Source organism: Psychrobacter sp. HII-4, from assembly GCF_904846595.1.
Taxonomy (GTDB): Bacteria; Pseudomonadota; Gammaproteobacteria; order Pseudomonadales; family Moraxellaceae; genus Psychrobacter; species Psychrobacter celer.
The window spans coordinates 1-57,671 of record NZ_CAJHBJ010000015.1 but is presented as its reverse complement, the minus strand read 5'-3'; the positions used below and the strand labels follow the sequence as shown (position 1 = coordinate 57,671).

Here is a 57,671-nt window from a genome sequence, read left to right as displayed (position 1 = left end):
CGCTTAGCTGATTTCTTGGTCAAGATATGGCTTTTGAAGGCTTGCTTACGCTTAAAGCCGTTCGCTGTTTTTTTGAAGCGTTTAGCGGCACCGCTTCTGGTTTTCATCTTAACTTTCATGATGAGTTGCCTCTTTGTCTTTGATAGAACCTGGTCGTCAAATCGTCAGTCATAAATAGTGGCTTTAAAAACAACCACTAAACTGTTATTTGCCTCGAGGTGGGAGGCGCTATTTTAGCAGATAGCGCCCTGTTTTGCCAAGTGAATTTTCGCCCAAGCGCTCAGCTGTTTATATAGCCAGCGCTTTTAGTAAGCGCATATCACTATGGCTCCCCTACACTCCGCCAAATAGCCCGCCACAAAGACGGCGATACACTTTATAAGGTCGGGTCATAAAACCAGGTCATAAAGTCGGGGATTTTTTTGCAAATAGATTGAATGTGAGGCAAAGCTGTGCTTAAGTAGAGGTTGGGCTTGATTGCTTATCGTGCACGAATTGTATGCCAGTAACGATAGCCATTGACTCGGTATTGTGCTCATCCGTTTTATGACCATAATCCGTCCTGACGCTGTACACCTATAACATGATTGGCAACCCCCATCATTGCCTGCCATCACTCTAGGAGATAACGTGTCAAATCAAGAGTTAGACTTTGATGACAGCCTATTTGTATTTGAGACAGTGATGCGCGTGCGTCATACTGAAATCGATAGGAGTCAGCATATCTCGTTTGAAGCGTTGACCGCTTTGCTTTGTGAGGCGCGGCATCGGTTTTTGCATGCAAAAGGTATACAAGATATCAATGCGGACCATCGAGGACTGATCATCGATGGCATACAGCTAACCACCAATAGCCGTGTACGGGCGCGCGAAGAGCTGTTATTTGAGGTGGGGGTCGAGCCACTGTATGATAACGGCGGCCATATGATCATCAAAATATCACGTATGCATGGTGGCGAGGTGGTGGCAAAGGCGCGGATCCATTTTATCAGCTACGATTTTCACCTCAACAAACCCGCCGCCTTGGATAAAGAAACAAAAGCGGCGCTATATCCGCATTGATTTAGGCTGTGATGCCCTTGACGCTCTGAGCTCCTACCACTATTAGGCCAAAATGTCACATGGAGGGTCGAGCACAGTCCCACTAACTATCTATTTCCTATTTCTCATCACAAGACAGACATATTATGACTTTACCTGCTTGGCTTGCCGCCATAAAATTTAATGCTGATGGTTTGATTCCCGCTATTGCTCAAGATCATGAATCTGGGCGTATCCTCATGATGGCATGGATGAATAGCGAGGCCCTCCAGCTCACCGCCGAGACAAAGACAGCGGTGTATTTTTCGCGCTCGCGTGGTCAGTTGTGGCACAAAGGAGAGTCGTCAGGTCACACCCAGACAGTCCATGATATCCGCTTAGACTGCGATGCAGATGTGATTGTGCTGAGCGTGACACAAGCGGGCGGTATCGCCTGTCATACGGGACGTAAGTCTTGTTTTTATCAGCGTTTAGACTTATCAGGTGCGCAGCCCCAGTGGCAAACGGTGGATAAAGTATTAAAAGATCCGGCAGAGATTTATGCGGCTACGTCGGCGACCGAAGCCGTCTCTGACCCCCAACGTCACGATGCCAGCACTAAAGGGACTACTGAGAAAGAGACTACTCAGATCGATACCCACTCGATTTTACAGCAATTAGATCAGGTATTAGCAGAGCGCAAGCAAGCAGATAGCGATAGCTCTTATGTGGCAAGCCTTTACGCAAAAGGTCTTAACAAGATATTAGAAAAAGTGGGCGAAGAGGCGACCGAGAGCATTATTGCGGCCAAAGACTTGGCCCATAGTGATGCGCAACTAGATAAAGAAGCCTTTGATGCCGCGCGTCATGAGCTTATCTATGAAGTGGCTGACGTGTGGTTTCATACGTTGGTCGGGCTGGCATGGTTTGATATCGAGTCAGACGCCATCTTAAACGAGCTGGGGCGACGCTTTGGTCTCTCAGGTATCGATGAAAAAGCGTCGAGATAACCTATCATATAGTGAGTTCAGTATAAAAACGATACAGTGGGACTGGAATAAGTTTTTCGCAGCCTCTATCTGCGTAGGCACAGCACGCAAGAAAAATTTAGACCAGTTGCACGTTGATATATAATGTATCTGTTTTATTTAGGATCGACTATATGTCGAAAACAAAAGTGCCACTACCTATTTACTCTGTGTGATTGTTGCGACTTTCACCTTTTTGTCATAACAGCAAGGTATAATAGTATTTTTACATCAGCGTTATGTCTGTATTTTTGTCAAATAGATCAATATTCTATAAAATAACAGTAGCGCGGTGGCGGCAACACTGATGTCAACAACTAAAGAGCAGCATTCACACTCAGAAGTCTCAGACATGAGGTCTCAGACATTAAGGATATCATTATGGGCAGTTTTTCTATTACGCATTGGCTGATATTACTGGTGGTGGTGGTGGTGGTATTTGGCACCTCAAAGCTTAGAAATGCCGGCAAAGACTTGGGCGGTGCGGTCAAAGGCTTTAAAGACGCAGTCAAAGACGAAAATGCTGAGCATGCCAAAAAGCAAGTGGTACTCGATCACGACGGCGCAGCTCATCCAGCAGAGCGCCAAGCATCTAATAAAGTCGATGAGCATAGCAGCACGCTCCCTACTGACGATAAGCATCATTGATCATAGCAAATACCATGCTAGGTATAATGCCGCTAGCATCCAGATAGTGACAATCCACCATTATGTTTGATATTGGGTTTTCTGAATTACTGCTCTTTGGCGTGATTGCTTTGATCGTCTTGGGCCCCGAAAAGCTGCCGCAAGCGGCGCGCACGGCTGGGCAGTGGTATGCCAAAATTCGCCGCACTGTCTCCACCCTACAATCGGAGATAGAGGCTGAGCTCGACTTGGCTGAGACTCGGCAACAAATGCAAAAAGAGCTGGCAAAAATCCGTCAGACAGAGGCGGAGATGAGACGTGAAATGGCAGAGATGCGCGGCAGTATGCAAGAGTTTGAGTCGTCACAGAACCGCGCCCTAACAGCCGATCCGCATGCAGAGCATCAGCCTGTGATTAACGATGACACAGCGCGTCACAAGGCTGATACTGCGCGCAATACCGTAAATGAGCAGCCTGAGGTGGCAACGGCATTTGCACACGCCTATGAGCATAATCAGCCCTCTGACGGCATCGATCAGCAAACAGCGCCGCCCATCATGACCAAACCTTGGGAAAACATGTGGTTTCGCCTCGGTGATTATGATAAAGCACGCCGCCTACCCGCTGCCCCCTATCTCCCCAATTATCAAGCAGACATCCTATTAAATAGCGCACCTACCAATCCTATCGCCTCACAAGCGTCTGACCAGATGCAGGAGGCCGACTGATGGATTTGTTTAAACGCAAAAAAAGCCGACAAGAAAAAATCGGCGATACAGGGCCAGAAAAAACCCACTCAGCCGATATGGCCTATGATAACGATGATGGGGATATGTTAAGCTCACTTGGCGATATGCCCATCACTGAGCATCTCATTGATTTACGCCGTCATCTGATCAAAATATGCGTGGCGGTGCTGGTGGTATTTTTGGCCTTGGTTGGGTTTTCACGCGAGCTTTATAACCTGTTATCGGACCCATTGGTCGCGCAGTTGCCTGCCAACTCGACAATGATTGCCACCGATATCACCTCAAACTTTATGGCGCCGATACGCTTGAGTATCTTTGTCGCCGCCTTTGTGGCCATGCCTTATATCTTGTATCAAATTTGGTCATTTGTCGCCCCAGGTCTGTACAAAAAAGAAAAAAAAGTCGCCATTCCAGTGCTGATGTCTTCTATCGTATTGTTTTATGCTGGGGTGGCGTTTTCTTATTTTATTGTGCTCAAAGGGGTTCTGAAATTCTTTATTACCTTTGCACCGCAAAACGTCTTACCCATGACAGATATCGACAGTTATTTGAGCTTTGCCCTAAAGCTATTTATGGTATTTGGCTTGACCTTTGAGATACCAGTCGTCACCTTGCTGTTGATATTGGCCGGCATCGTCTCCATTGACAGCTTAGAGGATAAACGCCGTTATATCATCGTTGGCTGCTTTGCAATCGCGGCCGTGGTGACACCGCCGGATGGGGTGTCGATGTTGATGCTGGCTTTTCCGATGTGGCTGTTGTTTGAGCTGGGGCTGTTTTTGGCGAAGATTTTGATTAAAGAAGAGCGCCGCCCTGCTTTGGCAAATGAGAGTCAACTTGATAAAAAGTAATACCTTAGACAACAAACAACGCCGTTGATGATAAGCTACGCCCCTGACGAATATCGGTATTTGACAAGCGCCATTGACCTCATCGCCAGCCATTGTTTATGCAGTGGCTTTTTTTGCCTTTATGGTTTTCGACCCTATGGCTTTGCCCTTATGGTTGTTGTCCTGTCTTGTTTGTCCGCAGATTGTTAGATCATTTTTTACTCATCCATCGTGTCAATAGATGTTGACACCGTTAGTATTTTAGGTAGCTTTTATGTCCGCATCTATGCCCGCTTATATGAGCGACCCCACCGATGAGCAGCTAAATGCGCTAAATATGGCGATGGATCACAAGTCGTTTAAAGTGGTGGCGTATGCTGGCGCGGGTAAAACCACAACGCTCAAGCTCATCGGCGAGCGTCTGCGGGGGCGCGGCTTGTATTTGGCTTTCAACAAAGCGATCGCCAATGATGCTCGGCAAAAATTCCCCAGTCACGTGGACTGCCGTACGTTTCACTCACTTGCTTATCGCCATGTCGCGCGTGATATCACTGCCAAATTGTCCTTACCACGGTTTTCACCCAAGCGTTTGGGCGATGATTTGGGGCTACAAGCGGTGCAAGTACGTCGGCAAATGGATGGGGTAAATAAATACATCACTTTGACCCCAGCCCGCCTTGCGCGATTTGTCAGCGATGCGGTGAGTAACTTTTGTAGTACGCATGCCAGCTACCCGGCACCTCGGCATTTATTGTTTCCCAGCTGGCTCGATGCGGCAGATAGCGAGCAGCTGCGTGAGATGCTCTACCCTGCCGTCGAGCAGCGCTGGCTACAGTCTATCGATGCCCGCCATCCAGCTGGTATCGGTCATGATATTTATCTTAAATTATGGGCACTCTCCAAGCCCAGTATCCCAGCGGATTTTATCTTGTTTGATGAAGCGCAGGATGCCGATCCGCTGATGATGGGGATTTTGACCCAGCAGCCACGGCAAGTCATCTATGTGGGCGACGCTCATCAGCAGATTTATGAATGGCGCGGCGCGGTGAATGCAATGAAAAAGCTACCACTACCACAAACCCTATTGACACAGTCGTTTCGCTTTGGAGAGCCGATCGCTGAGGTGGCCAACACTCTACTCAAAGCCTTACAAGAAGAAGTACCGCTAAAGGGCAATCCTGCCAAGCAGTCCTCTACCGATAAAGGCATGGTCCATAGTAAAAAAGACGCCATACTCTGTCGCACCAATGCTGCTGCGATGGCGCAGCTATTGACGGGACTCAAGCTTGGGCACCGCGTGGCACTGCAAGCCGATACCGATCGTATGCTGAAATTCTGTCAAGCGGCTGAGAACCTAAAAAACGGCAAATCGGCTTATGGCGTACCAGAGCTGGCGTATTTTTATAACTGGTCGGATGTGCAAGAGTACTCTGAAACCAATGAAGGCAGCGATCTTAAGACATTGGTCAAGCTGGTCGATGATCACGGTACCAACGTCTTAAGCCAAGCGGTCAATAGTTTGACCAGCATCGATAACGCCGATTATGTCATCTCTACCGCGCACAAGGCCAAAGGGCTTGAATGGGGGCGCGTACAGCTCGATGACGATTTTTATTACGACGTGACCACCAATGCAGTCAAGATCAGCCCAGAGGAGCTGCGCTTGCTCTATGTTGCCTGCACACGCGCGCAGAGCAATCTCGACATTCATCATATCAAAGACTTGATCATCGGGTTGCAAACGGGGAAAAAGGTCATCTTTGGCAATACCTAACACCGCTCCGCTCTATTCGATCACGTTATCGCCTTTCATTTAGATACTAAGCCTTAATCATGACTCAACATTCATCCCTCGAAATACGCCAGCGCACCCTGCAGCAACTATTTGCCCATCCTGTGCGCCTACTCGCTCCAATGGAGGGGCTAACCGATCCGTTAATGCGGCAAATCTTAACACAGATTGCCGCCGATTTAGGCCGTCCTTATGATTGGTCAGTCAGTGAGTTTATACGGGTGACTCAAACGCTGCTGCCCGCGCATGTGTTTTATAAATATGTGCCAGAGCTACATCAAGACACCAAAACGACTGCTGGCACGCCCATACATATCCAGCTGCTCGGTAGTGATGCTAGCCTGATGGCAGAAAACGCCGCGTACGCCTGTGAGCTTGGCGCGCCCGCCATCGATATCAACTTTGGTTGCCCTGCCAAGACCGTCAATAGCCACCGCGGCGGCTCGGTACTGCTCGATGAGCCAGAGGTCATGTATGATATTATTAGTACCGTACGCCGCGCAGTGCCTGCCCATATTGCCGTCTCAGCAAAAATCCGCTTGGGCTACACAGATACCAGCCGTATGGACGATATCCGAGGTGCGATTGGAGCGAGTGGCGCAGACTGGTTGACCATTCATGCCCGCACCAAAACCCAAGGCTACAAGCCGCCGGCTTATTGGGACAAAATCCAAAATTTTAATAAGCTGGATATCCCAGTGATTGCCAATGGCGAGATTTGGAATAGTGAGCAAGCAAAGCAATGTATGAGGCAGGCAGGCACGCCGCACTTGATGCTAGGACGCGGCGCTGTGACCCGTCCTGACTTGATTGCCCGTGTCGATAGCAGCCATGATGATGAGAGCGCGGCGGCCAGCGTTAGAGCAGGTAGCAAGACCTTGACATGGCACGCGCTCATACCGCATCAAATTAAGTTTTTGGAAGGGGCAGCAAAAAACGATGTGGTACTGGTGGGCCGCTACAAACAGTGGCTGGGGATGCTAACCAAAGGCTATGATGAGGCGCAGCCGGTGTGGGAACACATCAAGCGTGAAAAAGACAAAGCCGTCATCATCGATGCTCTTATCACCAGCGTCTCATCAGCGACGGCATAAACAACAAATACAATAACGGCTCGTTTTTTATCATAAAACAGAAGCTCAGCGGCGGCTAATTGTTCATAAGCCCTAGCGCTAGACGCTCACACGTATTGCTAAATAAAACAACATGAGTGGACACGCCATCGACAGCGTCCACAGTATCGAACGAAACGTCGCTAAATTGCTGATATAAGCGATGCAAAAGCCAATACGAATCAGTATGTACAACCAAGCCAACACGTTGACAATCAGCTGAGGCACAAAAAACAACATCGCCACCAGCACTGCTGCCAAAAATACCGGCAACGTCTCATAGCTGTTTTGCTGAGCGGCATTGGCGCGCGCAGCGGCGCCCGTTGTCTCTTGCAAAAAACGGCGCGGATGGGCGTTGTCAGCCAGCCGAAAGCTGCCAAGGGCTTTTGCACTCAGCGCCATCACGAGTGGCAACAAGCTTGCCACCACCATCGCCCAAATCGCGGATGCGGCGGTATCAGGAATCAACCCAAAAAATACATTCATGCGCGCCCTCGCCCCTACCCTGCAACCACTTCAAAATCATGCGTGATATTCACCCCGCCCTGTACCAGCATACGACTGGCCGAGCAGTATTTTTCTGCTGATAGGTTCACCGCTTTTTCGACCTGCTTATCCTTGATGTCTTGACCGGTCACGATGAAGTGCATATGAATGTCGGTATAGACAGCAGGGACGGTCTCAGCGCGGTTTGCGGTCAGCTCACAACGTACATCCGTGACCTCTTGACGTGATTTTTGTAAGATAGACACCACATCATAGCTGGCACAGCCGCCCAAGCCGAGTAAGATCAGCTCCATCGGGCTTGCGCCATTTTCTTTGTCGGCGTCGATTTGCACATTATGCCCTGAGGGTGAGACACCCAAAAAGGCTTTTTTCTCTTGCCACGTGACACTTGCTTTTGATTCTGACATGTTCGTTTTTCCTTATTTTGATTGGCAGATAACCTGATTATTATTTTCAATAATACACGCGATAAGGTTAGTGTAGCACAAGCCAAAACCAGATTTTATAGAGACCTGATAAAGCAGCAACCATCTATATTTATTTGACGGCAACGCACCACCATAACCTTACATACCTTATTGTTAAGCAATAGTTAACAAACTCAACCTGTGTTTGGTCATATTTATCAAAATTACTTTAATAAACTAACTTACAAAAGTCTGTTTATAAGCTATTGATTTTAATAGGTAAAACTCGTGAAACATTTTATAGCAAAATACTGTTACACATTTTGCTTGTTTCTTGGTTTAATAACGGTAATGAATCTTATTTTGGCCAGATATAGGTGACAGTCGACTTATAATAATTAAGATAGTCATCATGGTATCGGTTTGAAATAAGCTATTTTTAAACAAATTAAAAGGGTTAGTCATGATAGATGCAGACGGCTTTCGCGCCAATGTCGGCATCATCTTGGCAAATACACAAGGGCAAGTACTGTGGGCAAAACGTATTGGTCACAACGCTTGGCAGTTTCCTCAAGGCGGCATCGACCGCGGGGAAACGCCGATGGATGCGATGTATCGCGAGCTCTGGGAAGAGGTCGGCCTACATCCGCGTCATGTAGACTTATTGGCAGTCACTCAAGACTGGCTGCGCTATCGTCTGCCTAAGCGTTATGTACGTCATGGACAGCACCCTTTGTGTATTGGGCAAAAACAAAAATGGTTTTTGCTGCGCTTAGATGAGCCAAATACTCAACACATTCGCTTTGATGAAGGTAAACCAGAATTTGACCACTGGCAATGGGTCAGTTATTGGTATCCTCTAGGACAAGTGATTCATTTTAAACGTGGGGTATATCGCCGCGCCTTGCAAGAGCTGGTGCGCGAGCTTCCCCTAAAACAAGAGCTGATCCTTCCGGAACAGGACAACCATTTGCTGGCATGACTTTGATAGAGTTTTGACATAGTTTTGGTGTGATTTTGACATCGCTAATTAACTACATATGCTCACTGTGATACTGTTATGGAATCACCGTGAGCATTTTTATGCGCCGGTTGCAGCCGCACTTGCCTCGCGGCTAACGAGCGTGGCAGTGGTTTTACTACTTGCCCCTTTATGCTTGTCTTGGCGCAAGGTTAAGATGCTTTGAGTACGGGTACCATAAGTAGGGAGAGGGGTCTGCCGCTGATCAAATGCCACAGGCTCGATATAGACAGAGGACAGCATCTGCTCAATCTCCCTACTCATGCCGGTATCGGGTAGCTGATCGGCGGGGGCTTGTCGGTTGTCAGATAGCACCGCATAGGCAGCGTCCTGCCAGTAAGCAGGCGAGCTGTCTTCGGCGATAAGTGGCAGCACTTCTTGACGCAGCCTACCACGCAGTTTTTCGGTTTTGAACCAACTGTCGTCTGGCTGACCGTTTGAGATCACATGCAATCCTGCATACAGTGGCGTAGGCGCATGGCCGCGATTATTGACCATCACTGCTTGCAGCGCATCGCCAATGATTAGGTTAAAACCTGCATAGTCTTGCAACTCAATTTGCCGCGCAAAGTCCATCGGGCTTCTATCACTGGTCAAAAAATCTGTAACCAGTGCCCCGCGCGAGCGCTCATCTGCCCCTGCCTGCACCCCATCGCGAAAGTTTAGCACCGCCGCCCAGCGTCCATTTTGCTCATAAAGACCGTCGTGCATGACTTGGTGAATACCCAGCCAAGTACCGCCACTTTGCTGATCGCGACCTGCATAAATCGGCTTATCAGGCCACTGGTGCAGCGGCTCAGTCGGACGCTGCAAAAACTCATCTCGGTTGGATAAGAGTACCAGCGGCACCTCATCAAACAACTGCCAAGCGATGGCGACGATACACATAGTTTTCCTTTTATGGGATTGGTAGTTTATGGGACTGGTCGTCTTTTTAATAGGTAATCTTTTCAGTACAAAATAGCGTCGTTTAAAATGGCCTGCATCTTTCTATTCTTATATCAATTGGTGCGGAGTTTTTTATCAGCAGGATAGCTAATCTGTGTGGTCGATCGAATCACTTTTGATTGTTTACTTGGCAAATCAAACTCCCAAGCGACCATGCCGGTATTGTCATTCCAGTCGCGTTCAGTGACGGGCGGGGTGTGCACTGTGGTTACTTTAATACTGTCATCACGGCTGATAGGCTCACTACCCAGTACCTGCAAGCGTCTGGTGCGGCTATGCTGATTGGTCAATTGATAAGCTTCGGTACTACTTAAGGTTTGCTTACGATTAAACGCGCCCTTATCGCCTTGCTTATCTTCGTCGGTTATTTGTTTGATGAGGATATTTGGATCAACGCCAAAGCCGATACCCTGCTCTTTGAGCGTTTGATACTGATAGCGCGCTTGACCAATATAGTTATCATCACGGTAGAGCTGAAGCGCTCCATCGGCCCATGCAGGTGTCAAAAATGGTGCCGATGCATACCAATAAGCCGTTTGCTCAACACTTGGCGTACTGCGGATCCAAAGCTTGCTACGCCCAGACTGCTCATCGATGATCGTACGCACGTGCCTACCGTCACTTGGCAAGCTCACGCGCTGCGGCAACCGGTACTCGATGATGCCGTTTTTGTTTTGACGACTCACGCTAAAGCTCGGTAGCGGTGCCATCGTCGGTGCCGACGCCTCCCTGTCATCGCTACTTCTTTCTGAGACGACGATGGAAGAAGGCTCCATCATGGATGATGCAACCCTAGCACGTGATACTTGCTCTTTTTCATATAAAGACAGGCGAGCCACATTTGGCAGCTGGCCTGTGGTGCGTTGATTGGGGTTGACTGAGCTGAGTACGACAGGGACGTTTTGCCAATTCTCTCCGGTTTGCTGAGCGATGATGGCTGATGCGGTAATGCTAAGCTGCTCGGTATTGGTATCCAGACGCGCCTGATAAGTCGGCTGCCAACCTGCGCCGCGCACTTGATAATGGAGCTTTACCGCGGCGGGCTTGCGGCTGGCAGTACGGACACTGACCTGTGTCACGCGATTTTGCGTCGATGTACTACTGCCCGCCATCGTTTGATTAAGCGCAGCCTGTGCCCGTGCTTGCCGCTGCTTGATATCCCATATGCGTTTATTGATACTTGCCGCTTGTATTTCTATATCACGGGCGTTATTGGCCACTGTGCCCTCTGTACTGATTTGACTGACCTTGGTGAGGTTTTGTAGATAGGCTTTTGCCAGATTGGCGGCTTCTAGCTCGGCATTGATTTTAGCAAGCGCGGCTTGTTGCGATTGTACGTTGGCATCGCCCTCATACTGACACTGCGCTGCTTGCTCACCGCTTAGCGTCTCGATACTGACTTCACCGAGATTGACGCCTGTGACGGCCTGCACGCTCACGCTGTCTTCGTCGATATAAGGAGACAAGCAAGAAAACACCAGCGTCTGCTCTCCATTACCCTTGACAGGTAGCGCGCGGGTGACACTGGCCAAGCCTTGATAAATGGTGACTTGCTCGATACTGCTACTTGCTGCATATGCAGGCGTCAGGGATAGTGCCAGCAGACTGGGTAGACTGAGCAAGATCGGGCCTTTTTTTGCCCAACGGTACTCAGTGGCTGTTGCTACTTTTGATACATCAGCTTGCATAATCTATCCTTAAAATACGGTTTATCCATTCATACGGCCTATCAGCGCCAGCCCATATCCGCTCATGCTTCTGAAAATATTGAGGTATTTATCATTAGCAGCTTTTTTATATCTTAGCGGTTTTCTGTCTTGGTTTCTAGCGGCTGGCAGGCGCAAATCACATTTATGCAGTCTCTGTGATGCAATTGTCTAACCGTAATTTGGTATGCCTGCCAAGCTATTTTTGCTATTATGACCCCCATTCTATTATCAATAATTATGATGTCCTTATGATGATTCATCCTCAGTACGATCCCGTAGCGCTGTCCTTGGGCCCTGTAGAAGTACATTGGTATGGCTTGATGTATCTGCTGGCATTTGCCACCGCGTTTGGTCTGGCATGGTACCGCAGTGGCCAGCGTGAGAGCTGGACCACTGACATGGTGTCAGACCTTGTTTTTTATGGCGCGCTCGGTGTCATTTTGGGTGGCCGTATCGGCTATGTGCTGTTTTATCAATTTGGTGAGCTGCTACAAAACCCCGCCTATTTATTTAAGGTGTGGGAAGGCGGTATGTCGTTCCACGGCGGCATGATTGGGGTTTTACTCGGCATGTTGTATTTTGCCCATAAGTACGAAAAAACACCTTTTCAAGTGCTGGATTTTATCGTGCCGTGTGTACCGACGGGGTTATTGTTTGGTCGTATCGGTAACTATATCAACGGTGAGCTGTGGGGGCGCGTCTCTGATGGCGGCTATAACTGGCTGACCTACTTCCCGCAGGCCGCGGCTTTTGATATGCAGCAATTGCAAGCCAATCCTCAATTACAGGAGTTGATGATGGAGGTCAACGGCCAGTATTTACTGCCCCGCCACCCATCACAGCTCTATGAGGCCTTTGCTGAAGGTCTGCTGCTATTCTTGTTTTTGTGGTGGTACTCTGCCAAGCCGCGTCCACGTATGGCGGCATCGGCGATATTCTTATTAGGTTACGGTATCAGCCGCTTTATCATCGAGTTTTTCCGTCAGCCAGATGCCGACCAAGGCTTTATTTTACTCGGCTGGATGACCAAAGGCCAAATACTGAGCACACCAATGATTATCATCGGCTTTGTACTGTTGGTTTATGCCTATAAACGCGGTATCTATGACTGGGGTAAGCAAGCGGCTTATTAAGGTATTAAACAATGATTGATCCAATAGATCATTATGCTGTGCTAACAAGATATGTACCCTTTATTAAACTAATTTCTATGTTAGAGGAAGGCTTCTTTATTCCTAAAGCAAACCTTTTTAGCGACAAATGGGAAGGCAGTTTGCACTTATTTGATGGCATAGAAGATCCTTTTTTAACTAAGGAAGAACTTACAACTGCCAAAGATTGGGTTTACGTAAGTTGCTGGTATACAGACGAACCAGAGAACCATGCCATGTGGAACTCTTACGGAAACTCAGACAACGCTGTAGCGATACAGACAACGCAACATGATTTCAAAGCCGCTTATCATGGCTCAAAAATAGAACCAATGAGCTCTTATTTTGGTAAAGTTCAATATCATATGCCTGCTAACGCTAAAGAGCTTTATGACAATAAAGGTATTCAACCTTGGCTTGGAAACAATAATAATGATTCGAAGGACCCGAAAACTATATATCCTCGATTCTATTTATTTCACAAACATCATGCTTTTTCTTTTGAGAAGGAAGCAAGATTTTTATTAGTCGACAACGATGCTACAGTGGCAAAAAGTAATCACAGACTTGGTATCCACCTTTCGGCTAAGCATAGTAGAAGAATGATTAAAAAAATTATATTGCATCCTAACTGTTCGGACTGGTTAGAGAATACCATTCGAAAGCTTATTGAAGACACATACAAACTAGATATTCCAATCTGTAAATCATCGTTAGTTGGTTATACAAATTAATCTAGCTGAAGTTTAAAACCTCTTAAATATTTATTGAAGTTGCAGACCATGATTACTAGCAAAAACGAACAAGCTTATCTTGATTTACTCCAGTATGTGTTGGCGAACGGCACTGAAAAAGGCGATCGTACGGGCACAGGTACGCTAAGCCACTTCGGCGCGCAGATGCGTTTTGACTTATCAGACGGCTTCCCATTACTGACCACCAAAAAAGTCCACTTTAAATCCATCGTGTATGAGCTATTGTGGTTTTTGAGCGGTAGCACTCATGTCGATTATCTACAAGAAAACGGCGTGCGTATCTGGAACGAATGGGCCACAGCGGAACAGACGGCACGCTTCAATCGTCCTGCGGGCGATTTAGGGCCAGTATACGGTCACCAGTGGCGCAACTACGGCGCGACCAAAGACGAAAATGGCCGCTATAACAATGACGGCGTCGATCAAATCGCCCAAGTCGTGGAGCAAATCAAGACCAACCCCAACTCCAGACGCTTGATTGTCTCTGGCTGGAACCCAGGTGAAGCCGAGCAAGTCGCCCTGCCACCTTGTCATACGCTGTTTCAGTTTTTTGTCGCGGACAACAAACTCTCCTGCCAGCTTTACCAGCGCTCAGCGGATTTATTCCTAGGTGTGCCGTTCAATATCGCCAGCTATGCCCTACTGACTCACATGATTGCGCAGGTTTGTGGGCTGGGTGTGGGCGAGTTTATCTGGACCGGCGGCGACTGTCATATTTATCAAAACCACCGCGAGCAAGTCGAGCTGCAACTGACGCGTGAGTGTTATGCACTACCGACATTGACGCTCAACCCTGATGTCGATGATATTTTTGCGTTTCGTTTTGAGGATATTAGCGTAAACGGTTATGCATCACATCCCGTTATCAAAGCAAAAGTCGCGGTATAAAGACTGTTTTTTACTTCATATGACTGACGAAAACAATAAGGACATATTATGAGTTATGCCAATACCCAAGTCGCCCAAATCGCTGCTATCAGTAGCAATCGCTGTATCGGCAAGGACAATGAGCTGCCGTGGCATATCTCAGCAGATTTGCAGCATTTCAAACAAATGACCACCAAAGCAACAGGCGGTGCGGTTCAAGGTATCGTCATCATGGGGCGCAAGACCTTTGAGTCAATGGGCAGCAAGCCGTTGCCAAAACGTGTCAGCTTTATTATCAGCAGTCAAATGGACTACGCCGAAAAGAGCGGCCTAGTAGGCAAAGACAATGCGCATGTGGTGCATAATTTGGATGATGCTTTAACGCAAGCTGCCAGTCTCGCCCATGGTGCTCACTTAGATACGATTTGGGTCATCGGCGGCGAGCGGGTATTTCGTGATGCCTTTATGTACACCGATCGTATTGAGCTGACACACGTCGATACCGAGATCCCTGACGGCGAGGCGTTTTATCCTGAATTGCCGAGCGACTTTGCAGCCGTAGAAGCGTCTGAGTCGATGCATGATGAAAAAAGCGGATTGGATTTTAGATTTGTGACTTACCTAAAACAGGCTACTGAAGCATAAAAACGTACTCTTCATCAATGACTCAAAAATGGGGCTGTTTCTTTATCTAGAGCAGCCCATTTTTCTATACGCACAGCGAACCTTTACCCATATATAGCCTACTCATGCAGCACTTTATAAATGGTCTTGGCCAATACTGGACCGATGCCCTGTACACCCGACAGCTCTTGCTGCGAAGCCCCTAGCAGTTGCTGCATCCCGCCAAAGTGATTGAGCAAGTCGCGGCGGCGCTTTTCTCCCAGCCCCGGTATCACCTCCAGCACCGACGACGAACGGCGCTTATCCCGCTTCTTACGGTGCGCTGTGATGGCAAAACGATGCGCCTCATCACGAATATGCATCAATAAATGCAGCGCCTTGCTGTCCATGGGCAGATCCAGCGGCTCATGATCGATAAAATGTAATACTTCTAAACCCGCCTTGCGCCCTTCTCCTTTTGCCACACTCACAAGCAGCGTGTCATTTAAGATACCCAGCTCGGTCAAGACGTCTTTGGCGATATTAAGCTGACCTTTCCCGCCATCAATCAGCAACAGATCAGGCAGTGGCTGTTTTTTATAGCGCCGCGTCAGCACTTGTTGCATCGCCGCATAATCGTCACCGCCTTGGATATCATGAATCGCATACTGACGGTAATCGCGGCGGCGCGAGCCTCCTTGATCGAACACCACACAGCTACCGATGGTCGCCTCGCCCATGGTGTGCGAGATATCAAAGCACTCGATACGGTCTATGGCGCGATCAGTGACATCAGCCAGTACGTCCTTTAGCGCACCAAAGCGCGCATACAGCTCTAGATAGTCGCCCAGTTTGGTTTTTAGTGCATTGTTGGTATTCAGTTTGGCCAAGTCCAGCCACTCTGAGCGGTGCTCGCGCACATTGGTTTTGATAACGACTTTGCTCTCAAAGTGGGTGGTCAATGCTTCGCTGATTGCTTGTTGGTCAGGTAGCGCATGACTGAGAATAATCTCACTTGGCAAGTCGTCGGTCACCTGAAAATAAAAAGAGGTAATAAAGGCGGACAAATTATCCGCGAGCGACTCACTGCTATCGACATCAGGGAAGTAGTTTTTACCGCCGAGTACGCGGCCGCCGCGCACCGTCAGCACATTGACACAAGTCATGCCTGCCTGACTGGCAATGGCAATCACATCGGCCTCACCTTGCACCGTATAGACGGCCTGCCGCGCTTGTACTTCGCGCAGCATAGAAAGCTGATCCCGATAAAAGACTGCTTTTTCAAAATCCAACGATTCAGCAGCACTTTCCATCTTTTCAATTAGCGCACTGTGTATGTCACTTGAGTCGCCTTTGAGAAAACGAATGGTGTTATTCACATCTTCTGCATATTCTTCTGGCGACACCAAGCCCACACAGGGCGCACGGCAACGCTTGATTTGATACTCAAGGCACGGACGCTTACGCTGCTTAAAAAACGTATTGGTACACTGGCGCATCTGAAACATCTTTTGCATGAGCACCAAGGTTTCTTTGGCCGCATGAGCAGAAGGAAAAGGTCCAAAAAACCGACCTTTTTGGTGATTGCCTTTGCCGCGTCCATACGCCAAACGTGGATAAGGCTTATCCGCTGAGATAAACACGTATAGATACGACTTATCATCACGTAGCAAGACGTTATAAGGGGGACGGTATTCTTTAATCAGGTTTTGCTCAAGCAGCAGTGCCTCGGTTTCACTACGGGTAATGATAGTCTCAATATCGTGAATCCGTGCCACCAGTGCCCGCGTCTTTGGATGGTCAATGGTCTTAGCGAAGTAGCTATTGACGCGACTTTTTAACGATTTTGCCTTGCCCACATATAAAATATCACCGTTTTTACCCAGCATTTTATAGACCCCTGGCAAGTTTGGCAGGCGCTGAATTAGATGTTTGAGGCGGGCTTTTTTATCATCGACAGGACTCGACTCTGAGACATTAACCATAAAATTTATTGCTCTTAAGACACTGATATACAGCTATTTATGGGGCGGCAGCCTACGTTTTACAAGCCATCAAACTTATCCGCTTACACACAAAAAAACCAGCACGAGGCTGGCTTTTCTGTTTTTGTGGTAGGCAAAATTTCTAATGACGGAAGTTCGGTAATAGTGCAGGAATGCCCGGTAACATCCCAACCACCGCCATGACACCAGTCAATATCACAAAGGTAATGACAGGAATAATCCAGCGGCTCATCTTTGATAGGCTCGCACTACGCTCCTTTGAGCCAATCAAACCTAGGTTATCAAGCACCAAGGTAATCGACCAACCAAAGGCTGGGTTCACTAAGGCAGAAGCAAACACCACAATAGCAGCAGACTGCGTGGTTTTACCTTCGCGCGTCATCTCCATGCCAGCCTCTAAGAGTGGGATGAAAACCCCAACGATCAATGCCACGCACATCACCGGCTCCCAAATCGCCAAATCCATCGGATAGCCCCAGATACCAGCGATCAAACAAAACAGTCCTGTGAGTACCGCACCCGCTGGAATCGGGCGTTTGGCAATCGCAGCTGGTACGATATACGTACCCCATGATGACGCAAAGTTTGCGCCGCCAAGGATAGAGCCTGCGACCTGACGGATAGAGGCACTGGTCATCGTGTCATCGATATCCATCAACACGCGCTCGGTACGCTTTGGGTAGCTGATCTTTTGAAAGACCTGATGACCCAAAAAATCCGGCGACCACATAGCGACGGCCAATACTGCAAATGGCAATACCACCACAAAGCTTTCAATCGTCGGTAAGCCTAGCATCCAGCCCGTGTCCTCCCCCCACCAGTACATCGGGTTCATATTTGGCAGGCCAGGCGCTGTCTCAAAGGCAAAAGGCGCGCCCATAGCAAAGGCCACACCGCCACCTAACAAGCAGCTTAACGGTACAGCCAGCCAGCGCTTTTGAAAGTTTTCTAACACCGCATACAGGATGATGGTCAGCAAAATCACCACAAAGGCGATATGCGCCATGCCAATACCTTCGGCCCATGCAAAAAGATTTTTGACCTGCGAGAGGGTGCCAATAAAACCCAAATAAAGCAGCAGACCACCACACACGCCTTTACTGGTCAAGTTTGCCAGCAGACTGCCTCCTTTACTAATGGCTAGTAATAGCCCAAAAGCACCGATGAGCAAGCCAAAGGCCATCGGGTGACCACCAGCAGCAACGACGATAGGAATCAGTGGAATCAGTGGCCCGTGCGTACCAGCGAGGTTGGCTGTCGGTAGCAGAAAGCCTGAGAATAAAACCACAAAGAAAGCGACAATTAACAGCTCATAGCGCACGTTTTCTAATACAAAGGCATCGCTTAGCCCAAGCGGCCCTGCAAACGTAGCGGCAATAGCGCCTACCATCACGACCTTACCGATCGTTGCGGCCATCGCAGGGATGGTATCTTCATACTCAAAACGATAATCACGAAACGGCAAGTTTACCCGCCAGCGCTTGGGCTGCATGATTTGTAGTTCATGATTTAGATAGGCGTCACGACTCTCAAAGCTTGAGCTGGGCTTGTGTAGATCAAGGTAGCTGCCTTGTGACTCGCTGTCGTAATTGGATGGATTCGATGGTGGCGGATTAGACCCTGAGGCAGGGATCTGAGTGTTACTCATCACATTTCCTTATGTCGACTGAGGCTTCGATGGACGGGCAGTGCACTGATGTGACTTGATAAAATCACAGGGCAGTACAAATTGCAGGCTATTGTATGTCACAGGACAGTGAAATGCGAGCGCGGAACCATGTAAAGATACTATGCGTCTCGGTTTGATTGATAACTTAAAGTTTTAAATTATCATTTTTGCAAACTTATCAATCATTTATCTTAGAAAAACAACCACAGATTGCTTAGCGATGACCGTGCTCAGGGCGACGTGCTGCCTCATATATTCATCATTTATCTTATTTATAATGAGGCATACTTACGCTTTAAACCTAGCGGTAAAGACGATTTTTACTTATGATAAATAGCTTTCACGCTAGATACCCTGCAACAGGTGTCAGCCATTTGACTTAATAATTAAAAATCGAAAAGAAGTAACAGGATTCCTTTATGAGCTTACTACCCACCAACCTTGAGACCTTAAAGCGTCGCGCCAAACAAAGCATCATGCCATTGTTGACACCGCATTTACTCAAACTGCGTATCAACACCTACGCGCCTTACGTCGGAGCTGGCATCAAAATCGAGCATATCAGCCTCGATCAAGGTTTATGTGTGGTCAGTATGGGTTTGAATAGCTTAAATAAAAACATCGTCGGCACCCAGTTCGGTGGCAGCCTCTACTCTATGGTCGATCCGTTTTATATGCTCATGCTGATGCATCAATTGGGCAGTCATTATGTGGTATGGGACAAAAGCTCACATATCGACTTTGTCGCGCCAGGCCATAGCAAAGTCACCGCAAGGATGAAGATACCGAGCGCTGAAATCATTACCATTCAAGAGCTGGCCAAAGATGGAGGGGCGGTATTTCGCGACTACAGTGTCGATATCGTCGATGAGCAGCAAAAAGTTGTGGCCACTGTCACGAAGACACTGTATATCCGTTTGCGTAAGCACAGCAAATCAAAGGATCAAAGCATACGCATCGACACCGCTGATAGCGCCTAATCTCATGCATCTGCGTTCATAGGCACACATGTATTTCGCCCATACAAAAACCCCAATCCAGCTATCGCATAGATTGGGGTTTTGTCTTTTTGGTATAGCCCGCTTATTTATAAATAAACCTATGAATAAGGGCTGGTATCTATGCTCGTCCGAGCCTTTGCTGGCGGTGATAATCACAGACTAACAAAGACTCAGAGCACCGCTTAGATACTTATGATCACGTATGTGCTCACGTAACTTGTGCTTAGATACCTGGCGCTGTTTCAACCGCATCAGGAACACCAGCGTCAGTTTTTTTCTGAGCTGTTGGACGAGCACCAAGCTTTTCGCGGATACGGGCTGATTTACCAGAGCGCTCACGTAAGTAGTATAGTTTCGCACGACGAACCGCACCACGGCGTTTCACTTCGATGCTATCGATCAGTGGTGAATGCAACTGGAATGCACGCTCAACACCGACGCCGCTTGAGATTTTACGTACGGTAAATGCTGAGTTTAAACCGCGGTTACGCTTAGCGATGACCACACCTTCAAAAGCCTGTAGACGCTCACGCTCACCTTCACGTACTTTTACTTGTACGACAATGGTATCACCGGGTGCAAAGCTTGGGTGTTCACGCAATTGAGCGTTTTCGATGACCTGAACCAATGGATGCTTGTTGCTCATGAGAGTTATCTCCTCACATTAGATAATAGAGGCTTCACGCATATCACCTGTTTGTAATAATGAATTGCATCTTATTATGAAAAGACGCAACGTAAATGGGTTATAACCAACGGCCACAATATGATGACTCGTTTTATTATTGCTCAAAATTTTATTGTTTAACTGTTTATCAAATTCAAAAACGATAAAACGAAAGGTTAACCCCTATTTTTATCTGTTTTTGCCAGTGCCTTTAGCCACTTCGCTTGCTCTGCCGTTGGGGTAAACGCCTGCCATAAGTCTGGCCGACGCGCTTGCGTGCGACTGACTTGCTGAGCAAAACGCCACTTAGCAATATTGGCATGATGACCTGAGAGTAATACCTCAGGGACGCTCATACCTGCAAACTCATGCGGCTTGGTATAATGTGGACAATCAAGCAAACCATCGACAAAGGAGTCTTGCTCAGCGGACTGATCATCGCCCATGATATCAGGCAAACGACGTATCACACTATCCATCAATACCATGGCAGGCAGCTCACCGCCTGTCAGCACATAATCCCCCAATGACACTTCCCTATCGACATATCGTGATAGTAAGCGCTCATCAATACCCTCGTAACGACCGCACAATATAATCATGCCATCGTACTCAGCCATGCTGACCACACTACTCTCACTGAGCGTCTGTCCTTGTGGCGACATATAAATCACCGGACAGTGCTCACTATCGACACGGCAGCCGTGCTGACTCGCTCGCAAGCGCGCATCTTCTATGGCTTTTGATAATGGCTCGGCCATCATCACCATGCCAGGACCGCCACCATACGGGCGCTCATCAATACGGCGGTAGTTATCGGTGGTATAATCACGTGGATTAATGCACTCAATCGTCACATGCTCTCCAGCGACTGCCCTTCCTGTGATACCAAAATCACGAATCGTGGCAAACATCTCAGGAAAAATACTAATGACGGCAAAATACATCTGATATCTACTTAGTTGACGCAGTGATCATACTGGCGCTAACGCCAAAAAATTGTCTTACTCATACTATTACTAGTTATTAGCTACTTGATTAATATCTATTTAATTAATAGTCACTTGGCCATGCCACCAGCACCGTTTTTTCAGTCATATCGACCTCAATGACGGTTTGTTTGTGCCATGGAATCAGGCGCTCTTCACCATCCAAACTGTCTGAGTTTGCTTTCACACGCATGATGTCATGCGCGCCAGTTTCAAACATTTCGGTGATATCGCCTAGATACTCTTCTTGCTCGTTTATCACGCGCAAGTCGATCAAGTCTGACCAATAATATTCATCCTCAGCCGTTTCTGGCAAGACGTCTTGCTCGACCCAAACGGTCACACCGTTCATCGTCTCTGCAACATTGCGATCAGGTACCTGCTCAAACTGAGCGACGATTCCTGTGCCTTGTTGACGCCATGCTTTCACCGTCAAAGGCTTCATGCCAGTGGCAGTTTTCATCCACCACGGCTGCATGTCAAATATTGCCGTCCGATCCTCTGTATCACTAAATACCCACAGCCAGCCTTTAATACCATAAGGCTTTTTAAGCTGACCGATTTTCATGAGGGTACTAGCGTCTGGAGCAGATGACATAACGGCTAACCTAGTAATGACTAACAAACAGTAAGTAAAACAATCACAATTAAAGCAACAATCATTGAAAACTGCGTTAAAAGCGATAAACAGTTAATGGCGCACCCTGGTCAGACCAGTTACGCTATGTGTTTTCAAGTCTATTGAGACTGCCATAGTCAAACTATAGGCACCTCAGCGACTAACAAACTTAAGCAGTGGCTTCAGTTTGAGCGGCAGACTTGCTATAAGCTTTTGCTAATGAAGCAACGCGATCTGAAGGCTGAGCACCTTTGGCGATCCACGCATTGTACGCTTCCATGTTTAGGCGTACTGCTTCTTCAGACTCTTTAGCGAGTGGGTTAAAAAAGCCGATGTTTTCAATATAGCGACCGTCACGCGCGCGGCGTTGATCAGCAACAACTACTTGATAAAATGGGCGTTTCTTGGCACCGCCCCGTGCTAAACGAATAACAACCATGTGAATTCTCTCTTTCGCAGGTATACCAAAAAGGGCATAATTATATCACAGTCTTGATTTATTGAAAACATAAACTGTGCTTATTTAATTATTTATTAACAATAGCTTAAATGGCTATCGATGTAAAATCCTTCTAGAATTTGCATATGGCAATCCTCTGCTATTGCGCCGTTATTTTTGGTGGATGACATCCTTTCTAGATCAAATAACGCTATACTTTATAACGCCTCATGTAACCTATTGGATTATTATGACTCCATCAAATCTACCAACCCGTCGCAAAGGCTGGCTTGCGCGTTCTTACTCCAACACTTGGCTGACGACTTTGATGGTCGCCTTTATCGTGCTGATCAGTGTCAGTTTATCGATTTTATTTTTTTGGCGCAGTCTGTATTTGCCAGAGCTCAAAAATCATGCGCGTTATTTGACCAGCGAGCTAAAGCTGATGAATAGCGCCAATAAAGACTGGCAAACGCGTCCTGAGGTACGCCAGTGGATTTATCGGCACTCACATGTGGTGGTGGTGGATAATCCAAGCGACTTTCCGGAGGTGGCTGATAAAGCCTTTGTCGGTATCTTTACCAACGTGTTGCAGCAAGAGATTGGCGCTCAATTAGGGCGACCTGTTGAGGTGTATTTTAAATTTAAGCCCACGCCGCAATTATGGGTACAAGACAGCCGTGACGACAGTTTTTGGATTCGTGAGCCTGTGGTGTATTACTCACAGTATAGCCCAAGTCTGCTGGTGTTATTTTTGATTGGTTTGCCTATCTTATCCTTGCTCACTATTGTTTTACTGGCGCGGCAATTAAACCGCCCGCTGCGCTATCTGCAGCGCGCCGCGACCAATTATATTCGTCTTGGTCACGCCACCACCCTGCCCACCCAAAAAGGCCCAACAGAGATACGTCAGGTCAATATGGCCTTTAATCGCCTATTTACCACGCTCAGCCAAGCGCAAAAAGAGCGTACTATCATGCTTGCCGGTATCTCACATGATTTGCGGACGCCGCTAACCCGAATGCGGTTGACCGCTGAGATGCTGCCGGATGATTTTTTTCGTGAAGGGCTGATTTATGATATTGAAGATATGGATGCGATTTTGGAGCAGTTTATCTCGTTTATGAAAGATGGCTCCGATGAGCCTGTGAGCCTGACCAATCTGGACACCATATTTAATGAAATCATGGTGCAATTTGCGCCAATGGAGTTTATCTATCAATCTGAGTGCCATAAAGTGGTACCCGTCAGGCCGCTTTCTATCAAACGTTTGATTATCAACCTTATAAATAATGCCAATCGCTACGGCAAACCGCCCATTTATCTATCGGCAACCGTCATACCGACCTTTGTCGAAACCGATGTAGATGAAGAAACCGATGTGGTGACGGAAAACGTAGTAAACCAAGAAGCACAAGAACAATTGGTAATCTGTGTGCGCGATTGCGGCGATGGCGTGGCAGAAGACCAATTAGAGCGAATCATGCAACCATTTGAGCGCGGCGAGACGGCACGTACCACACAAGGCAGTGGTCTAGGCTTAGCCATCGTCAGCCGTATTGCAGGGTTACATCATGGTACGGTTGAGGCCATCAATCATCCTGATGGCGGTTTACAAGTGTGCGTACGTATCCCGCTACTCTCTAAGGTGGCTGGCGATGAAACCTTAGCCGCCGATACGCCCACTACCTCAGAGCCATCTGATGAGAAACAGGCCACAGACAAGCCGCCTAACCCTTAAAAGTTAAGGTTAGGGGCAGACTCAAGCCGCCCCTTGGTCTTAAATCTCAGTCTTTGCTGCCAATCACCGGCGGGATATACTTAGCACTATTGGTAAAGGCCAGCGGCTGGGTAATCTCCGCTTTGGCCGCCTCTACGGTCTGAGTGCTACTCGGCTGCTGCACAAATAAATAATACCCCAAGGTAATCGCATTTACTATCACCAACCCGCCAAATAAGTATGGCATCCTTTGCCCTCCTCTACTATTGCTCTGCTGATCACTGGCTGTCTTTGCTTATCATTGGTTTTCAATATCACGCTCACTTCTTTCTTGCGTCAACTCATCTGCCGCCAATATCTGTGTCAAGGGCTTAATCGGCCAAGTCATGACAAACCTTGCGCCGCCAAGCTCACGGCTTTCATCTACCTTCATACTACCGTTAAACCAAAAAGCAATGCGCGAAACGATAGATAGACCAAGTCCATAGCCACCCGATGCACGGGTGCGACTGTCATCCAAGCGCGAAAATGGGATAAACACCTTTTCGCGGTCTTCTTCTGGGATGCCATGACCGTCATCTTCGACACTGACAAAGGCATTGCCCTTTTTGACGCCAGCACTAATGATAATGGTGGTTTCTGCATAGCGTAGAGCGTTGCCTGCCAGGTTCTGAATCACGCGGTGCAAATAGCGACGATCGGCAATTGCGGTCACCTTTGCATTTGGCAAGTTGGTGACTATCTTGATGGGTTTACCTAGCGCGTTGGTTTCGCGCTCGACCTGCTCTAGCAGCTCTCGAAGATTGACAGGCTCTAGATCAAGCTTTGGCGAGCCTTCTTCTAGCTTGGCGTACGTCAAAATCTCGTCAATCAAACCATTTAGCGACTCAATATCTTCATCGATATAGTCACGCTGCATAAAGCGCGAGTCCTCATCATCAGTATCGGCCAGCATATCGACGGCAAACCGTATACGGGCAACAGGCGTACGCAGCTCATGCGAGACCGCGCGTGTCAGCTCACGCTGTGACTCAATCAAACGCTTGATATGTGAGGTCATGGCGTTAAATGTCGCTGCCAAACGCGCAATCTCATCTTGGCCAATGACCTGTACTTGGATATCTAGATTGCCTTTACTGACTTCGTTGACGCCCACTTGTATCAGTTGTAGCTTACGCTCAAGCGGAAAAATCAGCGCATAAACACCCAAACTAATAAGGAACATACTGATCAAAATCATACTGATGATCAGATTGAGCGGAAACCAGTTAAACAAAGGAATCGGGCCGATCAAGATAGCCATGTCATTGATTTCGGAGGGCACTATCACTCTGATCGCTGAGTTGCTCTTACTACTGTTGGTATCCTGCAAAGAGATGACCACCTCATCACGGCGCAAACGCGCTATCTGATCAGAATCCAGATCGAGGGTGTTGACCGCCTGAAACGCAAGCGGAAAAGAAAACTTGTCTTCTAGCTCAGCGAGGCGTGCACGCTTATCCGATAAAGTCATGTGATAAGACAAATCATCTAACAAAAACACAGCAATAGCACGCACTTGCTGTTCGGTCACCTGTGATACCCTCGCGGTCAAGACGCTCTGGCTGTCGGGCAGACGATAATAAACATCTGCATATACCGGCTGATTGCTATAACGAACCACGGTATTGTCATTTTCAAGACGGCGTAGCTCGCTGGCGGTGAAGTCCACTTTATCAATCGGTATGACACTAAATGTCGAGCCAAACAAGCTACTGGCATCTGATAACCAATACGCTCGCTGCTGCTCATTGTCCTGATGCGCAATTCCTTCACTGACCAAATGAAACGCCCCTTTGGCCATGGTTTCTCGATAGGACTGCACCCGCTCTTTATTGATCGTGTCCATCAATAACTGCGCGAACAAGGCCACGCATAAACAAACGATAAGCAGCCCGGCATAAATCCGAACGAAAATACTGTGCTTTAAAGAAGAAACTAATGACATACGTGCCGTGACCAACTTAATAAATAAAATCCGCTGATAGTACCCAGCATAGTGCTGCTACATTATGATGGCTTAATTAAACCACATAACGCTGTATTTAAGTTTAAAAATTAAAATTTAGCCACAAAAAAAACCAGCAAAGGCGCTGGTTTTTTTGTGAGAATGCGAGACAATCTGTCTTCACTCAGATGTGAGCTGATTAGTTGCCTTCTTTAACAAACAGATAACCCTTACTACGGACAGTCTTGATACGCTTAGGGTTTTCTGGATCATCACCAATTTTTGGACGGATACGCGAGATACGCACATCAATGGAGCGGTCTTGACCATCATACTCAATACCGCGCAGGCGCTCAAAGATATCTTCACGCGATAAAATGCGACCAGCATTCGATGCAAGTAACCATAATAGGTCATATTCGGCGCTAGTAAAATCTACCAGATCATCACTAAGCGTGACTGAACGGCCACCGTTATCGATGACCAACTCACCAAACTCTAAACGCTGCGGCACATCTTCTGATGGCGCGTTTTCTGAGCGACGTAGCAACGCACGAATACGAGCTAATAGTACGCGTGGCTGCGCCGGTTTGGCAACATAGTCGTCAGCACCCATCTCAAGGCCGAGTACTTGATCCATATCTTCAGTACGGGCGGTCAGCATCAAAATTGGATTCTGGTAATGGGGACGTACTTCACGGCACACTGTCAACCCATCGCTACCAGGAAGCATGACATCAAGCACCACCATATCAGGCTGTTCGTTGACGATACGGCGAATCGCACGGTTGCCATCGGTTTCGATGGCGACTTCTAGACCGTTTTTGACCAAGTAGTCTTGGGTCAACATGGCCAGACGCTCATCATCTTCAACAATCAAGATTCGGGGGGTGTTGTCTTCTTCAGTCGTTGTCATTGTTATATCCTCTAATACATCTCATTTAAAAGCAGTAAAAGTAAGAGCGGTAAAATTAATAGCACCATATTGTGGCACGATTGATGTTTGTATAGCTGTTACAACTTGGTAGCACAGTATACTATTAAACGTACGGCTTCCTATACTATAGCCTATAGTCGGTAACAAAACCTATAAACTATAATGATTAAAACTTTAGTTTACGTCCAAAGATTCTACCTTCTTCATGCAAATTAACGGTTTAAAGACTTTTTTAGCGCTTTAATACTGGCATAGACATTGACGCATCACTGTTTACGCATCGCTCAGCACCTATGACAATAGCAATCATGTTTTCAACGCTCACGCAGCATTTACATATTATCGTCTCTAATATAACCAGATATTCTCATTGTCGCCAGTGTCTTTTTATCTCTGTTAATAAAGTCAGCAGCAAACCGCGATATTGATTACTTTTGTCATATGATTTTAGCTGATACCGAATATATGACAGACATAAAAAAACAGCCCATAAAGGACTGTCTTATTGTTGCTTGAAGATCCAAGCTAAAAATATCTAACCAAAACTCTGCTTTACGCGCGGTTTTTATATTTACGAATCGTTTGTAGCTGTGCCACAGACTCTGCTAAAGAAGCCAAAGCGGCATTGGTCTGAACCGTATCAGACTGATTGACCAGCATTTGCTCCGCTTTTTTACGCGCTTCGATGATTTTACTTTCATCAAGATTGTGTGCACGCATGGCGGTATCCGCCAATACAGTGACCATCTTTGGCTGAACTTCTAAAACGCCACCTGAAACATAAATCACTTCTTCTTCACCGTTTGGTGTTTGCACGCGCATCGCACCCGGTTTTAGCAAAGTAATAAGCGGTGTGTGACCTGGCAATACACCAATCTCGCCTTCGGTACCCGTAGCTATTAGCATGCTGATCTCGCCCGAATACAACTCTTCACGAGCACTTACGACGCGACATTGTAACGTTGCCATATTTAACTCCTTACGATCAAAACTCAATCAAAACTGCGATGCGTTATCTACTGGCAAGTAGACAGATAGTAGCCCACTTGCCTTTTAGCAATTGCTAACGCAACTTACGCTGCAGTAGATTTCATTTTTTCTGCTTTAGCCACTACTTCTTCGATGCTACCAGCCATGTAGAACGCTTGCTCTGGTAGGTCATCGTATTCACCGGCGATGATTGCTTTAAAGCTGGCAATGGTATCGCGTAGCGGTACATATTTACCAGGCGCACCAGTAAAGACTTCGGCAACGTGGAATGGCTGAGATAAGAAGCGCTGGATCTTACGAGCGCGATAAACAACCAGTTTGTCTTCTTCTGACAACTCGTCCATACCTAGGATGGCGATAATGTCTTTTAGCTCTTTATAGCGCTGCAACACTTCTTGCACACCGCGAGCGACGTTATAGTGCTCTTCACCGATAACTTGTGGATCTAGCTGACGTGAGGTTGAATCTAGTGGATCAACCGCAGGATAGATACCTTGTGAGGCGATGTCACGGCTTAGTACGACTGTCGCATCCAAGTGAGCAAACGTCGTTGCTGGCGATGGATCCGTCAAGTCATCGGCTGGTACGTAAACGGCTTGAACTGAAGTAATAGAACCTGATTGCGTTGAAGTAATACGCTCTTGCAGCAGACCCATCTCTTCAGCGAGTGTTGGCTGATAACCAACCGCTGATGGCATACGACCAAGTAGTGCTGATACTTCAGTACCGGCTAGTGTATAACGGTAGATGTTATCAACAAATAGCAGTACGTCACGACCTTTACCAGTGGCAGGATCTTTGGTATCACGGAAGTACTCAGCCATGGTCAAACCAGACAGTGCAACGCGTAAACGGTTACCTGGTGGCTCATTCATCTGGCCATATACCATTGCTACTTTAGACTTACTAAAGTCTTCAGTGTTTACAACGCCAGCTTCCTGCATTTCGTGATAGAAATCATTACCTTCACGAGTACGCTCACCAACACCTGCAAACACAGACAAACCTGAATGTTTTAGAGCGATGTTGTTGATCAGCTCCATCATGTTTACGGTTTTACCAACACCGGCACCACCGAACAGACCAACTTTACCACCTTTGGCGAACGGGCATAGCAAGTCAATAACTTTGATGCCTGTCTCTAGTAGCTCAGTGCTGTTTGATTGTTCAGCGTAGCTTGGCGCTTCGCGGTGGATAGACCATTTAGTGTCTGCAGCAACGTCGCCCGCTTCGTCGATAGGACGACCTAGAACGTCCATGATACGACCTAGGGTGGCTGTACCTACTGGCACAGAAATCGGTGCACCCGTGCTGGTCACAGGCATGCTGCGCTTAAGACCTTCGGTTGAACCCATTGCGATAGTACGTACGATACCATCGCCCAATTGTTGCTGTACTTCTAGGGTAGTTTCGGTACCATCGACCTGTAGGGCATCATAGACCTGAGGCACGTCTTCACGGTTAAATTCAACGTCAATAACCGCGCCAATGATCTGTACAATACGACCGCTACTCATTGCGTTCTCCTTGAACTTCTATATATAGGTGTAGTCAATTATGAAACAGCAGCAGCACCGCCAACGATTTCCGAGATTTCTCGGGTAATCGCCGCTTGACGCAGCTTGTTATAAACCAACTGTAAATCGTTAATTAAATTGCCCGCGTTGTCTGTCGCTGCTTTCATCGCAACCATACGAGAGGACTGCTCAGAGGCAATGTTTTCCATTACCGCTTGATAGACAATCGATTCGATATAGCGACCAAGCAATTCATCAATCAATGTCTTGATGTCAGGCTCGTAGATATAATCCCAGCTAAGCTCTGTCTGTAAGCCACTCTCTTCGTCACCAAATGAACCCTCTGGTAGTGGTACTAATTGATTGACTATAGGCTTTTGAGTCATGGCATTTACAAACTGGTTGTATACCACATAGATACGGTCGATATTACCGTTACTATAATCTTCAAGCATGGCCTGAACTGGTGCGTTTATCTGCTCAAACGTTGGTTTGTCGCCGTAGTCAGTCACCGCTGACGTCACTTTACCACCAAAGTTTTTGAAAAAACTCACCCCTTTAGCGCCAATGACTGCAAACTCAGTTTGTACAGACTGGTCTTGATAATCTTGGATACTTTTAGATAAGGCTTTGAATAAGTTAATATTCAAACCACCCGCTAGGCCACGGTCAGAGGTAATGACAATATAGCCAACCTTATTGACTGGACGCGATTCCATATACGGATGTTTGTAATCTGATGAGGCATGCACCAAATGTGAAATAACCCGGCGCATACTATCAGCATACGGGCGACCCACTTCCATGCGCTCTTGCGCACGGCGCATCTTACTCGCTGCTACCATTTGCATAGCGCGAGTGATTTTTTGGGTGCTTTTAATACTGGTGACTTTGGCACGTATCTCTTTTAAGCTTGCCATAATGATTCCAATATAAGAGGGTTAAAAAGCATTGGCGCATGCAGCATTTGATAAACACTCACCTTTAAAAAAGGTGATATCTTGTGCATAACGCGATCTAATACCGACGGTGGTTAAGACAGTGGCGCTTTTGTCTTAGCAAAAAGCGTATCAGACAACGCGCCACCTTTTAAACGATCAGTCATCACCAGATCGGCTTAACCCATTAAATTAATAACTGTGATTTTGTTTAAAAGTCTGTACTGCTGACTTTAAACGACCTGCGATATCATCGTTGTAGTTCGCAGTGTCATCAATCTCTCGCATCAATTCACTTTGCTCATCATGCATATAGCGTAAGTAGGCTTCTTCAAAAGCACCAATCTTTTCAACTGGTACATCGGCTAAGAACCCTTCGTTTGACGCATAGATAACGGCCGCTTGTTCAGAAATTGACATTGGCTGATACTGTTTTTGTTTCATCAGTTCAGTCACGCGCTCACCATGATCAAGCTGTTCACGAGTCGCATCATCAAGATCAGAGGCAAACTGAGCAAATGCTGCCAATTCACGATACTGAGCCAGAGCGGTACGAATACCACCAGAGAGCTTTTTGATGATCTTAGTCTGCGCAGAACCACCAACACGAGATACCGAGATACCAGCGTTGACTGCAGGACGAATACCTGAGTTAAACAAGCTAGACTCTAAGAAAATCTGACCATCAGTGATTGAGATCACGTTGGTTGGTACGAATGCTGATACGTCACCTGCTTGGGTTTCGATGATAGGCAGGGCGGTCAAAGAACCGGTTTTACCTTTCACTTCGCCATTGGTGAATTTTTCTACATAATCAGCGTTGACGCGTGATGCACGCTCAAGTAAGCGTGAGTGTAAGTAGAATACATCACCTGGGTATGCTTCACGACCTGGCGGACGACGTAGCAATAGTGAAATCTGACGATACGCAACCGCTTGCTTTGATAAGTCATCAAAGACAATTAGGGCGTCTTCACCGCGATCACGGAAATACTCACCCATCGTACAGCCTGAGTATGGTGCAAGGTACTGTAGTGCTGCTGGCTCTGATGCCGAAGCGACTACAACGGTGGTATATTCTAGCGCACCGGTTTGCTCAAGCTTACGTACGACGTTGGCAATAGTAGAGCGTTTCTGACCGACTGCGACGTACACACACTTGATGCCAGAATCTTTCTGGGCGATGATCGCATCGATGGCCATGGCTGTTTTACCAGTCTGACGGTCACCAATGATAAGCTCACGCTGGCCACGACCGATTGGAATCATGGTATCAACGGCTTTATAACCGGTCATCACTGGCTGATCGACTGATTGACGGTCGATAACGCCTGGAGCGATTTTTTCGACTTTATCAGTCATTTTGGCATTGATAGGACCTTTGCCATCAATAGGATTTCCCAAGGCGTCAACAACACGGCCTAGCAGCTCAGGACCTACTGGTACTTCAAGGATACGACCAGTACAATAGGCTTTTTGACCTTCTTGCAGCTGTAGGTAATCACCAAGTACTACCGCGCCGACAGAATCACGCTCTAAGTTAAGCGCCATTCCATAGATTTCGCCTTCAAACTCAATCATTTCGCCGTACATGGCATCTTCAAGACCATGAATCTGCACGATACCGTCAGATACTTTGACAATCGTGCCTTCATTCTTTGCAGTTGCACCCGCATCAAGGTCTTGAATACGCTGCTTAATCAGGTTACTGATTTCCGCTGGATTCAATTGTTGCATTGCCTTGTTTCCTTTAATTTATGATAACCCGCCCACTGACTTAAATGCTCTTACGCTCACGCAGGTTTTATTTGGCTGCGCTACTGAGTGGCATTAGGCAGTTAGCTGTGTTTTTAACTGTTGTAACTTGCCGCGCATCGAATCATCAATGATTTTGTCACCGACTTTGATCGTAGCGCCTGCCAATAGACTTGGATCGACCGACTCGTGAATCACCACACTCGCATTTAACGAGGCAGCAAGACGTGTTTGAATCGTTTCACGCTGGGCGTCGGTCAATGGATAGGCAGAGGTCACATATGCGTCAAGCTGCTTTAAGCTTATTGCCTTGTGACGGCGATAATGCTCATAAACTTCAGGAAGCAGCGCCAGACGCTCTTGTTCTGATAACTGTTTAACGAAGTTACTAAGTGCTACTGATACTTTAGGATAGCTGGTGTCAGCGCTTGGTTGAGCACCTCGGTTCTTATCTAATAGCTGCTTAAAAGCAGAGTCATTAGAACCCGCTACTTGTGTATCATAAAGATCGACCAAAGCAGCTGACTTATGCTCAGCAGAAACAGCTGGATTGTCCAGCCAAGTACTGAACGACTTGTCATTGACAACGTGGCTGGCAATAAATAAGAAGTTTTCCCACTCATTTACCACACCATTTTCGTTGGCATAGTCAAACGCGGCTTTAGCGTACGGTCGTGCTAAGGTTGATAAGTCAGCCATGATATCCTCACAATTACAGCTTCGCCGCCAGTTGGTCTAACATACTGGCATGTTTTTGCTCATCGACTTTGTCTTGCAAAATCTTCTCAGCACCAAGTACAGCCAGTTCAGCAACTTGCGCACGTAATGATTCACGCGCTTGATTGATTTCTTGGTCGATAGATGCTTGTGCTTGTTGGCGAATGCGCTCACCTTCTGCTTGCGCTTGCGCTTTTGCATCTTCGACAAGCTGGTTGGCACTCTTGTTGGCTTGCTCGATTAAAGCCGCGGCTTTAGTCTTCGCAAGATCAAGCTCCTGCTGGGCATCTTGCTCTGCGGTCACCAAGTCTGCTTTTGCTTTTTCTGCGGCATTCAAGCCTTCAGCGATTTTACGCTGACGCTCATTAATGGCCCCGATAAGTGGTGGCCACACGAATTTCATGCAAAAAATCACAAATATTGCAAAAGCAATGGCTTGACCGACGAGGGTAAAATTGATATTCACGTGATCACCTCTTTGTTAATGAAAAATCAGTTTCATTGATCATGTTTGGCAGTCAAATCTTGACTATATTGGATAATAAATCTTTGAATACCAAACATTTACAACTGAGCTTTCGGATTAACCTGCTAGAGGGTTAGCGAACAACAATAGCATAGCAATACCAACACCGATCATCGGAATAGCATCCAAAAGACCTGCTACGATGAACATACGAGTTTGCAACTGTGAGCCAAGCTCTGGTTGACGAGCAACGCCTTCTAAGAATTTACCACCTAGAATAGCAAAACCAATACCTGTGCCAAGTGCGCCAAGACCGATAAGTAGCGCTACTGCGATAACTGTGTAACCACCTAATACTGGATCCATTGATGTATCCTCATTTACCTATTGAATGTCTAATTAATGTTCAGTTGATGATGCAAGCGACATATAAACTATCGTCAGCATCATGAATACGAACGCTTGAAGTGTAATAACTAAGATGTGGAAGATAGCCCACGGTACCGATAACGCCCATTGAATCCAAAACGGCATTAGAGCAATCAGTATGAAAATCAATTCCCCAGCATACATGTTACCGAATAGACGCAAACCAAGTGATACAGGTTTGGCTATCAGAGTAACTGCTTCTAGGATGAAGTTGATGGGGATCAAAATCACTTGTACGATTGGGTTTTTGGCACTAAATGGGTGTAGCGTTAGCTCACCAATAAAGCCGCCCACGCCTTTTTCTTTAATGCTGTAAAAGATAATCAGTGCAAAGACAGAGAACGACATGCCAAGCGTGATATTAGGATCAGTCGTTGGAACAATCTTAAAGAAAACATGATGGGGATCATGACCCATAGCAGCGCCAACCTGACCAGCTAGACCTGGAATGAAATCAACAGGGATCAAATCCATCAAGTTCATCAAGAAGATCCAAACAAAAATAGTCAACGCCAATGGCGCGATCAATTTTGAGGTACCACTATAAGAATCACGAACGTTGTTATCAACAAACTCAACGATCATCTCAACCGCTGCTTGCGTCTTGCTTGGCACGCCTGAGGTGACTTTTTTGGCAACCATCCAAAAGATGGCACAAAATAAAATACCCAGACCAATTGACCATAGCATAGAATCAAGATGGATAGCGTTAAAGCCCATTTGCGCTGCCTCTTCAGCAGTATGAGCAACTTTCCAACCTTCGCCCGGCAGATAACCGTACGTCCAATTCGTTAAGTGGTGAGAGATATATTCTGATGATGTTTGCTCGGATGCCATAATGTAAGCTTCTTATTAATCAACGATTTAATCAACTACCAAAAATATGGTTGTCATCTGATGAGGCGTGGTCTTTCTATGTATGTTGCGACTAAGCAAATATATAGAACAAACCAAGGCACTCATGTAACCAATAACATCCAACCCATAGTTCTATTACGATGCGATGTTTGATGGCGTAAGTTAAATTTTAGCTATCAAAAAAGGGCTTATGATAATTCAGTAATAGCCCTTGCATGTATACGCAAAATTATTATATATGTGCTTGCTTACTGCCACATTTTTGTAGCTATCGCTCAATTCGGCGCTTATAAGCAAAATATTTCGCTGCCTATATTAATGCAGCGTTGTATTCGTGTAAAGTCAATTATGACTTTTTTATCCACCGTATGAATAAGTTAGCGGCCACTGAACTTTAGTCGTATAGGCTTGCTTCATTTGCTGGGTAGAAATATTTAATACTAAACCCAAAGCTTATTGAGACGTTGTGTTGTTTTCATCGTCATTTTGCGCTTATCAATGAATCTGCGTCGCCTATATCGCTATCTTTATATTCCTATCGATAAAAATCATATCAATAGAAATAAAGCACATGTCATTTTTTGACTTTATAGAATCAGTCATAGAGAAATTGGACGGCAGGGTGACTTGCCTAGTACTATTTAATCAGTAACCATCACAGATAGATCATCATCGATACCATCATGAGCTACCAGCACTAGCGTATGTGCCACAACATCCAACTGTGACTAATTTGCATTACCATAAAACCGATAAACAGCGCTGGCGCAGATAGGGGTTGTACGGTAATAAAAATTAGTGCAAAACCAAACACAGTCAATAGCCATTTGGCCATCTGACCTCGATATAGCTGGCTGACAATGTGTCTGCGCGCGCGATATCCGGTGTACCAAAAAACAAAAAAAGCAAATACAGCCTGTGTGATAAAGCTCAGTAGTGCACCGATTGCGGTGCTCTTTGCGATGATGAGCTGACTATGTAGCCAGCTTATATCTATCATCCAAGCGGCAATGATCAAGATAAATAACAGCCAGGCTTGGCGTTTGATATAAATACCAATCTTGTCTTTTTGGGTGCGTTTGGCAGGTTTGGTCATGGTACGCCTATAGCCTTATAGCATTGGGATAAGACAGCAGAAATACTCGCAGCCTTTTTATCCGTGAATGACTCACTCTACAGGTGTTACCTTTTAACCAAAATAAAACGCCACTTATTATAAGGAGGCTGCAGCCGTTAAGCAAGCAAAATCTACCTTTTATCTCTCCCCTACCCCAATCACTGCTCATGGCTGCCATCAAGAGCGGCAAGCCTGCGCCCGTTATCATTCATTCTAAATAGGAGTAGCGCTATGCCAGCATGCTCCTATGTTTATCTTATCGTCGATCAACTATTTTTCAGATAGCTTAAAATCAGATGCCTTAAAACATACTGTGGCATTTGTATAATAGCCGTCAGTCATGCACGTCAGTCAGACACTTGAGCGTTATTGCGCTTAATTGCACTTATTTATCGACACACTGATGGATTTGCTGCGCCATCGTTTGCCAGCCACTGATAAAGTCGGTGCTGTTACTCATGTCTTCTGCTTGTACTGTGGTACTGACGGGCTGTAGTTTGGCCAGCAAGCCTTTGGCAGGTGCATTTGGACTGACCAAGCACATTCGCTTGGTTGGGCGCTGCTCATTTAACCGGCGTAATTGACTGGCTTTTGGTGCTAAGTGGTGATCGACACTCAAGCTACCAATAAGCTGTAAATTGATGCTGTCTTCGATATATTGATACGCATCATGATAAGCCCAGTAGGGTGAGGGGTTTTTTGTGCTATCTAAGCTAGCAGCGGCCACCGCATTGTCTAAACGCTGGGCGAATTTTTGTGCATTGACATGATAAAGGCTTTTATATTGCGGATTGGCATGGCTATGGATAACAGCCAAGGCACGAGTGATGGCTTTGGCATTATCAGGATCGAGCCAGATATGAGGGTCGAGCGTGCCGGCGATGGGTTTGCCTTGGACATCACGTAGCGGATGACGATTAAAGGCATCAAACTCAAATAAGGCAATGGCATTAGGCGCTGTCTTTAAGCTTGAGGCCAAGTTATTTTCTAGCGGCTCACCAAACCAAACCACAAACTTACTGTCGCGTATTGCCTTGATATCACCAGGGCTGATACTGCCGTGATGCCCGACCTCGCCAGCTTGTAGTAGCCGCTTAGCAGACGGCGCGCCTTCGGTCACCGCCTCACTTAATAAAAACAGCGGATAGTTGCTGACGCTGACGGTGGCTGCATGCGCACTCACACAGGCCAGCCCCAACCATAGCAGTAGTGGTGCTAGCAGACGCTGCAAAATCGGATAGGCACGCAAATAATCATAAAACATTGGATTCATAGTCAGCTCTTTGGTATATAGTTGGCAAAAAGTTAAGCAAATATAGATGCTGGGCATCGGACATATCGTTTGACGATTGCTATCACCCCAGCTCGATCGCTCTCATCAGCTCACCCTTTGGCAGTGGCCGGTCAATTTACTTGGTTATTCAATATTTAGGTTGCTCGGTAATTTTGTTTTATTATGTTATACTATAACAATAGAAAACGCCATTGCTAAAATGCTACGTAATTTTTAGGAGTTTGCCTCATGTCTACGAGTTTGTCAGTCTGCGATCACTTGCATGATGTGCAAGACTTTACACCGGATGATGTGACTGAGCGCCTGCGCGCAGCAAAGGAGCAATGCCGACTCAGTGGTGCGCGTTTTACGCCGTTACGGCAGCAGATATACCAGCTGGTACTCGAAGCCAACCAACCCGTCGGCGCGTATGATTTGATCACCCAGTTGCAGCAAATGCGACTAGTCGCACCTGATGATGCGTCGGCGCAAAAAACGACAAAAAACGTGGCACCACCCACGGTATATCGCAGCTTGGAGTTTTTACTCGGTGAGGGCTTAATCCATCAGCTTACCTCTATCAACGCCTACGTGCCCTGCTGTCATCCTCGCGCTCAGCATACGGCGGCGTTTTTGATCTGCGCGCAGTGTCAGCGGGTACAAGAATGCAGTAGCATACCCGTACAAGAGATGATGAGCTTTGCTGAAAAAGATGTGGGGTTTGTGGTGGAGCGTAGTGTCATTGAGCTGAGTGGTCGTTGCCAAGCTTGTCAGTAATAACGACGGTTTATTATTTGCTCGTTAATTTATCATCCATCGTTTATCTTACCTTGAGTCCTTGCCCTATGAGCGCGCTTATGTCACCGTCTATATCTACCACTACGACTGATACAACACTTGATCGTAAAAAGCTACTGAGCTTGAGTGACATCAGTTTTCATATTGGTCAGCAGCGTCTACTGTCGCATATCGATATCGATATTGCTGTCGATGAAACACTTAGCCTCATTGGGCCCAATGGCGCGGGCAAGTCGACGTTGGTCAAGCTTATTTTAGGCTTGCTTGAGCCGACCAAAGGGCAAATCACCACTCATCAGCCTCTACAGCTGGGTTATGTCCCGCAGCGCTTTGCCGTGCCGCCGATACTGCCATTACGCGTCTGTGATTTGTTGGCACAAGCGGACAAAAAACGCCTAACGGCCGAGCAGCGGCAATTTATTTTTGACAACTTGTCTTTGACGCATCTGCTGTCACGGCAGATGCTGCATTTGTCAGGTGGTGAAACGCAGCGCGTGTTGTTGGCGCGGGCACTGCTGGACAAACCCAACTTGTTAATTTTAGATGAGCCGATGCAAGGGCTTGATCCTGATACTGAGGTTTGGCTGTATCAGTTTATTGATGAGCTACCAGCGTTTTTGCGCTGCGCCATGCTCGTGGTGTCGCATGATTTACATTGGGTGATGAAAGGCAGCCGGCGGGTGATTTGCCTCAACAAGCATATCTGCTGTGAAGGTCAGCCAAGCGAGCTTGCGATTAGTAGTGAGTTTCAAAAGCTGTTTGGTCACCACTATGAGCAACCGTATGTGCATCAGCCGCATGCTTGCGAGCATCATGCTCCCAGCGAATTATAATACATGCACTCAAACACGTTGATGACTGCCTTAAAAACACAGCGTTAATGCAAACTAAAAACTGTTACGGATATCTTTTATGAGCGCTTGGTTAGCCATCATTGCCCCGGCTTGGATTGCAGGTAGTATTTTAGCGTTGCTCTCAGCGCCTCTGGGGTGTCTGGTATTGTGGCGGCGCATGGCTTTTTTTGCCGATGCACTGGCGCATGGTACGCTGCTTGGCGTTGCTTTGGCAGTGTGGTGGCAATTACCGATGGGCGTTGGGATTGCTATCATTAGTGTCGCGGTGGTCCTAGGACTGGTCCTTATCGATGATGAGCGCTTGCCTGTCGATGCGGTACTGGCCGTCGTCGCGGTGTCGCTGCTGTGCTTGGGACTACTGGCATTGACTCAGCTGACCGACCAGCAAGCCAATGTATTGGGGTTTTTGTTCGGTAACTTACTTGAACTGGATTGGGCTGATCTGCCGCTGCTTGCCACCAGTGTACTGGTGGGTTTAGGACTGCTTATCTATATATGGCCTGCGCAAACCAAGCTGGCCACTCATGAGGCCTTGGCACGGATTCAAGGTATCAATCCTGCGCGCCAGCGGCTATTTTTTATGGGAGTATTGGCAGGGTTTTGTGCCATTGCCTTGCAGGCGGTGGGTAGCCTACTGATCAGTGGCCTTTTGGTACTGCCAGCCTTGAGTGCACGCTTATGGGCATCTTCGCCCAAACAAATGGTTCTCTTGTCTTTACTGATCGCTCAGGTTGGCGTCACGCTGGGCGTGTGGGGCAGTATTTGGCTGGACATCCAGACTGGCCTTTCTATTGTTTTGATATTAGCGATTTTGTTTTTTATTGCGTTGTTTTTTAGCAAATTAAAAACGCTTAGGTTTTGGTCAGCACAGCGCCGGCGCTAGGTAACCACTGGGTTATAAACAAGTTTTACCTTGATGTTGTCCAACTTTATTTCATCAATATTGCTAGAGCTTTCATTCACTTTATGTTATAAACTTGCTTTTCACCATTGTTTATCCATAGTCGTTCTGACAACTTTGATTGTTTTGAGTCGATGAGGGAGCGCCCCAATGCCAAGCTATCCTGTCAACACGCTTTGCCCACCTGATGAACAGCTCAATATTTTACAAATCACAGATTTGCACCTATCAACGCCTGTCAACAAGGGCATAGACGATGGTAGCGGTGACGCTGTTTTGTGTCAGCACAGCTTTGAGACGGTACTGGCGCAAGCATTAAACGATGATATTCGCTGCGATTTGATTGTGGTGACGGGCGATTTGGTCAACCGAGTAAAACCTGATATTTACGATCATATTTTTGCCGTCCTACAAGCGACTGGCATTCCTTTTGCTTGTATCGCCGGCAACCATGATGTGACCGATGAGCTGGGCGATGATTTGCCGTTTTTTCAGCGTGAGCTGGTGGCCAAACCAGCTGACCCGCGTTTGCTCAGTCGGCATGTGATTGAGTCTGCTCATTGGCAGTTGTTATTTTTGGACTCATCCATCGCAGGCAAGGTCTCAGGTGAGATCGCGCCAAGTGATATCGATTGGCTATGTCAGCAGCTCAGCCACTGTAGCAAGCCTGCGCTCATTGCCGTCCATCACCATCTGATTCCTGTCGATTCTGACTGGATCGATACCCATATGGCAAAAAACAGCGAGGATTTTTGGCGACAGATGAGTGCGTTTACGCACTTAAAAGCAATCATCAGCGGTCATACTCATCAAGAGCAAGTACGCCATTATCAAGGGGTCATGGTATATAGCACCCCTTCTACCTGCTATCAGTTCAAACCTTTTTCAGATGAATTTGCCTATGATAAACATGCCCAGCCGGGTTACCGTTGGTTGCAATTAGCCAACAATGGAGAGGTTGCAAGCTGGGTAGAAAGACTGGATACTTGACGCCCAGATTTATCGCGGCGAGCGTGATGTAGCTCTGATGTATCGGACTTCTTGCCGATATTGCTGGCTTAGATAAGTGGTGTCTGACTGCATTAAAACACCAACAATGATAAAAACTTCTTCATTATTATGAAAAACAGTGATACAACTTATAAAACCAGATGATGATTAAAATATAAAGATAACTTATAGCCGAGATTAGACAAAATTATAATAGCTAGGATGGCTAACCTGACCACACGCTAAGTATTCATAGTCCGTGTTTTGTTATATTGTTTAGCGACCCGTAGGCCAATTACCCTATTTACACTGAGGTATTTGCATCAAGGTATTTAAATAAAAATATACATAACCATATACTGGGGTACTGATATGTCGCTGTCGTCATATCGAGACAACTTTATTATTAGATCAGCTGTGTTACTTGTGTTACCAAAAGGGACAACTTATAGCGTTTATAAATTGATAACGTCTTGTCTTTTGATGCGTCGTTTTATTGAATTAATTTGAAAAAGTAGGATACCCATATGAGCACCCTGACCACGAATCCGAGTGAAGTGAAGTTTACTCCTTATGTGCCAGCCGAAGGCGAAGAGTATATGTCTGATGCGCAATTGGCGCACTTTAAGGCAATTTTATTGGACTGGAAAAATCAATTGATTGGCGAAGCAGACCGTACCAAGACTTATATTCAAGATGAGTCAAGCGCCATGCCAGACATCAATGATCGCGCCACTCAAGAAGAAGAGTTTGCTTTGGCGCTGCGTACGCGTGACCGTGAGCGTAAGCTGATTCGCAAAATCGACAAATCCATAGCAGAAATCGAAAATGACGACTATGGCTTTTGTGAAACCTGTGGCGTAGAGATTGGCTTGCGTCGTCTTGAAGCGCGTCCAACCGCGACCCAGTGCATCGACTGTAAGACTCTCTCAGAAATCAAAGAGCGCCAAAACCAAGGTGCGTAGGCGCATAGGCATATAAATCCGAGAGATAACAAATCAATAGCGTTATCTCAGCACAAGCGACCATCATGTGGTCGCTTGTTGCGTTTTATAAACATCTTTTGGCCAGCAGATACAGTATCCTATATGACCTAGTCCGCGATAACGGTGTCCCTTAACCCGTCATCGTTTATTTTAACTATCCCATAAACGCCTATGCCCACGACCTCCATACCCACGCCGCCTATCGGCCGCTTTGCCCCTTCCCCAACCGGCGAGCTACATCTTGGTTCACTGACCACCGCCCTTGCCAGCTACTGCCATATAAAATCACTTGGCGGTAAATGGTTATTGCGTATCGAAGACACAGATACAGAGCGCTGCGATCGGCAGTTTACTGAGCAGATCTTGATCGACCTAGAAGTGCTGGGGTTACACTGGGATGGTGATGTGGTGTATCAATCTGAGCGCATCGATATCTATAATGAGTATCTGGCCTCGACCCTGCGGCCGCTGACCTATGGCTGTCAGTGCTCACGTAAAGACCTAGAGCAATATTGGGCGCAGCAAGAGCAAATCCCTGCCCATACAGATACTGCGACACAGCTGACTGTGCTGCCAAACAGAAAACGATATCCGCGGCGCTGTGTCACCAAAGCACTAGATAGGCTACAGCACAAGCTACGCATACAGCTACCCGATTATCTCATTGGGTTTCATGATGGTATTCAGGGACAACAGTGGGGCAATCCGCAGCAGACCTTGGGCGATATGGTGGTGCGTCGACAAGACGGCATGATCAATTATATTTTGGCCGCCAGTCTTGATGATGGCTTGCAAGGGGTTACACATATCATGCGCGGCTTGGATATTCTGCCCATGACCACCGCCCAAATCAGCATCATGCAAGCAGCGCGCCTGCCCGCGATTGACCGCTGGTATCATCTGCCGCTGATCTGCAGCCCAAACGGGCAAAAGCTGTCTAAACAAAACCTAGCGCAGCCAATAGACACCCGCGACCCAAGTCAGCTAATCGCGACCGCATTACAGCTTTTGCAGCAGCCAAGTGTCGAGATAGACACACCTGCGCGGATGCTCAAACAGGCGACTGCACAGTGGGACAACGCGCCGCTACACGGGCAGCAGCAGTTAAGCTTGATAAATAATAGACCAACAGCAAAAAGCGCCACTCATAATAGCGACGCTTGTTAATCATCTTGCAAAGACACTAAAACTCTAGGAATATAGTAACGGTGTTTGGTTTAGGGCTTAATAGTAACGGCACTGACTCTTTTCAATCTCAGGGCTTTCTTTGTAGATTTTTAGCAGCAGCGCTACCATCACAAGGCTGATCAGCATAGATGAACCACCATAACTAAAAAATGGCATGGTCAAGCCTTTGGTCGGAATCGCTCCCATATTCATCGCCGCATTGATGATGGTTTGCGCAATAAACACCACACCGATACCAAAAGCGGTATAGCTCATGCGCATCTGCCGACGTTTTAGCGCGTTGTAACTGATGCGCATCGCACTACCGATGATCAGCGCCTCAAGTACCAAGACCATCGTCACCCCGACAAAACCCAGCTCCTCACCTGTAATGGCCAATAAAAAATCGGTATGCGCTTCAGGCAAATGCGAGAGTTTTTGTACACTCTCACCATAGCCCACGCCAGTAAACTGCCCACGACCAAAGGCAATCAAACTGCGCGCCAACTGATAGTCGGTATCTTGCACATCATCGAACGGATCCATAAACGACATCACGCGCACCAAGCGATACTGCGCCGTTGTCACCATCAACACAGCCCCACCGATGGCAGCGGCAGTCAGTGCGACAAAGTGCTTGTAAGGCGCACCTGCGATATAAAAAATCGCAAAAATCGTGCCTAAAATAACAACAAACGAGCCAAAGTCTGGCTGCGAGAGTAGGAGCATGGTAATCAGAACCACCACCAACATAATGCGCAAAAAGCCATCTAGACCATTGCGCACTTCAAACGAGCGGCGTACCACAAAGTCAGAGACAAAGACAATCATTACAAGCTTTGCCAGCTCGGCTACCTGAAAGTTAAAGACCCCCAAATTTAACCAGCGTTTTGAGCCGTTAATCGGAGTACTAAACAAGGTAGCAACGAGCAGCAAGCCGGTAACCCCCAGCAATATGAACTGGGTTTCTGTCTTATAAAGTCGCCGCAAAGATACCCCATAATAAGGGATGGCGGCGATGATAAGTCCAATGGTCATGTAAAGCAGCTGGTTTTTAAAAAAGTACAGCTCGCTCATACCACGGCTCAGGGCGAATGGGATAGAAGCAGAGGCGACCATCAATAAGCTGAGCACCAGCATACAGCCAACGCTCGCTATCAAAACAGCACGCGCTGACGGCATCGATAAAATACCATCAGCGCCAGTGGCTGTCTTTGGTTGGGACGAAGAACGAAAAAGAGAAGAGAGCGCCATAATTTTATATACACTAACGAACGAAAAACACGGCGTCTATACAACGCCACCGTTTAAAAAACACATACCAACAAACAAACCTGAGGCTAAGACAAACAACGACTGATCATCATCGGCCATCGGCACGATTAACCATTACTCAAGCAATGACACAGTCATCTCTTCGCTTGATTAGTAGGCTGGTTATAAAAGACAGTAGCAGCAATCTATAAGCAAGACAATCATTTATCAAAAAACACCTGTGCGCCTTGCCCATCCACCAGCTGCCGGCATAGAATGCCAGATAGCCACTCATACCACTAAGGGGTCGCTGTCTCTGCCGACTCGCTTGCTAACTGATGAACCAATCGACCAAAATGCTCACCGCGTGCGGCATAGCCGCTGTATTGATCAAAGCTGGCACACGCAGGCGACAACAACACAGCCTGTACTTGCGAGAGACTGCTTGAGGTCACTTGCAAGATGGTGGCAAAGGCGTTTTCTAGCGTTTGGCACTGATGTAGCGTCACGTCATGACTGATCTTAGCCGCGCGCAAATGCTGCTCTATCAGTGGTGCATCTTCGCCAATAAACAAAACTTGGCTGACGTACTGATTGATAAAAGGCGTCAGCTCACCAAACGCCTGCCCCTTGCCCTGCCCGCCTAATACCAGCAGCAGCTTGCCATCTTTTGGCGCATAGACAGCGCCAAGCCCTTCGATGGCTGCTATGGTCGAGCCGATATTGGTGCCTTTTGAGTCATTAAAATAATCGATACCAGCCACGCTTGCCACGTATTCACAGCGATGCTCAAGACCTGTGAACTGTTGCAAAGTCGTCAGCATACTCGCCAGCGGCAACCCCGCCAGCTCGCCTAATGCCAGCGCCGCTTGCGCGTTGAGCAAATTATGCCGACCTTTAATCAACAGTTTGTCTGCCGACAGTAGTTTTTGTGTACCACGCGCCAAATAAATCTGCCCATCGGAATCGACAATCAGTCCATATTGGTCTTTGTCAGGCGCATGAATGCCTGTACTGATTCTGGGTAAGTTATCAGCCACCAGTGGTCGCGTCAACGCATCTTCGCGGTTGATGACCACTGACTTAGCGCCTTGAAAAATACGATGTTTGGCTTGATGGTAGCCGAGCATATCGCCATGACGATCGAGATGGTCAGGCGACATATTGAGCACAGTTGCCACTTGCGCACCCAGATTGCTGACCGTTTCTAACTGAAAGCTCGACAATTCAAGTACAGCCAGCTCCATCTCGCTATTTTCTAGTAGCGTCAGCGCCGGTACGCCGATATTGCCACCGACACCGACATTGACGCCCGCATCTGCCGCCATCTGACCAACCAAGGTGGTTACCGTGCTTTTGGCATTAGAGCCAGTAATTGCGACGATAGGGACACGGCAAGCGTCGCAAAATAATTGAATGTCGCTGACCACTGGGATATGGGCTTGACGCGCCGCCGCCACCGCAGGCGTGCTAAGGGCGATGCCTGGGCTGATAATGATACGCGCCGCCTGCTGCAATAGCTCGGCGTCAATCGCGCCAAACTGACGCGTCGTCACGGCCTCTGGCAGCTTCACTGCCAACGCTGGCGCCGCTTGCGCATCGGTGACAGCGACCTGATAGCCTTGCTTGACCAAATAATGCGCCACCGACAGCCCCGACTGCCCCAAACCGACCACGACTTGTAACCCACTGCCTTTATGAAGTAAGGCTTCTGTTGTAGTACTGGTGGTCATATCTATTCCTTCTATTAAAATTAAACAAGCAAACGATGGGTAATATGGCTAAGATACAGGATAAGACGAATAAAAGAGGCTCTATATAGTGGCTGAAGCAGCTGGCATGGCATTAGCGATGCTGCTGTATCAAGCGTTAAGCGCTACCGTCAAGATAATAATCATGATAACGGTATCGTTCAGATTTCGGTACTGATTTTTTATGACTTTATGCTATTATGCGCCTGTTTTTATATTCAGGGTCTAATGCTATAATAGCCGCCCTGATCTGTCAGCACAGGTTTTTTGCTAAGTCTTACTCTAAGTCTTGAGCTTGGCATTTTAGTGTAGCATGTTGTTAGCGTTCGCCTGCTATTTGCCCCTCAGTCATTTTTGATTTGCGGCGACTTAGGCTACCTTACTATCAAAATCAAACTGCTGTGCTTGTTGGACAGCGTTTTATCACCTTCTATTGCAGCATCTCATTGCTGACTCTATACGTTATTGTAGGTGCTATTTTATATACACTACTTTAAGCACCCATTTTAAATACTATTTTTTAGGCAATCTGATAGGATTTATCATCATAGTTATTATTGGTGAGTGTATTTGTGATACCCATCAATAAATCCATCGATGTGTTGATGATTGACCTCTGATAATTCAATACCACAACATGACAAGGCGCATGTTGTGGTAAAAAAAAAGATGAACCGCTATTTTATAGCGACGCGATCATTTTATGGATGATTACTTTTTTTGCCTCTAACCCTATGCAGTTTACTTATGACATCTTTTATTGATAACTTACGTGACGAGTGGTTTTCCAATGTTCGTGGTGATGTGTTATCAGGTCTGGTCGTTGCCCTCGCCTTAATCCCTGAAGCCATTGCCTTTTCTATCATCGCTGGGGTCGATCCAAAGGTCGGCTTGTATGCCTCGTTTTGTATCGCGGTGGTGATCAGTTTTGTCGGTGGTCGTCCAGGTATGATTTCGGCGGCGACAGGCGCGATGGCACTGGTGATGGTCGACTTGGTCGCTGAGCATGGCTTACAGTATCTACTGGCCGCGACTTTACTGTGCGGCGGTATTCAGATTGTGATGGGTATTTTAAAGCTGGGTAATTTGATGCGCTTTGTCTCGCGCTCGGTGGTGATTGGCTTTGTCAACGCCTTGGCGATACTCATCTTTGCCGCCCAGCTCCCTGAGCTAAACCCAATGACTGAGCGCGTCGGGATGACGGTCTACCTAATGACCGCAGCGGGCCTTGCGATTATTTACTTGTTTCCGCTGATTCCGAAAATCGGACGGGTGATCCCATCGCCGCTTATCTGTATCGTGGGTCTGACAGCGGTGGCGATGTATATGAACCTTGATATTCGTAACGTCGGCAGCATGGGTGATCTGCCAGATTCGCTGCCGATGTTTTTGTTGCCAGATATCCCTCTAAACCTCAATACTTTACTGATCATCGCGCCTTACTCTATCGCGCTTGCCATCGTAGGTTTGCTAGAGTCTATGATGACGGCGACCATCGTGGATGAGTTGACAGATACGCCAAGTGATAAAAACAAAGAATGCCGTGGTCAAGGGATGGCCAACGTGGTGTCAGGGTTTTTTGGCGGTATGGCCGGCTGTGCGATGATTGGTCAGTCGATGATCAACGTCAAATCTGGCGGTCGGACGCGCTTGTCGACCTTGATTGCCGGTGTGATGCTGCTCATCTTAGTGGTGTTTTTGAGCGACTGGGTCAGTCAAATCCCAATGGCCGCACTGGTGGCGGTGATGATTATGGTGTCGATTGGCACTTTTAATTGGCAGTCTATTCGCGAGTTTAAAACGCATCCGATGTCATTTAACATCGTCATGCTAGCCACGGTCGTGACCACAGTATTTACGCACAATCTGGCGTACGGTGTCGGCGTCGGTGTCCTGCTCTCTGCCTTGGCCTTTGCCAATAAGATTGGTCAATTCTTAACCATCTTTAGTGAGTACGATGAGCGTAGCAACACGCGTTATTACTATGTGCAAGGGCAGGTGTTTTTTGCCTCGACCACGCAGTTTTTGCACAGCTTTGATACCAAAGAAGCCGTAGATAGTATCGAGATTGACGTCAGCCAAGCGCATTTTTGGGACGTCAGCGCCGTGGACACTTTGGACAAGCTGGTCATGCGCTTGCAACGAGAAGGCATTGATGTCAAAGTGGTGGGACTCAATAATGCAAGCCGAACCCTGATTGACCGTTTTTCTATCCACGATCGCCGAGACATTGGCTTGCTGGATTAATGCATTACCAGTAGATAATTGAATATATAGTTTAATAAACAGCTGCGTTGGCTGAGAGAGTTGGGTATCAGTCACATTGCCCAGCTTTTCGCCAAGCAGCTGTCTTTTTATTGTCGGAATGATGTGGTGGTCTTATGAGTAATTTAAAACCAGATAGTGTGATTGCCTGCTTGGACTGTCCTGATCACGTGCAAGCCGTGTTGAAAGCCAGTATGTGGGCAGCGACTCGCCTGCAAGTGCCTATCGGCCTCTTGCACTCGGTGCCAAGCTTGCAACAAAAAGCCGCGGTAAACTACTCTGGCTGCCTAAATATCGACGACGAAAACACTTTGCTTGAGCAATTTACCAATAAAGAACACCTAAGCAACTGTGAATTAAAAGCCCAAGGCAAGCTGCTGTTGCATCAAGCCACAACCTACTGCGAGCACCAGCGACAAAAACTCAAAACCTATACGTTGCATCGGCACGAAAACCTCAGTGAAAGTATCGATTATGTCGATGACAAAGCGCAATTGATTGTCATCGGTCATCATGTCACTTGCAAATCGACTTTGAGCCAACTCATCAGAGTCAGTCTTTGCCCCATTTTGGTGACTCATGCACCATTTTTGCCCCCTACGACGGCGCTATTTGCCTTCGACAACAGTCCCACTTGTCATAAAATGCTCAATTGGCTCTGTAAAACGCCACTTATTCGCGCCCTAACCGTCCACATCGTGATGGTGGGCAAAAAAAACTCTGAAAACTGCGATGCGCTGCGCGAAGCTTACGCGCGCCTCAAGCAAGCGGGCATCAAGTCGAAAAAGGCGTTACTCGATTGCCGCGACGTGACAGCAGCCCTCAATTATTATCAAACCGAAAACGATATTGGCCTATTGATGTCAGGGGCGTTTGGGCAGTCGCGGTTACGTGAGCTATTGCAAGGCAGCGATACGGAAAAATTACTGGTCAGCACCCAAACCCCTTATCTGCTTTTTCCTAAAGCATAAGAGCTATCCCAAAGGCTATACGCCACACCGTCTGCCGCTTGATTACTTTTCTTACCGGCGCTGAGTAATGTGTTTATGCTCGGCGCGTTTTTTGACCTCATCCCTTATATAGTGATGATAGGTATCCCTTTTCGTTTTTATTATTTATAAAAACCGCTTAGCAAATCGTCACATGAAATAAATCGATAGCCTCCCCAAGCGCCTAGAAAGTTGGTTATAATAAAGTTTTCATAGGCTTAACGCCAAAGGTTGATTGATGCGGTATGACGCATGACGATAAGTATAATCGCGGCGTTATAGAGCGTGATGTGTGTCATGATACTGGTGATTTTTGTACCAATAAGCCCACTCCTACCTACCCCCTTGAGTAGGTTTGGCACATTGGCACAGTTCTTGAATAACTATATCAAGCATCACCACGATGAGACGCACCACAACTTCTCTCAACCTGCGGCATCACACAAATAAGGAATTTTTTATGAAGCTAATCACTGCGATCTTAAAACCGTTTAAGCTCGATGATGTGCGTGAAGCGCTTTCTGACATCGGTGTCAAAGGCGTTACTGTCACTGAAGTTAAAGGGTTCGGTCGCCAAAAAGGCCACACAGAGCTCTATCGCGGCGCCGAATACGTGGTGGACTTTTTACCTAAAGTAAAAGTCGAAGTGGCTGTTATTGACGAAATGGTCGAGCCTGCTATCGAAGCCATCACCCGCATCGCGAGCACAGGTAAGATCGGTGACGGCAAAATCTTTGTCACAGCACTCGAGCAAGTCATTCGTATTCGTACGGGCGAGACGGGTCCTGACGCTATCTAAAGCGCACGACCTACTTACAAACGCTGATTTGTAAGCCCTACCTAACGCTCTATATTGCATCAATTCAAGGGGGAATTAACATGCAAAACCAAATCTTTGAGCTTCAGTACGCACTTGATACGTTCTATTTTTTAATGTGTGGCGCGCTCGTCATGTGGATGGCAGCGGGTTTTACCATGCTAGAAGCAGGGCTGGTCCGCTCCAAAAACACCGTTGAGATTTTAACCAAAAACGTCGCTCTATTCGCCACCGCCTGTACCATGTATATGATTTGCGGTTATGCCATTATGTATGGCGGCGATCTGTTCTTGAACGGAATTGCAGGCGGCGATACCTTAGTAGAAGACGCACTAGCAGCCTCTAGCGAAAACGGCTTTGGCGGTGACTCTGTCTACTCTGCAGCCTCTGACTTTTTCTTTCAAGTGGTGTTTGTGGCGACTTGTATGTCTATCGTCTCAGGCGCGGTGGCTGAGCGTATGAAGCTATGGTCGTTTTTGTTGTTTGCAGTGGTCATGACAGGGCTGATTTATCCATTAGAAGGCAGCTGGACATGGGGCGGCAACGATGTGTTTGGTTTATATAACCTTGGCGACTTGGGGTTCTCTGATTTTGCTGGCTCAGGTATTGTGCATATGGCAGGAGCGGCGGCGGCCTTGGCGGGCGTACTACTATTAGGTGCGCGCAAAGGCAAGTACGGACCAAAAGGTGAAATACGGGCGATACCGGGGGCCAACCTGCCATTGGCCGCCCTTGGGACATTGATATTATGGATGGGCTGGTTTGGGTTTAATGGCGGCTCCGTCCTCAAGCTGGGCGACATCGCCAGTGCCAACTCTGTGGCCATGGTGTTTTTGAACACCAACGCCGCAGCCGCAGGCGGCGCTATCGGAGCATTGCTGCTGGCACGTTTGATCTTTGGTAAAGCGGATCTGACCATGCTCTTAAACGGTGCACTCGCGGGGCTGGTCGCCATCACTGCTGAGCCGTCGACCCCTTCTGCCTTACAAGCCACGCTCTTTGGGCTGATCGCTGGGGTTATCGTGGTCTTATCTATCTTGGCACTCGATAAACTAAAAATAGACGACCCAGTGGGCGCAATCTCAGTACACGGCGTCGTGGGTCTGTTTGGCTTACTTATCGTACCTATTACCAATCCTGCAGCGACTTTTTTGGGTCAAATCGCAGGCGCGGCGACGATCTTTGTCTGGGTGTTTGTCGCAAGCCTAATCGTTTGGTCACTGATCAAGCTGATCATAGGTCTACGCATCTCTGAAGAGGATGAATACGAAGGCGCAGATATCGCAGAGTGTGGTATGGAAGCGTATCCTGAGTTTGTGAGATAAGGCACAACCTAGCGCTTCTTAATTAAAGGCTTCTCAATCCAGTGCCTCTTCATCTAATGTACTTTCACTTACTGTATTAAAGAGATGCCCCATCAAAAATCCCGCCAGACCTCTCGGTTTGGCGGGATTTTTATGTTCTAACGCTTAATATAACGCGTGTGGTTTATTTCTTCTTCCACTCTTGGCTACGTGAGAATGGACCGATATAGCCTTTTAGCTTTAGAGTGTTGCCATTTAAACTGGCTGTCATACGATAGTCTTTACCCTTTTCTGGATCAGTGATCGTCCCACCGCTATATTTACCACCACCGTCAGCTTTTAGGCCTTTGATGACAGTCATGCCGACATGTTTTTTGCCTTTGGCGGAGTTCGTTGCAATGAGTTTACCTGTCAACATCCCGTTAGACTCGGTGATTTTTACCGTGCCTTTTGGCTTACCGTCGTCATACGTCTGCCATGTTGTATTGTGTAATGGATCAGCGGCAAACGCCATGGTCGCCATACTGATACCGGCAGCTGCTAAAGCGGTTTTTGTAAATAGTTTCATAGAGTGACTCCCTTCATACAATGATTAATCAAACAATGATTGCTCGAAACGTGATGTTTCTGCTGTTCTATGCTTATCCTTTGCTAGAATCTTTTATATAAGCGCTGCGACTTTACTCATCAACACTGCACATCATGAGTTAGCATGTGCCGTTTAATAGTCGTTATCGCGATTGCTCACAAGCTTTTGTTCAAAGATTTGAGCGACATAAGCGATGTCTTGACCCATTATAAGCAATTTTATCTGTTTGCCTAGTAATTTTTTTGTACTTTATTATTTCTGTAAAACCAAAACTATATCAAAGAGTTACAGGAAAGGGTTGTCGATATTCTTGTCCGATTGGTCATCATTTTCTTTTGACTTTGCCTCGTTATTACTATAAGGAAAACCATCATCAAAAGCTTGCATAATTTTGGTTGTCAGCTCGTGTAGCTGCTGAGCTTGATGATGTCCTGCTGCATCGAATGTCACATCGATATCGCCATAAATCGTGATTTTGTCCTGCTGGTTTTCGATGACCAGCTCTCCAATTTGCATGCTTTGGTGGTTATTGGCAAAGGGTTCAATCATTTTGTCATCCTTTTTATAGTAATTCAGTCATGCATATCAGCACATTCAGATGTCGCTAAAAGCATGTTAAGCCTGTAATTGAGTCAGTAGCCACTCAATAATCGCCCAAACAAACAGCAGCCATGTCGGCTCCTCTACTGGCTGATCAGGCAAGTCGGCGCTCTCACCTGCCTTTAGTGGCAGCGCAAACGCTTGCGCTTTGGTCTGGCGATCGAGCACTGGCAAGACATCCATGCCGACTTTAGCCGTTAGCTCATCTAGACTAATGACCTCTATGCGCTCTGACTCATCGTTGGGCGCGTAATACACCCCTGCTTGATTGGTCGCTGGAATATAGACGGCCTTGAAAAAATGGCTAGGTACCAATACGCGCTCAGCAAGCTGTTTGGTCTTTTTGCCCGTAAAAGCCACGCCCGTGATGGTATAGACTTCGCCATACTGCTGGGTTAAGTATCGCGTCGCAGACTCGATATTACGCCAGATATAGCGGTTGTTGCGCGGTGACTGCGGGGCGATATTGGCCAGACTAAAACTGTCGTATTGCTGGCTGCGATTGGCCATATCGGCATTGGGCGCTAGATGCCCACGATCATAGCCTGAACCTGAATAATCAGACAACGAGGCGCGCATAGACTTAGGTAGACGGCTCTCCTCATGAAAGCTGTCTTCGCGGTCGATGGTTTTTGCTTGCTGCAAGCGGCGGCGGTCTAGATGCTCAGCTGACCACAATGGTGTCCGTGACACGCCCGAGTACATAACGGCAAACCCGTCCATACACAGCGCTTGAGTCTTCTTATCAAGCTTGGTATTGGTAAACTCTGGATAAACCCCGCCATAAAAAGATTGACTACACTGAGTAAGATCATCTGCCTGCGCTGATGATAGCCCTACGACGATAGCAAATACCACCATTATGCTGTTGTTCAAAATACCTTGATACCCACCAACTCTTATCATGCAACTCTCAATCGTCTATACTTGTTATTTCATATGCGTATCCTAGCAGGCGTCCATCAATAAAGAAAGATAAGGCGTAAGTCGTGACTTTTTAAATGGTATCCGCTATACTTAGCCAGTCAAAAATCAGTATCGTGCAAATGCGGTCTGTCTAAACGGTGAAGTGGGTGAGTGGCTGAAACCGCACGCCTGGAAAGTGTGTATACGTTCATAGCGTATCGAGGGTTCGAATCCCTCCTTCACCGCCAATCTTATAAAATCTTAGTTTTCCTAGCTTGTCCTAAACTATCCTATATACATCTTAAACTCTTTAAATATAACGCGTCTAGCGTTTTTTTTATGCCTAACGTTTTCCTAATCTGTCCGAACATAACCTACCTATCCCGTGGCTTGTGTTGGTCTATCTGTTGGTCTATGATTTCATTAGACCTCAAAAAGACCAACATTTAAGCATTATGATTCAGCTTTAGACCAACGTATTTATTGTATTGCTTGAATCATATAGCTTGTAGCCATAGGGAATACACCAACATGTTAAGCGACAGTAAGATCCGCAAGCTTAAACCTAGTGAGAAATGCACGCCTTCGCGTCCTGATAAATACAGTGATCAGCAAGGTTTACAGCTTTTGGTCCGCAGTACAGGCACAAAGACATGGATAAGCGCCTATCGCTTCGATGGTAAGCAAACACGCCTCACACTTGGTACTTACCCCATCATGTCATTAGCTGAGGCTAGACAAGCCAATACTGAGATCAAAGCGCTGCTAGCAGACGGTATCGATCCAAAAAATAAAAAGCGTCAAGACAAGCTTGCCAATATTCACGCGCAAAAATTCAATGACTACGCCTTAGACTGGCTCGCTGAACGTCAGCGTAACGTCAAGCCGCGTACCTATCAGCAAGACTATAACCGTATGCATAAAGACGTGTTGCCACACTTTGAAGGTATTGCACTAAAAGATGTCAGCTTTGAGGATTGTCGATCAATGGCAGATGAGATCGAAAATCGTCTGAACAAAAACGGTGAGCCGCCACGTGAGGTGACCAGACGCACAATTGATCTGGTGGCTAATGTTTTAAGACGTGCCAAACGCGAACGCATCATTGAGCAAAACCCAATCGATGATTTAAAGGCGCTCTATCCTAAAGCCAAAAGTCAGCACATGAAGCATGTAGATATCAATGAGCTGCCGGCCCTACTCCAAGCTATCGAAGGCTATCATGGTCACGACCAAACCCGATTAGGTATGAAATTCTTAGCATATTCATTCTGTCGTACCATCGAGCTGCGTATGATGAAGTGGAGTCATATCGATTTTGCCAATCGCTTATGGCGTGTTGATATTGATAACCTTAAAATTGCGCGTAAGCATGTCGTACCGCTATCAGATCAAATGCTGGCAGTATTAGAAGAGATGAAAGCCATCACGGGGAAATATGAATATGTGTTTTACCACACGGGTATGCATCAGCCGTATAGTGAAGAGTTTATCAATAATGCGCTCGATATCTTGGGTTACGCAGGCAAACAGACAGGTCACGGCTTTCGTCACATCGCCTCTACCAACCTAAACGAGCTTGGCTATATGGGCGATGCGATCGAAAAGCAGATGGCGCATGATAAAAAAAGCAGTATTCGCGCGGTTTATAACCACGCGCAGCACTTAGAAGAACGGCGTAAAATCATGCAAGTCTGGGCGGACTTTTTAGACCTACTTAGAGACAAAGGCGAGGTTGTAGACTTTCAGACAGCGCGGCGGCAGATTGAGAAATCACTAGAAAGCAAACAATCTGACTCGTTACAAAATGTCGATACACATACTTTGATCAAAGCATTATTAGATCAAGGTATCACAACAGATGAGCTGCAATGTTATATTAATGAGCGTTAGTATAAGTCCTTACCGTCAACATCAACATAATCAAGTTCGTAAAAGCGATTGATCAATATATCAAGCATAGCTGTCTCTGACAGCCCTTGTACTTGCGCCATTTTCTCTAATTTAGCTTTAGTTTTTTTTGTCAGTGGTAGATGGTACGCCTTTTTTGTTTTACCAGCGCTTCGGTATTTTTGCTGGCTCCAAGCTCGTTTCATTTTATCTATAATTAGTTCTTTATTTGCCGTAGGTTCATAACGAAAGTTCCTATTCTTTAATTCAGAAAATATTGGATAATCAATCATATCCAGAGATGCTAGCACTGCATCTCTCAAAATCTCCTCTGAAATCAATCTTCCATCTATATCTAGCATTAATTTATTTTTAACTAAGTAATTAGCTGTCCATTCTAACTTATCCGTTTCATTAGTCTTTAGCCATTTAGTATAGTTATCACTTAAGATCATAGTTTCAAAAATTGAATAAATATTATTTATTAATATTATTTTATGCTCTACTGTGTTTTCTTCATCGTTTGTATCAAAAAAGTTATAAATAGTTTTAATCATATCATTTAGATTATGAGTTTTTACATGATAGTCATATTCATATTCAAGAAAATTCAAAATAAATATCTGTGCTCTAAAACTGTCTTTAAACCATTGGAAATATTCATCAGGCACTAAATTGTATTGCATGTTTGAGCGGGCATCATGTACGACTTGTTTAAAGTTATCAGTTCTTGCTAATTTGTTTATAAGTTCTTCATACAAGTTAGTTGACCCCATACTCATGAAAGAAACATTTATCTTAGAAGTAAAATAAGATTGTAACCAAGACACCTCTCTTTCCGATAAACATCTGATATTTTCATCAAAGTACTTCTTATTCTCATTTATCACATTTGATACATGACTATCATTAATATTCGACATTATTTCACCATTTTTCTTAATATCACGCGTGATATTTCTATTAATTTAAAGTGATATAATTATATAATTTAAATGTTAATTAAACAATATTTGAGTGATATTTAAATAAATTAATTATGCTACATGTCCTATAAAATATAGTAGTAATAGATGATATACTACTAATTTGGTTATTATTAAAAATACTGAAGCAGAATACACTACCTATCTAGCTAACTCCACCCCAATACAAACTCCAGCACAGACAGGGATTTGCCATCAGACTTGGTAAAAAATCCCTACGTACACAAGAGAAAAGCTGCTCTACGGCAGCTCATCCTTAGTGGGTTATCTATGTTATTATCTAATACAGTAGCTACTTATCTTGATGCTGAGAGCCCAGCTCTCAGCGACTAACATTATAAAAATACTGATCAACCTGACCCTATGAGAAAATTACTTTATAGGATCACAATCATGTCATGTCCAGTCATTAGCCAATCCCAACTTATCTGTAACGTCGATAGACTGGTTACAGATGTTCTGTCCAATAACATTAATATTAGTAACGTCAGCATACAGCTTTCAGCATTGTACTTGCCGCTGTTAGCTGATTATGATTCTAGCTTGGATTATTTCCCAACCATTACTGCATTTATAGATAGTACCAATAGAATAATAAGTAGTGATCATTCAAAAAAAATGAGATGGGGTTATTACAATACTAGGGACTTCATTAATAATTTATATGCTTATAAAAATAGTATTTTAAAAAATAATTTAAGGGTAATTGAGCAAGAAAAAGTCAATACAAAAAAATTAGTCATTTATATGAGTCAGATGTTGAATCATTATTCAAGATTACTAATTGTTCGTGTAGATTTAGGATATTCAAAAGATACCAATCATTTGGTGTCTATCGAGACCTTTCATAAACACTTGAAAAAACTTAGAGAGCTTATTGGTAAAAAAGAAAGTTGCTTTGAAGAATTAGAGGGCAATGTAATTGCTTTAGAACAAGGTCATGACCGTGGTTATCACGTTCACTTATTGCTGATGTTTGATGGTTCTAAACGCTGTCAGGATACTTATATAGGACAGCTAGTGGGGGAAAAGTGGCAGAATATTACTAGTGGTCTTGGCAGTTACTACAACTGTAATAACACGCAGTATAAGAAAAAGCAGGAAGCTCTTGGCAGACTAGGTATTGGCATGATTCATCGTCGTAACCCAAAAGAGGTGCAGAATGCTATTAGTGCTTCTTTGTATTTGACACAGCCTGATAAAAAGAATCAACATTTAAGGGTAAAGCTTCCTAAAATGAAAACCTTCACTCATGGTATTTATGAGACTAATAAACGGAGACCATCCCGAATTCTGTGTAACTGCGATTTAGATTAAATGTCTGCTGATACGGTCATCGAACATAATCATAAAGCGATTGAGCGCCGCCGTCCAGTTTCGAATCGGCATTGACCACCTTGACGA

General features: G+C 46.3%; 56 protein-coding genes and 1 tRNA gene (1 of these 57 running past the window's edge). 27 read left to right on the top strand and 30 right to left on the bottom strand.

Going from position 1 to position 57,671, the window contains the following annotated elements; all coding sequences use genetic code 11:
* On the bottom strand, positions 1–119 hold the 5' portion of the coding sequence (rpmI, locus tag JMX98_RS08640; protein ID WP_011281253.1) for a 50S ribosomal protein L35. The gene continues 79 nt to the left of window position 1, outside the view; 119 of the gene's 198 nt are visible here — the first part of the coding sequence; the start codon lies at positions 117–119; its stop codon lies off the left edge, out of view.
* 511 nt (positions 120–630) lie between these two features.
* Between rpmI and JMX98_RS08635 the strand changes: the two genes are divergently transcribed.
* From JMX98_RS08635 to JMX98_RS08605, 7 genes are all read left to right on the top strand, one after another.
* Entirely contained in the window at positions 631–1,062 is a 432-nt protein-coding gene (locus JMX98_RS08635; RefSeq protein ID WP_201585940.1) for an acyl-CoA thioesterase, read from the top strand.
* Positions 1,063–1,187: 125 nt separating this feature from the next.
* Positions 1,188–2,030, top strand: coding sequence for a bifunctional phosphoribosyl-AMP cyclohydrolase/phosphoribosyl-ATP diphosphatase HisIE (gene hisIE, locus JMX98_RS08630; RefSeq protein ID WP_201585939.1), 843 nt, complete (start codon positions 1,188–1,190; stop codon positions 2,028–2,030).
* Between the two features lie 399 nt (positions 2,031–2,429).
* A complete protein-coding gene (gene tatA, locus JMX98_RS08625; RefSeq protein WP_198336727.1) occupies positions 2,430–2,696 on the top strand; it encodes a Sec-independent protein translocase subunit TatA in 267 nt (88 codons plus the stop codon).
* 62 nt (positions 2,697–2,758) lie between these two features.
* Positions 2,759–3,403 (top strand): Sec-independent protein translocase protein TatB, encoded by a 645-nt coding sequence (gene tatB, locus JMX98_RS08620; protein ID WP_201585938.1) that lies wholly within the window; start codon positions 2,759–2,761, stop codon positions 3,401–3,403.
* The gene (tatC, locus tag JMX98_RS08615; protein ID WP_201585935.1) at positions 3,403–4,275 is read left to right on the top strand and encodes a twin-arginine translocase subunit TatC; all 873 of its coding nucleotides are present in this window, start codon (positions 3,403–3,405) and stop codon (positions 4,273–4,275) included. The genes tatB and tatC overlap by 1 nt, the downstream gene beginning before the upstream one ends.
* Positions 4,276–4,528: 253 nt before the next feature.
* On the top strand, positions 4,529–6,028 hold the full coding sequence (locus tag JMX98_RS08610) for a UvrD-helicase domain-containing protein (RefSeq protein WP_201585933.1): 1,500 nt from the start codon (positions 4,529–4,531) through the stop codon (positions 6,026–6,028).
* A 59-nt stretch (positions 6,029–6,087) separates the two neighbouring features.
* A complete protein-coding gene (locus JMX98_RS08605) occupies positions 6,088–7,140 on the top strand; it encodes a tRNA dihydrouridine synthase (protein WP_201585931.1) in 1,053 nt (350 codons plus the stop codon).
* A gap of 78 nt (positions 7,141–7,218) precedes the next feature.
* On the opposite strand, the gene JMX98_RS08600 is transcribed toward JMX98_RS08605, so the two are convergent.
* Both JMX98_RS08600 and JMX98_RS08595 read right to left on the bottom strand, forming a co-directional pair.
* Entirely contained in the window at positions 7,219–7,644 is a 426-nt protein-coding gene (locus JMX98_RS08600) for an MAPEG family protein (protein ID WP_201585928.1), read from the bottom strand.
* 14 nt (positions 7,645–7,658) lie between these two features.
* Positions 7,659–8,072 carry an OsmC family protein gene (locus JMX98_RS08595; RefSeq protein ID WP_192993195.1) on the bottom strand — a complete coding sequence of 138 codons (414 nt, stop codon included), beginning with the start codon at positions 8,070–8,072 and terminating at the stop codon, positions 7,659–7,661.
* A gap of 463 nt (positions 8,073–8,535) precedes the next feature.
* On the opposite strand from JMX98_RS08595, the gene JMX98_RS08590 reads away from it, so the two are divergent.
* Positions 8,536–9,054 carry an RNA pyrophosphohydrolase gene (locus tag JMX98_RS08590; protein WP_075101928.1) on the top strand — a complete coding sequence of 173 codons (519 nt, stop codon included), beginning with the start codon at positions 8,536–8,538 and terminating at the stop codon, positions 9,052–9,054.
* A 99-nt stretch (positions 9,055–9,153) separates the two neighbouring features.
* Here the strand turns inward: JMX98_RS08590 and JMX98_RS08585 are convergent, their stop codons facing one another.
* Both JMX98_RS08585 and JMX98_RS08580 read right to left on the bottom strand, forming a co-directional pair.
* On the bottom strand, positions 9,154–9,981 hold the full coding sequence (locus JMX98_RS08585; protein WP_201585926.1) for an NRDE family protein: 828 nt from the start codon (positions 9,979–9,981) through the stop codon (positions 9,154–9,156).
* A gap of 113 nt (positions 9,982–10,094) precedes the next feature.
* Positions 10,095–11,729, bottom strand: coding sequence for a DUF4139 domain-containing protein (locus JMX98_RS08580; protein ID WP_201585925.1), 1,635 nt, complete (start codon positions 11,727–11,729; stop codon positions 10,095–10,097).
* A gap of 269 nt (positions 11,730–11,998) precedes the next feature.
* On the opposite strand from JMX98_RS08580, the gene lgt reads away from it, so the two are divergent.
* Genes lgt through JMX98_RS08560 form a run of 4 tightly spaced genes read left to right on the top strand, consistent with a single transcriptional unit; the run spans position 11,999 to position 15,168 of the window.
* Positions 11,999–12,883, top strand: a complete 885-nt coding sequence (lgt, locus tag JMX98_RS08575; RefSeq protein ID WP_201585924.1) for a prolipoprotein diacylglyceryl transferase — start codon at positions 11,999–12,001, stop codon at positions 12,881–12,883.
* A gap of 11 nt (positions 12,884–12,894) precedes the next feature.
* The gene (locus JMX98_RS08570; protein WP_201585923.1) at positions 12,895–13,635 is read left to right on the top strand and encodes a DUF2971 domain-containing protein; all 741 of its coding nucleotides are present in this window, start codon (positions 12,895–12,897) and stop codon (positions 13,633–13,635) included.
* 48 nt (positions 13,636–13,683) lie between these two features.
* Positions 13,684–14,544: a thymidylate synthase gene (locus tag JMX98_RS08565; RefSeq protein ID WP_201585922.1), complete on the top strand. Its 861-nt coding sequence runs from the start codon at positions 13,684–13,686 to the stop codon at positions 14,542–14,544.
* A gap of 48 nt (positions 14,545–14,592) precedes the next feature.
* Positions 14,593–15,168, top strand: coding sequence for a dihydrofolate reductase (locus JMX98_RS08560; RefSeq protein WP_201585921.1), 576 nt, complete (start codon positions 14,593–14,595; stop codon positions 15,166–15,168).
* A gap of 98 nt (positions 15,169–15,266) precedes the next feature.
* On the opposite strand, the gene uvrC is transcribed toward JMX98_RS08560, so the two are convergent.
* Together uvrC and JMX98_RS08550 are read right to left on the bottom strand one after the other, a co-directional pair.
* A complete protein-coding gene (uvrC, locus tag JMX98_RS08555; RefSeq protein ID WP_201585920.1) occupies positions 15,267–17,111 on the bottom strand; it encodes an excinuclease ABC subunit UvrC in 1,845 nt (614 codons plus the stop codon).
* A 142-nt stretch (positions 17,112–17,253) separates the two neighbouring features.
* Positions 17,254–18,780: a DUF3360 family protein gene (locus JMX98_RS08550; protein WP_201585918.1), complete on the bottom strand. Its 1,527-nt coding sequence runs from the start codon at positions 18,778–18,780 to the stop codon at positions 17,254–17,256.
* Positions 18,781–19,220: 440 nt separating this feature from the next.
* On the opposite strand from JMX98_RS08550, the gene JMX98_RS08545 reads away from it, so the two are divergent.
* A complete protein-coding gene (locus JMX98_RS08545; RefSeq protein WP_105244304.1) occupies positions 19,221–19,781 on the top strand; it encodes a DUF4442 domain-containing protein in 561 nt (186 codons plus the stop codon).
* Between the two features lie 244 nt (positions 19,782–20,025).
* Here the strand turns inward: JMX98_RS08545 and rplS are convergent, their stop codons facing one another.
* The 4 genes from rplS to rpsP all read right to left on the bottom strand — a co-directional run bounded on the left by rplS (position 20,026) and on the right by rpsP (position 22,516).
* A complete protein-coding gene (gene rplS, locus JMX98_RS08540; RefSeq protein ID WP_105244305.1) occupies positions 20,026–20,448 on the bottom strand; it encodes a 50S ribosomal protein L19 in 423 nt (140 codons plus the stop codon).
* 197 nt (positions 20,449–20,645) lie between these two features.
* The gene (gene trmD / locus JMX98_RS08535; protein ID WP_201585917.1) at positions 20,646–21,416 is read right to left on the bottom strand and encodes a tRNA (guanosine(37)-N1)-methyltransferase TrmD; all 771 of its coding nucleotides are present in this window, start codon (positions 21,414–21,416) and stop codon (positions 20,646–20,648) included.
* Positions 21,417–21,522: 106 nt separating this feature from the next.
* Entirely contained in the window at positions 21,523–22,056 is a 534-nt protein-coding gene (gene rimM / locus JMX98_RS08530) for a ribosome maturation factor RimM (protein ID WP_201585916.1), read from the bottom strand.
* A 190-nt stretch (positions 22,057–22,246) separates the two neighbouring features.
* Positions 22,247–22,516, bottom strand: coding sequence for a 30S ribosomal protein S16 (rpsP, locus tag JMX98_RS08525; protein WP_075101887.1), 270 nt, complete (start codon positions 22,514–22,516; stop codon positions 22,247–22,249).
* 250 nt (positions 22,517–22,766) lie between these two features.
* Between rpsP and JMX98_RS08520 the strand changes: the two genes are divergently transcribed.
* Entirely contained in the window at positions 22,767–24,257 is a 1,491-nt protein-coding gene (locus JMX98_RS08520; RefSeq protein ID WP_201585915.1) for an ATP-binding protein, read from the top strand.
* Between the two features lie 46 nt (positions 24,258–24,303).
* Here JMX98_RS08520 and JMX98_RS08515 read toward each other — a convergent pair whose 3' ends face one another.
* The 13 genes from JMX98_RS08515 to JMX98_RS08455 form a co-directional block, all read right to left on the bottom strand.
* Complete coding sequence (locus tag JMX98_RS08515; protein WP_075101885.1) at positions 24,304–24,483, bottom strand: hypothetical protein; 180 nt, start codon at positions 24,481–24,483, stop codon at positions 24,304–24,306.
* 51 nt (positions 24,484–24,534) lie between these two features.
* Positions 24,535–26,223 carry an ATP-binding protein gene (locus tag JMX98_RS08510; RefSeq protein ID WP_201585914.1) on the bottom strand — a complete coding sequence of 563 codons (1,689 nt, stop codon included), beginning with the start codon at positions 26,221–26,223 and terminating at the stop codon, positions 24,535–24,537.
* 199 nt (positions 26,224–26,422) lie between these two features.
* Entirely contained in the window at positions 26,423–27,139 is a 717-nt protein-coding gene (locus JMX98_RS08505; protein ID WP_198336747.1) for a response regulator, read from the bottom strand.
* 573 nt (positions 27,140–27,712) lie between these two features.
* Complete coding sequence (locus JMX98_RS08500; protein WP_075101883.1) at positions 27,713–28,129, bottom strand: F0F1 ATP synthase subunit epsilon; 417 nt, start codon at positions 28,127–28,129, stop codon at positions 27,713–27,715.
* Positions 28,130–28,233: 104 nt separating this feature from the next.
* On the bottom strand, positions 28,234–29,667 hold the full coding sequence (gene atpD / locus JMX98_RS08495; RefSeq protein WP_201585913.1) for a F0F1 ATP synthase subunit beta: 1,434 nt from the start codon (positions 29,665–29,667) through the stop codon (positions 28,234–28,236).
* Between the two features lie 38 nt (positions 29,668–29,705).
* The gene (gene atpG / locus JMX98_RS08490) at positions 29,706–30,587 is read right to left on the bottom strand and encodes a F0F1 ATP synthase subunit gamma (RefSeq protein ID WP_201585912.1); all 882 of its coding nucleotides are present in this window, start codon (positions 30,585–30,587) and stop codon (positions 29,706–29,708) included.
* Positions 30,588–30,797: 210 nt separating this feature from the next.
* Positions 30,798–32,342 carry a F0F1 ATP synthase subunit alpha gene (gene atpA / locus JMX98_RS08485; protein ID WP_201585911.1) on the bottom strand — a complete coding sequence of 515 codons (1,545 nt, stop codon included), beginning with the start codon at positions 32,340–32,342 and terminating at the stop codon, positions 30,798–30,800.
* Positions 32,343–32,435: 93 nt separating this feature from the next.
* Positions 32,436–33,059: a F0F1 ATP synthase subunit delta gene (locus tag JMX98_RS08480; protein WP_201585909.1), complete on the bottom strand. Its 624-nt coding sequence runs from the start codon at positions 33,057–33,059 to the stop codon at positions 32,436–32,438.
* A 13-nt stretch (positions 33,060–33,072) separates the two neighbouring features.
* Positions 33,073–33,543 carry a F0F1 ATP synthase subunit B gene (locus tag JMX98_RS08475; RefSeq protein WP_201585908.1) on the bottom strand — a complete coding sequence of 157 codons (471 nt, stop codon included), beginning with the start codon at positions 33,541–33,543 and terminating at the stop codon, positions 33,073–33,075.
* A 117-nt stretch (positions 33,544–33,660) separates the two neighbouring features.
* Complete coding sequence (atpE, locus tag JMX98_RS08470; protein ID WP_010197960.1) at positions 33,661–33,909, bottom strand: F0F1 ATP synthase subunit C; 249 nt, start codon at positions 33,907–33,909, stop codon at positions 33,661–33,663.
* Positions 33,910–33,942: 33 nt separating this feature from the next.
* A complete protein-coding gene (gene atpB, locus JMX98_RS08465) occupies positions 33,943–34,809 on the bottom strand; it encodes a F0F1 ATP synthase subunit A (RefSeq protein WP_192993458.1) in 867 nt (288 codons plus the stop codon).
* A 718-nt stretch (positions 34,810–35,527) separates the two neighbouring features.
* Positions 35,528–35,926, bottom strand: a complete 399-nt coding sequence (locus tag JMX98_RS08460; RefSeq protein ID WP_075101876.1) for an ATP synthase subunit I — start codon at positions 35,924–35,926, stop codon at positions 35,528–35,530.
* Positions 35,927–36,332: 406 nt separating this feature from the next.
* Entirely contained in the window at positions 36,333–37,220 is an 888-nt protein-coding gene (locus JMX98_RS08455) for a metal ABC transporter solute-binding protein, Zn/Mn family (RefSeq protein WP_227680098.1), read from the bottom strand.
* Positions 37,221–37,469: 249 nt separating this feature from the next.
* On the opposite strand from JMX98_RS08455, the gene JMX98_RS08450 reads away from it, so the two are divergent.
* The 6 genes from JMX98_RS08450 to gluQRS all read left to right on the top strand — a co-directional run bounded on the left by JMX98_RS08450 (position 37,470) and on the right by gluQRS (position 42,916).
* Entirely contained in the window at positions 37,470–37,997 is a 528-nt protein-coding gene (locus JMX98_RS08450; RefSeq protein WP_201585905.1) for a Fur family transcriptional regulator, read from the top strand.
* Positions 37,998–38,077: 80 nt separating this feature from the next.
* Positions 38,078–38,851 (top strand): metal ABC transporter ATP-binding protein, encoded by a 774-nt coding sequence (locus tag JMX98_RS08445; RefSeq protein WP_201585904.1) that lies wholly within the window; start codon positions 38,078–38,080, stop codon positions 38,849–38,851.
* 79 nt (positions 38,852–38,930) lie between these two features.
* Positions 38,931–39,755, top strand: a complete 825-nt coding sequence (locus tag JMX98_RS08440; protein WP_201585903.1) for a metal ABC transporter permease — start codon at positions 38,931–38,933, stop codon at positions 39,753–39,755.
* 168 nt (positions 39,756–39,923) lie between these two features.
* Positions 39,924–40,763 carry a metallophosphoesterase gene (locus tag JMX98_RS08435; protein ID WP_201585902.1) on the top strand — a complete coding sequence of 280 codons (840 nt, stop codon included), beginning with the start codon at positions 39,924–39,926 and terminating at the stop codon, positions 40,761–40,763.
* Between the two features lie 527 nt (positions 40,764–41,290).
* Positions 41,291–41,728, top strand: a complete 438-nt coding sequence (gene dksA / locus JMX98_RS08430; protein WP_105244323.1) for an RNA polymerase-binding protein DksA — start codon at positions 41,291–41,293, stop codon at positions 41,726–41,728.
* Between the two features lie 192 nt (positions 41,729–41,920).
* On the top strand, positions 41,921–42,916 hold the full coding sequence (gene gluQRS / locus JMX98_RS08425; protein ID WP_201585901.1) for a tRNA glutamyl-Q(34) synthetase GluQRS: 996 nt from the start codon (positions 41,921–41,923) through the stop codon (positions 42,914–42,916).
* 57 nt (positions 42,917–42,973) lie between these two features.
* Here gluQRS and ftsW read toward each other — a convergent pair whose 3' ends face one another.
* Together ftsW and murD are read right to left on the bottom strand one after the other, a co-directional pair.
* Positions 42,974–44,170 carry a putative lipid II flippase FtsW gene (gene ftsW / locus JMX98_RS08420; protein WP_172953132.1) on the bottom strand — a complete coding sequence of 399 codons (1,197 nt, stop codon included), beginning with the start codon at positions 44,168–44,170 and terminating at the stop codon, positions 42,974–42,976.
* 299 nt (positions 44,171–44,469) lie between these two features.
* Positions 44,470–45,903 carry a UDP-N-acetylmuramoyl-L-alanine--D-glutamate ligase gene (gene murD, locus JMX98_RS08415; RefSeq protein WP_192993470.1) on the bottom strand — a complete coding sequence of 478 codons (1,434 nt, stop codon included), beginning with the start codon at positions 45,901–45,903 and terminating at the stop codon, positions 44,470–44,472.
* Positions 45,904–46,668: 765 nt separating this feature from the next.
* On the opposite strand from murD, the gene JMX98_RS08410 reads away from it, so the two are divergent.
* From JMX98_RS08410 to JMX98_RS08395, 4 genes are all read left to right on the top strand, one after another.
* Entirely contained in the window at positions 46,669–48,168 is a 1,500-nt protein-coding gene (locus JMX98_RS08410) for a SulP family inorganic anion transporter (RefSeq protein ID WP_201585900.1), read from the top strand.
* A gap of 134 nt (positions 48,169–48,302) precedes the next feature.
* The gene (locus tag JMX98_RS08405; protein WP_201585898.1) at positions 48,303–49,157 is read left to right on the top strand and encodes a universal stress protein; all 855 of its coding nucleotides are present in this window, start codon (positions 48,303–48,305) and stop codon (positions 49,155–49,157) included.
* A gap of 478 nt (positions 49,158–49,635) precedes the next feature.
* Positions 49,636–49,974 carry a P-II family nitrogen regulator gene (locus JMX98_RS08400; RefSeq protein ID WP_010197981.1) on the top strand — a complete coding sequence of 113 codons (339 nt, stop codon included), beginning with the start codon at positions 49,636–49,638 and terminating at the stop codon, positions 49,972–49,974.
* Positions 49,975–50,054: 80 nt separating this feature from the next.
* Positions 50,055–51,317: an ammonium transporter gene (locus tag JMX98_RS08395; protein WP_201585897.1), complete on the top strand. Its 1,263-nt coding sequence runs from the start codon at positions 50,055–50,057 to the stop codon at positions 51,315–51,317.
* 163 nt (positions 51,318–51,480) lie between these two features.
* On the opposite strand, the gene JMX98_RS08390 is transcribed toward JMX98_RS08395, so the two are convergent.
* From JMX98_RS08390 to JMX98_RS08380, 3 genes are all read right to left on the bottom strand, one after another.
* A complete protein-coding gene (locus tag JMX98_RS08390) occupies positions 51,481–51,864 on the bottom strand; it encodes a DUF2147 domain-containing protein (protein WP_201585896.1) in 384 nt (127 codons plus the stop codon).
* Between the two features lie 306 nt (positions 51,865–52,170).
* Entirely contained in the window at positions 52,171–52,434 is a 264-nt protein-coding gene (locus JMX98_RS08385) for a hypothetical protein (protein ID WP_201585895.1), read from the bottom strand.
* Between the two features lie 66 nt (positions 52,435–52,500).
* Positions 52,501–53,391, bottom strand: a complete 891-nt coding sequence (locus JMX98_RS08380; protein ID WP_201585894.1) for a DNA/RNA non-specific endonuclease — start codon at positions 53,389–53,391, stop codon at positions 52,501–52,503.
* A 157-nt stretch (positions 53,392–53,548) separates the two neighbouring features.
* Here JMX98_RS08380 and JMX98_RS08375 point away from each other — a divergent pair.
* Positions 53,549–53,639: transfer RNA gene (locus tag JMX98_RS08375), tRNA-Ser, on the top strand.
* 283 nt (positions 53,640–53,922) lie between these two features.
* The gene (locus tag JMX98_RS08370; protein WP_201585893.1) at positions 53,923–55,284 is read left to right on the top strand and encodes a tyrosine-type recombinase/integrase; all 1,362 of its coding nucleotides are present in this window, start codon (positions 53,923–53,925) and stop codon (positions 55,282–55,284) included.
* Here the strand turns inward: JMX98_RS08370 and JMX98_RS08365 are convergent.
* Positions 55,281–56,204, bottom strand: coding sequence for a hypothetical protein (locus tag JMX98_RS08365; protein ID WP_201585892.1), 924 nt, complete (start codon positions 56,202–56,204; stop codon positions 55,281–55,283). The genes JMX98_RS08370 and JMX98_RS08365 overlap by 4 nt on opposite strands.
* A 456-nt stretch (positions 56,205–56,660) precedes the next feature.
* Between JMX98_RS08365 and JMX98_RS08360 the strand changes: the two genes are divergently transcribed.
* Positions 56,661–57,584 carry an inovirus-type Gp2 protein gene (locus tag JMX98_RS08360; RefSeq protein ID WP_201585891.1) on the top strand — a complete coding sequence of 308 codons (924 nt, stop codon included), beginning with the start codon at positions 56,661–56,663 and terminating at the stop codon, positions 57,582–57,584.
* The last annotated feature ends 87 nt before the right edge of the window (positions 57,585–57,671 follow it).

Coding starts and splice junctions, on each gene's coding strand:
- hisIE (WP_201585939.1), top strand. CDS start 1,188: ATGACTTTACCTGCTTGGCTTGCCGCCATAAAATTTAATGCTGATGGT.
- tatA (WP_198336727.1), top strand. CDS start 2,430: ATGGGCAGTTTTTCTATTACGCATTGGCTGATATTACTGGTGGTGGTG.
- tatB (WP_201585938.1), top strand. CDS start 2,759: ATGTTTGATATTGGGTTTTCTGAATTACTGCTCTTTGGCGTGATTGCT.
- tatC (WP_201585935.1), top strand. CDS start 3,403: ATGGATTTGTTTAAACGCAAAAAAAGCCGACAAGAAAAAATCGGCGAT.
- JMX98_RS08610 (WP_201585933.1), top strand. CDS start 4,529: ATGTCCGCATCTATGCCCGCTTATATGAGCGACCCCACCGATGAGCAG.
- JMX98_RS08605 (WP_201585931.1), top strand. CDS start 6,088: ATGACTCAACATTCATCCCTCGAAATACGCCAGCGCACCCTGCAGCAA.
- JMX98_RS08600 (WP_201585928.1), bottom strand. CDS start 7,644: ATGAATGTATTTTTTGGGTTGATTCCTGATACCGCCGCATCCGCGATT.
- JMX98_RS08595 (WP_192993195.1), bottom strand. CDS start 8,072: ATGTCAGAATCAAAAGCAAGTGTCACGTGGCAAGAGAAAAAAGCCTTT.
- JMX98_RS08590 (WP_075101928.1), top strand. CDS start 8,536: ATGATAGATGCAGACGGCTTTCGCGCCAATGTCGGCATCATCTTGGCA.
- JMX98_RS08585 (WP_201585926.1), bottom strand. CDS start 9,981: ATGTGTATCGTCGCCATCGCTTGGCAGTTGTTTGATGAGGTGCCGCTG.
- JMX98_RS08580 (WP_201585925.1), bottom strand. CDS start 11,729: ATGCAAGCTGATGTATCAAAAGTAGCAACAGCCACTGAGTACCGTTGG.
- lgt (WP_201585924.1), top strand. CDS start 11,999: ATGATGATTCATCCTCAGTACGATCCCGTAGCGCTGTCCTTGGGCCCT.
- JMX98_RS08570 (WP_201585923.1), top strand. CDS start 12,895: ATGATTGATCCAATAGATCATTATGCTGTGCTAACAAGATATGTACCC.
- JMX98_RS08565 (WP_201585922.1), top strand. CDS start 13,684: ATGATTACTAGCAAAAACGAACAAGCTTATCTTGATTTACTCCAGTAT.
- JMX98_RS08560 (WP_201585921.1), top strand. CDS start 14,593: ATGAGTTATGCCAATACCCAAGTCGCCCAAATCGCTGCTATCAGTAGC.
- uvrC (WP_201585920.1), bottom strand. CDS start 17,111: ATGGTTAATGTCTCAGAGTCGAGTCCTGTCGATGATAAAAAAGCCCGC.
- JMX98_RS08550 (WP_201585918.1), bottom strand. CDS start 18,780: ATGAGTAACACTCAGATCCCTGCCTCAGGGTCTAATCCGCCACCATCG.
- JMX98_RS08545 (WP_105244304.1), top strand. CDS start 19,221: ATGAGCTTACTACCCACCAACCTTGAGACCTTAAAGCGTCGCGCCAAA.
- rplS (WP_105244305.1), bottom strand. CDS start 20,448: ATGAGCAACAAGCATCCATTGGTTCAGGTCATCGAAAACGCTCAATTG.
- trmD (WP_201585917.1), bottom strand. CDS start 21,416: ATGTATTTTGCCGTCATTAGTATTTTTCCTGAGATGTTTGCCACGATT.
- rimM (WP_201585916.1), bottom strand. CDS start 22,056: ATGTCATCTGCTCCAGACGCTAGTACCCTCATGAAAATCGGTCAGCTT.
- rpsP (WP_075101887.1), bottom strand. CDS start 22,516: ATGGTTGTTATTCGTTTAGCACGGGGCGGTGCCAAGAAACGCCCATTT.
- JMX98_RS08520 (WP_201585915.1), top strand. CDS start 22,767: ATGACTCCATCAAATCTACCAACCCGTCGCAAAGGCTGGCTTGCGCGT.
- JMX98_RS08515 (WP_075101885.1), bottom strand. CDS start 24,483: ATGCCATACTTATTTGGCGGGTTGGTGATAGTAAATGCGATTACCTTG.
- JMX98_RS08510 (WP_201585914.1), bottom strand. CDS start 26,223: ATGTCATTAGTTTCTTCTTTAAAGCACAGTATTTTCGTTCGGATTTAT.
- JMX98_RS08505 (WP_198336747.1), bottom strand. CDS start 27,139: ATGACAACGACTGAAGAAGACAACACCCCCCGAATCTTGATTGTTGAA.
- JMX98_RS08500 (WP_075101883.1), bottom strand. CDS start 28,129: ATGGCAACGTTACAATGTCGCGTCGTAAGTGCTCGTGAAGAGTTGTAT.
- atpD (WP_201585913.1), bottom strand. CDS start 29,667: ATGAGTAGCGGTCGTATTGTACAGATCATTGGCGCGGTTATTGACGTT.
- atpG (WP_201585912.1), bottom strand. CDS start 30,587: ATGGCAAGCTTAAAAGAGATACGTGCCAAAGTCACCAGTATTAAAAGC.
- atpA (WP_201585911.1), bottom strand. CDS start 32,342: ATGCAACAATTGAATCCAGCGGAAATCAGTAACCTGATTAAGCAGCGT.
- JMX98_RS08480 (WP_201585909.1), bottom strand. CDS start 33,059: ATGGCTGACTTATCAACCTTAGCACGACCGTACGCTAAAGCCGCGTTT.
- atpE (WP_010197960.1), bottom strand. CDS start 33,909: ATGGATCCAGTATTAGGTGGTTACACAGTTATCGCAGTAGCGCTACTT.
- atpB (WP_192993458.1), bottom strand. CDS start 34,809: ATGGCATCCGAGCAAACATCATCAGAATATATCTCTCACCACTTAACG.
- JMX98_RS08460 (WP_075101876.1), bottom strand. CDS start 35,926: ATGACCAAACCTGCCAAACGCACCCAAAAAGACAAGATTGGTATTTAT.
- JMX98_RS08455 (WP_227680098.1), bottom strand. CDS start 37,220: ATGAATCCAATGTTTTATGATTATTTGCGTGCCTATCCGATTTTGCAG.
- JMX98_RS08450 (WP_201585905.1), top strand. CDS start 37,470: ATGTCTACGAGTTTGTCAGTCTGCGATCACTTGCATGATGTGCAAGAC.
- JMX98_RS08445 (WP_201585904.1), top strand. CDS start 38,078: ATGTCACCGTCTATATCTACCACTACGACTGATACAACACTTGATCGT.
- JMX98_RS08440 (WP_201585903.1), top strand. CDS start 38,931: ATGAGCGCTTGGTTAGCCATCATTGCCCCGGCTTGGATTGCAGGTAGT.
- JMX98_RS08435 (WP_201585902.1), top strand. CDS start 39,924: ATGCCAAGCTATCCTGTCAACACGCTTTGCCCACCTGATGAACAGCTC.
- dksA (WP_105244323.1), top strand. CDS start 41,291: ATGAGCACCCTGACCACGAATCCGAGTGAAGTGAAGTTTACTCCTTAT.
- gluQRS (WP_201585901.1), top strand. CDS start 41,921: ATGCCCACGACCTCCATACCCACGCCGCCTATCGGCCGCTTTGCCCCT.
- ftsW (WP_172953132.1), bottom strand. CDS start 44,170: ATGGCGCTCTCTTCTCTTTTTCGTTCTTCGTCCCAACCAAAGACAGCC.
- murD (WP_192993470.1), bottom strand. CDS start 45,903: ATGACCACCAGTACTACAACAGAAGCCTTACTTCATAAAGGCAGTGGG.
- JMX98_RS08410 (WP_201585900.1), top strand. CDS start 46,669: ATGACATCTTTTATTGATAACTTACGTGACGAGTGGTTTTCCAATGTT.
- JMX98_RS08405 (WP_201585898.1), top strand. CDS start 48,303: ATGAGTAATTTAAAACCAGATAGTGTGATTGCCTGCTTGGACTGTCCT.
- JMX98_RS08400 (WP_010197981.1), top strand. CDS start 49,636: ATGAAGCTAATCACTGCGATCTTAAAACCGTTTAAGCTCGATGATGTG.
- JMX98_RS08395 (WP_201585897.1), top strand. CDS start 50,055: ATGCAAAACCAAATCTTTGAGCTTCAGTACGCACTTGATACGTTCTAT.
- JMX98_RS08390 (WP_201585896.1), bottom strand. CDS start 51,864: ATGAAACTATTTACAAAAACCGCTTTAGCAGCTGCCGGTATCAGTATG.
- JMX98_RS08385 (WP_201585895.1), bottom strand. CDS start 52,434: ATGATTGAACCCTTTGCCAATAACCACCAAAGCATGCAAATTGGAGAG.
- JMX98_RS08380 (WP_201585894.1), bottom strand. CDS start 53,391: ATGATAAGAGTTGGTGGGTATCAAGGTATTTTGAACAACAGCATAATG.
- JMX98_RS08370 (WP_201585893.1), top strand. CDS start 53,923: ATGTTAAGCGACAGTAAGATCCGCAAGCTTAAACCTAGTGAGAAATGC.
- JMX98_RS08365 (WP_201585892.1), bottom strand. CDS start 56,204: ATGTCGAATATTAATGATAGTCATGTATCAAATGTGATAAATGAGAAT.
- JMX98_RS08360 (WP_201585891.1), top strand. CDS start 56,661: ATGTCATGTCCAGTCATTAGCCAATCCCAACTTATCTGTAACGTCGAT.